This is a genomic window from Streptomyces sp. NPDC001851 (genome assembly GCF_040297165.1).
Lineage (GTDB): Bacteria > Actinomycetota > Actinomycetes > Streptomycetales > Streptomycetaceae > Streptomyces.
Genome location: NZ_JBEOYR010000002.1, coordinates 280,147 through 334,055 on the forward strand (window position 1 = coordinate 280,147; position 53,909 = coordinate 334,055).

Here is a 53,909-nt window from a genome sequence, read left to right on the forward strand (position 1 = left end):
ACCCTCGTCATCGGCCGCGTCCTGACCGCGCGGGTGCCGAGCGCGGAGGGGGGCCCGCTGCTGTACTTCCGGGGCCGGTACCGGCACGTGGGCTGAGCCCCGGAAATCGCGTGGCCGGGGAGGGAACCGGGTGCCTACGGTGCCCGGATGACACCTCGTCTGGAAGAAGTCACCCCCGCGAACTTCGACGCCGCGACCGGCATCCGGATCCGCCCCGACCAGGAACACGCGGTCCGGCCGGTCGTACAGTCCCTCGCCGAGGCGTACGTGCACCCCGCCGGCGTGGCCTGGCCCCGGCTCATCGTCGACGACGACCGCCCCGTCGGCTTTCTGATGGCCTTCCTCGACATCGACTGGTACGGCGACGGCGGCGTGCGCCGCTCGGGGCTGTGGCGCCTCAACATCGCCGCCGACGCACAGGGACGGGGCTACGGCCGGTTCGCCGTCGACGCCGTGGCCGGCCTGATCCGCGGCCGGGGCGGCACGGAGATGTACGTCTGCTGGCAGCCCGGCGCGGGCGGCCCGGAGGGCTTCTACCTGGGCCTGGGCTTCCGGCCGACGGGGGAGGTCGACGGGGGTGAGACGGTGGGGGTACGGGCCGTGTGAGCCGTGCGCCGGGGGCCGGGTCTCCGCCCGGCCCGATCACCCGCGCCGCCGGCACCGCCCGCCGACCGGCCCGGACCCGCTCGCCCAGCCGGAACCACGCCTCCCGCACCGCCCGTCGTGTGCTGCCGGTCTCACGTCCAGTCGCGGCCCGAGCGGCCCCGCTTGGTCTGCGAGCGCTGCTTCTTCTCCCGCAGCCGGCGTTCGTTGATGCCGCGCGGGATCCGGGTCGGCCGGCGCGGCCTGGGCGGGGGCGCGCTGGCCTCCGCGAGGAGGGAGGCGAGGCGTACGGCGGCGGCCTCGCGGTTGCGCCACTGGGAGCGGTGCTCGGAGGCCCGTACGGTCACCACTCCGTCGACGAGCCTGGTCGCGAGCCGCTGCAGCGCCCGCTCCTTCCACACCGCGGGCAGCGCCTCGGTGCGCGCCAGGTCGAAACGCAGCTCCACCTGCGAGTCACTGGTGTTGACATGCTGCCCGCCGGGCCCGGACGACCGGGAGAAACGCCACATGAGCTCGGCCTCGGGGAGCGGGACGGAGCCACGGATGACGTAAGGACCAGACATGCGTTCCATGTTCCCGGTCGCGCCCGCCCCGCGTCACCTGGATTTCCCCCTTGGTAAAAAAGGTAAAGGGATCCGGAACCGACGGGACCCCCCTCGACGTTCTCCCGGGTGACGGTAGCTTCATCGGCAAGCTCATCGGCACAGATACACAGATATCCAAGGGAAGGGACTCCCAACATGGCTGTAAGCCTGTCCAAGGGTGGCAACGTCTCGCTCACCAAGGAGGCTCCGGGCCTGACCGCCGTCACCGTGGGCCTCGGCTGGGACGTCCGCACCACCACCGGCACGGACTTCGACCTGGACGCCTCGGCCATCGCGGTGAACGGCCAGGGGAAGGTCTACTCGGACGCGCACTTCGTCTTCTTCAACAACAAGCAGACCCCGGACAACTCCATCGTCCACACCGGCGACAACCGCACGGGTGAGGGCGCGGGCGACGACGAGGCGATCAACATCAACCTCGCCGCGCTCCCGGCCGACATCGACAAGGTCGTCTTCCCGGTCTCCATCTACGACGCCGAGAACCGCGGCCAGAACTTCGGCCAGGTCCGCAACGCCTACATCCGCATCGTCAACCAGGCCGGCGGCGCCGAGATCGCCCGCTACGACCTCTCCGAGGACGCCGCCACCGAGACGGCCATGATCTTCGGCGAGCTGTACCGCAACGGCGCGGAGTGGAAGTTCCGCGCGGTGGGCCAGGGTTACGCCTCGGGCCTGGTCGGCATCGCCCAGGACTTCGGCGTGAACGTCTGACCGAGCCCGCCCCGGCAGCGAAGCCCCGAAGCCCCCCGGCCGTCCGGTCGGGGGGCTTCGGCGCGTGCGGGTCATGATCGTCCGGATGTCCCACGGGAGGGCGATGTCTGACAGAATCAGCGGTCTTGGGTCTGCCGGGGGGCGATCCGGCGCTGTCGCCGGGCGTGCGGACCGAACTGGACACGGCGTCCTCGTGGCGCCCATCAGCCCCGGCCTTGTCCGATCACTTCGGATCGATTTCGGGATGATGAGAGCGATACGTGAATCCAGGCCGCTGTGGGTGGCCGGTGCGGTACTGATGGCCGTCGTCTCGGTCGGGGGGTGCGACAGCTCCTCGGGCCCGGACAGCGGCGATGCCGCGAAGAAGCCCGCTCCGGCGGGCCTTTCGGGGACGGAGCCGTCGATTCCGCCGCTCGTCCCGGCGGCCGGTGACCCCTCCGAGCCGGTCGACTTCCAGGGCGGCGGTGCGACCGTCCGGCCCGACGGTTCGATGACGCTGCCACTGGACGCGTATGTCTCGGTGAAGGACGAGCGGACGATCGTCCGCGCCGAGAACGTCCTCGCGCAGCAGTGCATGCGGGACGCGGGACTGAAGCTCCCCAGGGCGCTCGTGCCGGACGACGGACCCGAGCCGCCGGCCCCTTATGTGCTCTACGGCGTGATGGACATGAAGGCCGTCAAGGTCTACGGGTACCGGGAGCCGTCCCCGGAACCGAAGCCCGCGAGCGGCCGGGCGGCCGGTGACGAGGTCACTCCGGCGGTGCAGCGCGCCTACTTCGACGACCCGAAGAGCGGCAGGCTGGGCTGCGAGGGGAAGGCGCGCAGGAAACTCGGCGGCAAGAACCCGCAGACGCTGTTCATGGTCGTCCAGCAGCTGAGGTCGCAGACGCTGAGCGCCACCTTCCAGGACAGCCGGGTCGTGGCCGCGGTCTCCCGGTGGAGTGCCTGCATGAAGAAGTCCGGCTACGACTACGCCAATCCGCTGGCGCCCGCGCACGACCGGAGTCTGCTCGGCCGGGGCCTGCCCGTCCCCAAGGGGGCGACCCTGCCCCCGCCCTCCCCCGCCGAGATCGCGGCCGCCGTCACGGACGTCGAATGCAAACGGACGGCACGGTACGTGCAGACCGCCGCCCTGGTTTCCGCCGCCTATGAGCGGGAGATCATTCAGCAGCGGAGCAAGCAGTTGCAGGAAGCGCGGCGCACTCAGAAGCGGAAGGTGGAATCGGCCGAGAAGATCATAAAGGCCGGCGCCTGACAGGTCGTTGTTCTTTTCCGCGTTCTTTTCCGCAACACCGGGACGGGGTCTGCCGAATGACTCGGCAGACCCCGTCCGATTCCCTTGCCCCGGTCGCTGCGGACTACTTCCAGCGCTGGTTGGAGTTGTTGTAGTCGGTGGAGTTGGCGTAGATGCCGCCGTGGCCCTCGTCGTCCAGGATCCAGCCGGTCTGGCGGTTCTTGAGCTTCCAGCCCGAGGACGTCGAGACCTCGTACCAGCGCTGCCACCAGTTGGACTGGTCACGGCCCTTGCTGCAGTTCTCGGTGTAGACCTGCCGGTAGTAGCCGACCAGGCACATGCCCCAGCCGTTGTACTCGGTGTAGCTGCTGTCGCCGTTGGACTGGTCGTACCACTGGTAGTCGTTCTCGTTCACCCCGGGCATGGCCCAGTCACCCTTGACGGTGCCGCCGGAATTGGCGGTGAGGTAATAGCCGGACTTCACGTTCTTCCACGTCACCCAGCCGTCCGCGGACGCGGCGCCGGACGTGGCGACGAGCAGGGCGGGCACCGCCGCGGCGACCATGAACGCCTTGGCCATTTTCTTCTTCACAAAGACCCCCTCCGTATGACGGCAGACGGGCATGCCGAGTTTTCGGGCATGCCGAAGCCCCCCGTCGATCCGTGATTGGTTAGCAAGATCATCAAGCTGGCTGACAATAACACCCACGGGTGTCATGTCCACAGTTGGAAAACCCCGGGCGTGGCGGCCCATCCGGAACCTCGTAATCCGAATTCCCGCCGCCGGCGAGGGCCGCCCCGTCAGGGGTGGTCCGGCTTGCGGTCGCCGTACAGCCAGTCCTTCCAGATCTCGGTGAAGTCCCGGTGCGGGGCCTTCTTCTCGACGTACGCGGTGAAGTCGGCGGTGCTCACGTTGCCGTACCGGTGCGCGGCGACCCAGCCCTGGATGATGTCGTAGAACGTGTCGTCGCCGACCTTCTGCCGGATCTTCTGCAGGACCATCGCACCGCGCTGGTAGACGGGGCTGTCGGAGATGTGCGCGGCGCTCGACGGCTTGGCGGGCGGGTAGGCCCAGATGGCCTCGTTGTCGCCGTCGTAGAGGTCCGTGAAGATCTGCTGGGCGCTCTTGCCGCCGTGGTCCTCCTGGTACAGCCACTCCGCGTAGGTGGCGAAGCCCTCGTTGAGCCACATGTCCTGCCAGGACTTCGGGGTGACCGCGTCGCCGTACCACTGGTGGGCGAGTTCGTGCACGAGCGTGCCGGTCGCGAGGTGGTCGGCGGGGATGACGGGCCGGTTCTGGGTCTCCAGGGCGTAGTCGGCGGAGCCCGGCCGGTCGACGACCGCACCGGTGGAGGAGAAGGGGTACGGCCCGAAGTTGATCTCCTCCCACCTGATGATGCCGGGGAGCTGCGCGAGCACCTCCTCGCTCGCCTTCGCCTGGGTGGGGTCGACGGCGGTGATGACCGGCAGCCCGTGCGGGCCGGTGCTGCGGGTGATGTCGAAATGGCCGACGGCGACCGTGGCGACATAGCTCGCCATGGGCTGGGCGGTGTGCCAGTGGTAGGCCGTACGGCCGCCCCTGGTGGACTGGTCCGTCAACTCGCCGTTGGAGACGGCCTGGAAGCCCTTGGGGACGGTGACGGTGATGTCGTAGGAGGCCTTGTCGGAGGGGTGGTCGTTGCCGGGGAACCAGGCCATGGAGCCGACGGGTTCGCCGAGGCCGAGGGCGCCGTCGGCGGTGGGCAGCCAGCCCTCTTCGGAGCCGTCGGGGTCGGTGAGCGTGCGCGGGGTGCCCGAGTAGCGGACGACCGTGCGGAAGGTCTCGCCCTTGCTCAGGTCGTCGTGCGGGCGGACGGTGAGTTTCTGGCCGGCGCGGTTGAAGCGGGCCTTCCTGCCCTCGACGGTGACCGATTCGACGTCCAGCCCGGCGAGGTCGAGGCCGAAGGCGGACAGGTCCTGGGTGGCGCGGGCGGTGATGACCGCCGTACCGGCCAGACGGCGGGTGGCGGGGGTGTAGTCCAGGGCGAGGTCGTAGTGCCCGACGTCGTAGCCGCCGTTGCCGGCCTTCGGGAAGTACGGGTCGCGTACGCCTGCGGCACCCGGCGTGCCGTGCACTCCGCCGCCGCACGCGGTGCCGGTGAGGGCGAGCAGGACGGCTACGGCCGGCACGAGGCGCACGGGTCTGGGCATGCCAGAGATCTTATGCGCCGAGGCTCGTACCGGGCATGACACCATCTCTCCCGTGCTCGACATCGGCTATGCCCTCTCCAACCGGTTCCCCGACCCCCCGCAGACCGACTACCGCCGCGCGGACGTCCATGCGCTGCGGCACGACCTGTTCTGCGGGGACGTCTATCTCGCCGACACGAAAACGGACCGGGAGATCTCCACAGCCTGGGGATGGGTGCCGGTGCTGGACTTCGCGTGGGCGCTGTGCGACATCGTGGAACGGCTGGACCGTGATCCGATGGGCTCCCGCGCCGCCCGGCCGCAGCGGGCGGAGCTGGACTTCACCGAGTCCACCGACCGGATGCTCTTCGAGCGCCGCTTCGGCTGGGTGGACATCACCGCCGACTGGGTGCCGGCCGAGGAGCCCCCGCTGTCCTTCTCCCACACCGCACTGCGCCGCGAGGCCCGCGACTTCCTGCACGATCTGATCGCGGACCTCACCGACCTCCATGAGGACCTGTCGGACAACCCGGCGATCTGGACCCTGCAGGCCCGCTTTCCCCGCGTGCCGTAGGGACGTAGGGCCGCGGCAGAGCCCTCGCGGGGGCTACTCCACCCGGATCCCCAGCTCCGCCGCCAACACCGGTGCCAGATCCAGCAGTTGTCCCGTGCTGATCACCGCCCCCGACAGCCGGTCCAGGCCCCGCACGATCTCCAGCGGAGCCGCCCCGCGCAGGTCCACGTCCGTCAGCGTGGCACTGCCGAAGTCGGCCTCTCTCAGTGCGCAGTCCACGAACTCCACCCGCTCCAGGCTCGCGCCCGCGAAGTCCGGCTCGACCAGCACGCAGGACTCGAAGACGACGTCCTTGAGGCGGGCCTCGCGCAGATTCAAGTAGTCGATCTTGCCGCCGCGCACCACGACCCGCTCCAGGACGGCGCCGTGCAGCTGGGTGCCGCCCAGCCGGGCGTCGATCAGCTCGACGTCCCGGAACGTGGACTCGGCGAGATGCGTGCCCACCCCGCGCAGTCCCGTCAGGACCGAGTCGAGCACTCTGGCCCGGCCCAGCGCCGTACCGTCCACCGTGCAGCCCGTCAGCGCGCAGTCCATGAACCGCGCGCCCACCCCGTCCTGCCCGGTGAGGTCCGCGTCCCGGAACTCCAGCCCGTCATAGTCACCGTCCGGCCGCAACCCGCCGTCCGGCCACGGCTCCAGCGGCGGCAGCCGCAGCTCCGGCCGTCGCGCACCCTTCACCCCTGCCCGGCCCGCCGACCGGCCGCCCGTCGCTCTCCTCGCCATGCCCCCATGCTGCACCCCGCCACTGACAATCCCCCTGACCTGGGAAACGCCGACCGGCCGGGGCACCGGTACCGGAATCAGTGACCCGAGCCCAGCGCCGCCAACGCCCCGTCCGTGAGCCGGTACACCGTCCACTCGTCCTGCGGACGGGCACCGAACGCCTCGTAGAAGCCGATCGCGGGCCGGTTCCAGTCGAGCACCGACCACTCCAGGCGCGCGTACCCGCGCTGCACACAGATGCGCGCCAGCTCCGTCAGCAGCGCCCGCCCGTGCCCGGCGCCGCGCGCACTCGGCCGCACGTACAGGTCCTCCAGATAGATCCCGTGCACCCCGCGCCAGGTGGAGAAGTTCAGGAACCACAGCGCGAACCCGACCGGCTCACCGCTGGCGTCGTCCACCGCGACATGCGCGAAGGCCGCCGGCTGCTCCCCGAACAGCGCCTCCCGCAGCTGCTCCTCAGTCGCCCGCGCCTCCTCCGGCGCCTTCTCGTACTCGGCCAGTTCACGGACCAGGGCATGGATGAGGGGGATGTCGGCGGGGGTGGCGGTACGAATCATGCGGGGAGGCTAACCGGGGCCGGCCCGCCGCGGCACGCGGGTTTCACCAGGTGGGAAGCGCTTCCTCGCGGAGGCCATTTCACGCGGGCGGCACTCCCCAGGCAGGCCCTGTCCCGCGGGCGGCGCCCCCCACGGCCCCCGTCATGCAGCCGACCTCCCCCACCGCACGCCCCGTCACGCCGTGCGCAGTCTCCGGGCGAGTTCCAGTTGGCGTTCCTCCAGCGGTCGGCCGTCCTCCACGTCCCACAGGGCGTTCTGCAGGAGCCGGCCCAGCGTCCAGGCGCGGGCCCGCTCCCGGTCCAGGCCGAGTACCTCCGTCATCGCGTCGAAGCGCCGGCGGACCTCGGCCGCCTCGAAGCGGTTGTCCAGCGCGGGCCACAGCTCGAAACCGGGGTCGCCCGCGAGCGGCTTGGGATCGATGGCGAGCCACTCGGCGCGGTCGGCGGCGAGGACGTTCTCGAAGTGCAGGTCCCAGTGCAGCAGCCGGTCGCCGGGCTCGGCGGCCACCTCGCGCACGGCGGCCGCGCAGTCGGCGACCATACGGCGGCTCCGAACGTCGGGGATGCGCTCCAACGCCCACGGGGTCCGCTCCAGCATCGCCTCGGCGATGTCACCGAGCCGGCGCATGCCCGGCGGCGCCGGGAACGACGTCAGATGGGCCAGCAGCCGCGCGACGACCAGGACGGCCTCGTGCGTGTCGGCCACGGCGGACAGCATCCGGGACGGGTCCAGCCGCTCCAGGAGCATGGTGCCCGTCGCCGGGTCGTGGTCGAGGAGCCGTACGGCCCCGTCGCCGTCCCACACCCGCAGCGCGACCGGCTCGCCCGCGCTCTCCTCGTCCAGCAGCTGCAGCTTCAGGACCGCGGGACCGCCGTCCGCGCGGACGACCGGCAGGACCAGCGCGCTGACACCGTTCATCGAGGGGCCGTCCAGCCGCAGCCCCCAGCGGTCCAGGAAGGCCGCCGCGAGATCCGGCAGCCCGTCGACGAAGGCCCGGCCCGCCGCGCCGTTGTACCTCTCCTGCGCTTCCACCAGATCGCCGGGTATGTCAATCACATACCGGACGATACCGACGTGCGTGAATCGGTTCATGCGAATTATCCGGGGCCCCGGCGGCGTGCGGGCGTACCTCCGCAGCGCCCCCGGCACATACGTGTGGCTGGCGATCCTGTTCGTCACGACCGTCGCCCTGCACCACATGTCGCCGGAGTTCGAGCAGCACTTCCTGCGGCAGCGGTCGACCAACATCCATGAGCTGTCCCGCAACCCGGTCCGGGTGCTGGTGGCCAGCGCCATGTGGATCGACAGCGGCCACTGGATCCCGTACGCCGCGCTGTACACGGTGTTCCACGCACCGGCCGAACGCTGGCTGGGCACCGCCCGCTGGCTCGCCGCGTGCGCGCTGGCGCACGTGCTGGCCACCCTCGCCAGCGAGGGCGCCCTGCTGTTGGCGATCCGGGACGGCATCGCCCCGCACTCGGCGGTCAACACCCTGGACGTGGGCGTGAGTTACGCGCTCGCCGGGGTCATCGGGGTCCTCACCTACCGGATCGCCACCCCCTGGCGGTACGCGTACCTGCTGGCGGTGCTGGCCCTCTTCGGGCTGTCGCTGGCCGTGGGGCGGTCCTTCACCGAACTCGGCCACTTCGTCTCCGTACTGATCGGCCTGGCCTGCTACCCCCTGGCGAGGTGCCGCGGAAAAGCATGGAATCCGAAGGAGACACTGGCCGCGCTCAGAGGTTAACGTCCCCGCCATGAGCAGCTCGGCAAGCAGTGTCGTCAACGGCGGGATCTCCTTCTGGTACGCGGACGACGGCCTCCCCGCGGTCCGGGAGCCACTGTCCGGGGACGCGTCGGCCGACGTCGTCATCGTCGGCGGCGGCTACACCGGCCTGTGGACGGCGTACTACCTGAAGAAGGCCGCCCCCTTCCTCCGCATCACCGTCCTGGAGCAGAAGTTCTGCGGCTACGGCGCCTCCGGCCGCAACGGCGGCTGGCTCTACAACGGCATCGCCGGCCGCGACCGGTACGCCAGGCTGCACGGCCGCGACGCCGCCGTACGGCTGCAGAAGGCGATGAACGACACCGTGGCCGAGGTCGTCGCGGTCGCCGAGGCCGAGGGCGTCGAGGCGGACGTGCACCGCGGCGGCGTCCTCGAAGTCGCCACCACCCCGGCCCAGTTGGCGCGCCTGAGGGCCTTCCACGAGCACGAGCTGTCGTACGGCGAGAAGGACCGCGAGCTGTACGGCGCCCGGGAGACGGCCGAGCGGATCCGCGTCGCGGACGCGGTCGGCTCCACCTGGACCCCGCACGGCGCCCGACTGCACCCGGTGAAGCTGGTCAAGGGCCTGGCGGCCGTGGTGGAGGCGCTGGGCGTCACCGTCCACGAGTGCACCCCGGTGACGGAGATCCGCCCCAAGCACGCCGTCACCCCGTACGGCACCGTCCGCGCCCCGTACATCCTGCGCTGCACGGAGGGCTTCACGGCGGCGCTGAAGGGCCAGAAACGCACCTGGCTCCCCATGAACTCCTCCATGATCGCCACCGAGCCGCTGACCGAGGACCAGTGGGCGGCGATCGGCTGGGACGGCCGCGAAACCCTCGGCGACATGGCCCACGCCTACATGTACGCGCAGCGCACCGCCGACGGCCGGATCGCGCTCGGCGGGCGCGGGGTGCCGTACCGCTTCGGGTCCAGGACGGACAACGACGGCCGTACGCAGCCGGCGACCATCGAGGCCCTGCACGAGATCCTGACCCGCTTCTTCCCCGCCCTGGCCGGCGTGCGTGTGGAACACGCCTGGTCAGGAGTGTTGGGCGTGCCCCGCGACTGGTGCGCCACGGTGACCCTCGACCGCTCCACCGGTCTCGGCTGGGCCGGCGGCTACGTCGGCTCCGGCGTCGCCACCGCCAACCTGGCCGCCCGCACCCTGCGCGACCTGGTCCAGCAGGACTCCGGCCAGGGCGGACGCACCGAGCTGACGGACCTGCCCTGGGTGAACCACAAGGTCCGCAAGTGGGAACCGGAACCCTTCCGCTGGCTCGGCGTGCACGGCATGTACGCCACCTACCGCACCGCCGACCAGCGCGAACGCCTCCACCCGGGAACGGAGTCCTCGCGCCTGGCGAAGGTGGCGGACCGGGTTGCGGGCAGACACTGAGCGCACACGGCAAACGGCCCCGGACGAGGAGTCCGGGGCCGTTGCGCAGACGAGCCCCCTGTCGGATTCGAACCGACGACCTTCGCTTTACAAGAGCGGCGCTCTGACCAGCTGAGCTAAGGAGGCCTGCGCGGGCGCGCCCGTGCAGTGTACCCACGTCCGGGCCCGCTCTTGTCGAAAATCTCCGCGAAGTTCACCAGGGCCCGGCTACTGACAGAACGAGTGAACGCCAGGTACCGTCCTGAGCCAGTTCGCGCAGTTCACCTGTGTGGACCACACCACCACCTTCCTACAACGGATCGTCCGGCACGTTCCTGCCGGTAGAAGGGGGCCCATTCACCATGGCCACTGTCACGTTCGACAAGGCGACCCGGATCTACCCGGGTTCCACCAAGCCCGCCGTCGACGCGCTCGACATCGCGATCGAGGACGGCGAGTTCCTCGTCCTGGTCGGCCCGTCGGGTTGCGGGAAGTCCACCTCGCTGCGGATGCTCGCGGGTCTGGAGGACGTCAACGGCGGCGCCATCCGCATCGGTGACCGCGACGTCACGCACCTGCCGCCCAAGGACCGGGACATCGCCATGGTGTTCCAGAACTACGCGCTCTACCCGCACATGACGGTCGCCGACAACATGGGCTTCGCGCTCAAGATCGCGGGCGTCAACAAGGCGGAGATCCGGCAGAAGGTCGAGGAGGCCGCGAAGATCCTCGACCTCACCGAGTACCTGGACCGCAAGCCGAAGGCGCTCTCCGGCGGTCAGCGGCAGCGTGTCGCCATGGGCCGCGCGATCGTGCGCGAGCCGCAGGTCTTCCTCATGGACGAGCCGCTGTCCAACCTGGACGCCAAGCTCCGGGTGAGCACCCGTACGCAGATCGCGTCCCTGCAGCGCCGGCTCGGCATCACCACCGTCTACGTCACCCACGACCAGGTCGAGGCCATGACGATGGGCGACCGGGTGGCCGTGCTCAAGGACGGTCTGCTGCAGCAGGTCGACTCGCCGCGGAACATGTACGACAAGCCCGCGAACCTCTTCGTCGCCGGCTTCATCGGCTCCCCGGCCATGAACCTGGTCGAGGTCCCGATCACCGACGGCGGCGTGAAGTTCGGCAACAGTGTCGTTCCCGTCAACCGGGAGGCGCTGACGGCCGCCTCGGACAAGGGCGACCGCACGGTGACCGTCGGAGTCCGGCCCGAGCACTTCGACGTGGTCGAACACAACGGCTCCGTCGCCGCCTCGCTGTCCAAGGACACCGCGGACGCGCCGGCCGGTCTCGCCGTCTCCGTGAACGTCGTCGAGGAGCTGGGCGCCGACGGCTACGTCTACGGCACCGCCGAGGTCGGCGGCGAGGTCAAGGACCTGGTGGTCCGCGTCAACGGCCGCCAGGTGCCGGAGAAGGGCTCCACCCTGCACGTGGTGCCGCGGCCGGGCGAGATCCATGTGTTCTCCACGTCCACGGGTGAGCGCCTCTCCGACTGAGCAGCGCGTTTGCACCCAGGTTGACGAAAGGGGCCCCGCGGAGTGCCGCAGGGCCCCTTTCGTGTGAGACGCAGCCCGGATATATCCCGGCACAGCGATCATTTCGGGCGTGGCGCGTCAACCCCTTACCCAGAAAAATGCGGCATCCCATCGCCCGAAAGGGTGACTAAATGTCGCCAAATCATTACCCCGCGCTACCCTCACACGCGTGAAGCACTCCACCACTCCACAGACGCGACGCGGCCACCGGGGCGGCCCTGCCCGCCGGATCGGCCGCACTCTCGCCCTCGTCCTGCCCGTCGTCCTGGTGCTCTCCGGGACCCTCGCGGTCACCCGGGTCAACTGGACGGGGAGCCCCTCCAGCTCGGCGCTGGCCGCTTCGGACGTCTCGTCGGCCGCGCTGTCCGCCAAGACGGCCTCCCGCGCCCCGCAGGACGTGCTCCGCGACCGGCTGGTCACCGAGCTGCAAAAGAAGGACCCGGGGGCCGTCCTGACCGACCTCCAGCGGGCCGTCAACGGCCACCCCTCGCTGGCCAAGCACTGCGCCTCCATCGCCCGCTCCCTCGGCCAGGCGGCGGCGCGCATGTACGGCGTTCCGCGCGCCCAGTCCTACGCACGCCCGGTGTGCGACACGTCGTTCGCCTCCGGCGTCCTCGCCGCGCGCGGCTGACGGCTCCTCAAGGAACGCGCCGTTGCCGGCCGGTCCGGGCGGGGCGCCACGTACAGTGCGGTCATGACCCATCCGAACGCCGCGTCGCGCCCCACCCAAGCCGTGGTCCTGGCCGGTGGCCAGGGCTCCCGGCTGCGTCCCTACACCGACGACCGGCCCAAGCCGATGGTCGAGATCCCCGGCACGGGCACTCCGATCATCGGCCACCAGCTGACCTGGCTCGCCGAGGAAGGCGTGACCGACGTCGTGGTCTCCTGCGGCCACCTCGCCGACGTCCTGCAGAAGTGGCTGGACTCCGCCGACCTGCCCGTCTCCGTCACCACCGTGGTGGAGGCCGAACCCCTCGGCCGTGGCGGCGGCCTCAAGTACGCCGCCGCGCACCTTCCCCGCCCCGACCGGCCCTGGTACGCCACGAACGGCGACATCTGGACCCGCTTCTCCCTGCGGGACATGGCCGACTTCCACACCGAGCGGGACGCCGTCGCGACCCTGGCCCTGGCCCGGCCGCGTATCCCCTGGGGTGCGGTGAAGACCGACGGGTTCGGGCACATCACCGACTTCATCGAGGCTCCGCCGTCGACGTTCGAGATCAACGCGGGTGTGTATGTCTTCTCGCCCGAGTTCGCGGAGTTGCTGCCCGAGCGGGGGGATCACGAGCGGACGACGTTTCCGGGGCTGGCCCGGGAGCGGAGGCTTTTCGGGTTCCCGATTCCCCAGGGGGCGTACTGGCGGGCCATCGACACGGCGAAGGACCTGACGGAGGCGGCCAAGGAGCTGGCGGCCTCGGGTCGCTGACAGTTCCGCGAAGACGGTCGAGTGCCGGCTGCGGGTGCGTCGTGGTTGCTCGCGCAGTTCCTCGCGCTCCTGGGCAGGTTCCGGCCTCGGCATCGAAACGGCCTCGGCATCGAAAAGGCCCCGTACCTCCACTGGTACGGGGCCTTCCTTCTTGCAGCGGTTAGCCGAGCAGGCCGCCCACCAGGCCCTCCTGGCCGCCGGACGCGTTGCCGCCGGAGCTGCTCGAACCGCCCGAGGACGAGCTGCCCCCGGTCGACGTGCCGCCGGTGCCGGTGGGGCCGGCCGTGGTGCTGGGGGCGCCGCCGGTCGGGGCGGACTGGCGGGGCGGGGTCTGGCCCATGGTGCCCTGGGTCTGGCTGGGGGCCGCGGTCGTACCGCCGGCGGCCTTGGTCGCGCCCGGGGTCGTCGCCGCGCCGGACGGGCTCGCGCCGGCCGTGGCGCCGCCCGTGGGCGAGCTGGAGGCCGGTGGTGTCTTCTTGTTCCGGCTGCCGGTGTTCTGCGGGAGCGGGGAACCGGGGAGGTTGTTGCGGGGGGCCTCGCCGGGGCCGGGGACGACCACGCGGCTGGAGTCGCGGACGGCGCCGCCGAGCAGGGAGCCGACCAGCAGGGTGAGGCCGACCGTGACGACGGTGATCAGCGCGCCGCGGCGCAGGACGTACTGGCGCAGGTCCCAGATGTCGGCGCGGGGTCCGAGGCGGCGCCAGGCGCTCGCCGCGATGCGGCCGTCCACGGAGTAGACGGGGGCACCGGCGATGATCAGCGGGGACCAGGCGGCGAGGTAGATGATGTCGGGGGCGTCGTAGGCGGGGACCGTCTCCCAGCTGACGGTGACGATCAGCGCGGCGGAGAGCAGGGCACCGACCACCGCGGCCACCCGCTGCCAGCAGCCCAGCACGGTCAGGACACCGACGACCACCTGGAGGAACGCGATGACCAGGCCGGAGCCGACCGGGTGGTGCAGGGCGAACTGGCGCAGCGGTTCGGCCACGTCCCACGGGTGCAGGGTGTTGAGCCACTTGACCATGGACCCGCGCTTGCCGCCGTCGAAGTAGACGGGGTCGCACAGCTTGCCCATGCCGGCGTAGATGGAGATGAAGCCCAGGAAGATGCGCAGCGGGAGCAGGACCACGCCGAGGTTCATCCGGCGGCCGGGGTAGTAGGCGTGCCGGGACGGGTCGTCCGCGTGGCGCCGGGTGCCCCGGGCGGTGTCGGGCTCGGACGCGTCGTCGTAGCCGTCGTCGCCGTCGCGGTCCTCGTAGCCGTCGTGGTCGTCGTGACCGTCGTACGGCTCCCGGTCGGCGTCCTGGTAAGGGGGGTCGTCATAGGCGCCGCTCACCGTGCGCATGTGCGGCAGCAGGCGGGTGCCGTCGGCGTCGGGGGCGGTGCGCTGGTGGCCGACGACGGGGGTCTCGACGGTCTGGTCCAGCTCGTCGTAGGTGTCGGCGTAGCCGGTCTGGACGCGCGGGATGACCTGGGTGGCTCCGGCCTCGGGCTCTTCGGCGTGGCGGACGCTGCTGCCCCGCACGGCCTGGAGGAGCCGGTGGGCGCCGGTGTCGTCGGGGGCGGACTTGCCGCTCCACACGACGGGGCGGCGTCGGCCGGTGGTGCCGGCCCCGCCCGCGGCGCCCACGACGGGCATGCGGGAGCTGTCCTGGGCGGCACTCAGGAGCCGGGCGATCCGCGGGGATTGGGCGCGCCTCGCCGACGCGCCCAGCTGCACGCGGAAGCTGACGTGATTGACGATGACCTGCGCCGGATCGCTCGGCACCTTCACCATGCTCAGCGCGGGAGCGTCGTCGTATCCCGACGAGCGGTCCCCCGTGGGTGTGCGGGGTGTTCTGGTGTCCACACGCATCTAACCGAGTGACGTGGTGTTAGGACACTGCTTTGACGGGGCTGATGTGTCCGGACCCCGTCAAAGCCGCCTCGAACGCCATATGGGCGCCGGAATTCCCCCGCCCGGGTGAAGCTGCGGACGGTTGTTCAGCTCCGCCTGCTGGCCGCCTCGTACAGGACGATGCCGGCCGCGACACCGGCGTTGAGCGACTCGGCGCCACCCGGCATGGGGATGCGCACGCGGAAGTCGCAGGTTTCGCCGACGAGGCGGGACAGGCCCTTGCCCTCGCTGCCGACGACGATGACGACGGGGCCCTCCAGCGCCTCCAGGTCACCGAGCTCGACTTCGCCGTCCGCCGCCAGGCCGACCACCGTGACGCCGGCCTTCTTGTAGGCCTCCAGGGTCCGGGTGAGGTTGGTGGCGCGGGCGACCGGGGTGCGGGCGGCCGTACCGGCGGAGGTCTTCCAGGCGCCGGCGGTCATGCCGGCCGAGCGGCGCTCGGGCACGACCACGCCATGACCGCCGAAGGCGGAGACGGAGCGGACGACCGCGCCGAGGTTGCGCGGGTCGGTGACCCCGTCCAGCGCGACGACCAGCGGGTCCTCGCCCTCGTCGGCGGCGGCGTCGAGCAGGTCCTCGGGGTGCGCGTACTCGTACGGCGGGACCTGCAGGACCAGGCCCTGGTGGTTGAGGCCGTTCGTCATGCGGTCCAGCTCGGGGCGCGGGGCCTCCATCAGGTTGATGCCGCCGCGCTCGGCGGCGAGCTGGAGGGCCTCGCGGACGCGCTCGTCGTTGTCGATGAACTGCTGGACGTAGAGGGTCGAGGCGGGGACGCCCTCGCGGAGCGCCTCGACGACCGGGTTGCGGCCGACGACCAGCTCGGAGGCCGACTTGCCGCCGCGGCCCCGGGCCACGGGGCGGCGCGCGGCCTGCTTCGCCTTGGCCGTGGCGATGCGGTTCTTCTTGTGGCCCTTGCGCATCTCGGCGGGCGGGGTCGGCCCCCTGCCCTCCAGGCCCTTGCGCCGCTGGCCGCCACTGCCGACCTGCGCGCCCTTCTTGCCGGACATGCGACGGTTGTTCGCGGCCATGACCTACCTGTTCTCTGCGAAAAAGTGTGCGTACGTCTATGCAGTGTGCCGCCCGGGGGGCCGGGCGGCACAATCGATCAAGGGCCGGTGCTCAGCGCGGGCCCAGGGTCCAGCGCGGGCCCTGCGGGCTGTCCTCGATGACCAGGCCCGACTGGCCCAGCTGGTCGCGGATGGCGTCGGCGGTGGCCCAGTCCTTGCGGGCGCGGGCGGACTCGCGCTGGTCGAGGACCAGGCGGACGAGGCTGTCGACCACGCCGTGCAGATCCTCGGCCTGGCCGGACTCCCCCGCCCACTGCGCGTCGAGCGGGTCCATGCCGAGGACGCCGAGCATGGCCCGCACCTCGGCGAGCCGGGCCACGGCGGCCTCCTTGTCGTCGGCGGCCAGCGCGCTGTTGCCCTGCCGGACGGTGGTGTGCACCACGGCGAGGGCCTGCGGGACACCCAGGTCGTCGTCCATCGCCTCGGCGAACGCGGGCGGGACCTCGGCGGCCGGCTCGACGGCCTTCCCGGCCAGCTCGGTGACCCGCTGCACGAAGCCCTCGATCCGCGCGAACGCCGACTCGGCCTCGCGCAGCGACTCCTCGCTGTACTCGATCATCGAGCGGTAGTGCGGGGTGCCCAGGTAGTAGCGCAGCACGACGGGCCGCCACTGCCTGACCATCTCGCTCACCAGCACGCTGTTGCCGAGCGACTTGGACATCTTGTCGCCGGCCATGGTCACCCAGGCGTTGTGCACCCAGTACTGCGCGAAGTCGTCGCCGTAGGCCTTGGCCTGGGCGATCTCGTTCTCGTGGTGCGGGAAGATCAGGTCGAGTCCGCCGCCGTGGATGTCGAAGGCGGAGCCGAGGTACTTGTGCGCCATCGCCGAGCACTCCAGGTGCCAGCCGGGCCGGCCTTCTCCCCAGGGCGTCGGCCACGTCGGCTCACCCGGCTTGGCAGCCTTCCACATCGCGAAGTCACGCGGGTCCCGCTTGCCCGTCTCGCCCTCGCCGGACGGCTGCAGCAGGTTGTCCAGCTCCTGCCGGGACAGCTGGAGGTAGGACGGGAAGGACCGTACGTCGAAGTAGACGTTGCCGTCGGCGGCGTAGGCGTGCCCGCGCTCGATGAGGCGCTGCATCATCTCGACCATCTCGGTGATGTGGCCGGTGGCGCGCGGCTCGTACGTCGGCGGCAGGCAGCCGAGCGCGGTGTAGCCCTCGTTGAAGGCGCGCTCGTTGTCGTACCCGATCGACCACCAGGGCCGGCCCTGCTCATGGGCCTTGGCGATGATCTTGTCGTCGATGTCGGTGACGTTCCGGATGAACGTCACCTCGTAGCCGCGGTACTGGAACCAGCGGCGCATGATGTCGAAGTTGAGCCCCGAGCGGATGTGCCCGATGTGCGGTGCCGCCTGCACGGTGGCGCCACACAGGTAGATCGAGACACAACCCGGCTTGAGCGGGGTGAAGTCACGGATCTGCCGGGCGCTGGTGTCGTACAGGCGAATGGTCACCACTCCAGGGTAGTGGGCGCGAGAGGGTGCCTCACGCCCCTTCCCCGCAATGCCGGGGCCTCACAGCATCCCGAGCACCTTCCGCGGGCTGATCCGTACGACCACCCGCTGGGCGTCCTGGGCCGAGGCGGGGTTGAAGTCCGCGTACTTCTTGCCGGTGTACTTCTCGCTCAGTTCGTCGATGAGCTCCGGGCCGCCCTCGGTCGTCATCGCGGCGGTGCCGCGGATCTCGGCGTACTCGTAGGGCTGGTCGGGGTTCATCACGACGACCGTCACCCGGGGCTCGCGGGCCAGGTTCTTGTACTTGCGGCGGTCGACCGTGGTGGAGAAGAGGAGGTCGTCGCCGTCGCGCTTCACCCAGACCGGTGACAGCTGCGGGCTGCCGTCGGGCTGGACGGTGCCGACGACGATGAACACCTTGCCGTCGAGCAGGGACTTCAGGCGGTCGGACAGTACGGCGGACATGGGCACCCTCCGGAGTCCAGGGATCACTGGTGGTCGTGGGGGTACCCTCGCACGCCCTCAGCCCGACCGCACCACGAGTGCGGTCGCCACCGCCATCAGCCCCTCCTCGCGGCCCGGGAAGCCGAGGCCGTCCGTGGTGGCGCCGGAGACGGAGACGGGCGCGCCGGCCGCCTCGGAGAGGATCTTCTGGGCCTCGTCGCGCCGCTTGCCGATCTTCGGGCGGGGGCCGACCACCTGGACGGCGATGTTGCCGATGGTGAAGCCGGCCTCGCGGACGATCCGGGCCGCCTCGGTGAGCAGGGTGGTCCCGGAGGCGCCCGACCACTCGGGGCGGCCGGTGCCGAAGTGCTGTCCCAGGTCACCGAGTCCGGCGGCGGAGAAGAGGGCGTTGCATGCGGCGTGGGCGACGACGTCCGCGTCGGAGTGCCCGGCCAGGCCGGGCCCCTCGCCCTCCCACTTCAGGCCCGCGCACCACAGGTCGCGGCCCTCCTCGAAGGCGTGGATGTCGGTGCCGATGCCGACCTGGGGGAGGATCAGCGGCCGCTCAGAAGCCATCGTTGAGCCTCCTGCGGGCGAGGACCGCCTCGGCGAGGACCAGGTCGAGCGGGCGGGTGACCTTGAAGGCCTCCTCGTGACCGGGGACGGCGACGACCGTCAGGCCCAGCTGTTCGACCATGCTCGCGTCGTCGGTGACGCCCGCGGTGACGGTCTCGTGGGCGCGGACCAGGGTCGCGCGGTCGAAGCCCTGGGGTGTCTGGACGGCGCGGAGGCGGGCCCGTTCGGGGGTGGCGACGACCGGTTCCGGGTCGCCGGCGACGGCCGCGGGCTCGACCTCCTTGACGGTGTCGGCGAGCGGCAGCGCGGGGACGACGGCGGGGGCGCCGTCGCGTACGGCCTCGATGACCGCGTCGACCGTGTCGACCGGGACCAGGGGGCGGGCCGCGTCGTGGACGAGGACGACGCCGTATGCGGGCGGCAGCGCGTCCAGGCCGAGCCTGACCGATTCCTGCCGGCTGTCCCCGCCCGGGACGACCAGGAAGTCGGTGCGCTCGGGGAGCGCGTGTGCGTCGAGGAGGGATTTGACCTCGGCGGCGCCGTCCGGCGGGGCCACGACGATCACCAGGGAGACATGGCGGGACGCGGCGAGCGCGCGGACCGCGTGGATCAGCATGGGTGTGCCGTTCAGCGCGCGCAGCGCCTTGGGGGCGCCCGGACCGAGGCGTACGCCCCGTCCGGCGGCGGGAATCACGGCGGCGACGGGGGCCGGCGCGGGTGAAGGGCGCGATTCGTCAGACATCGGTTCCTGTCAGGTTTGTGTGCTCGACCGAGGTGGGTATGGCCTGGAGGAGTGCCGGGCGCGACGCCTTGACCGGACCCTTCCGTGACCCTGGTCGAGCCATCTGCCCGGGCCCGGCACATCAAGCAGGGGGGCCGCTTGCTTCTCGGGGCTTTCCGAAGAGCGGGGCTTTCCGAAGACCACGGTAGAGCCCGGAGAACGGGGAAGAGCAGGGGCGAGCGGGGCTTTCCGGGATCCGGCGCCCTGAGTACGGACGCGCGGGTACGAACATGCCGCAGCGCCCGGCGACAGGATCAGTGTCATCGGGCACCGCGGCATTTACCGTGCTGTGCGTGGCGGAAGCGAGGGATCGCTGCCGTGGCGCGTCAGGAGGCGAGCACCTCGTCGAGCAGGGCTTCGGCCTTGTCCTCGTTCGTGTTCTCCGCGAGAGCCAGCTCGCTCACCAGGATCTGGCGGGCCTTGGCGAGCATGCGCTTCTCGCCGGCGGACAGTCCGCGTTCGCGCTCGCGGCGCCACAGGTCACGCACGACCTCCGCGACCTTGATGACATCGCCGGAGGCGAGCTTCTCCAGGTTTGCCTTGTAGCGACGCGACCAGTTCGTGGGCTCCTCGGCGTACGGCGCGCGCAGCACCTCGAAGACCCGGTCCAGCCCGTCCTGACCGACCACATCACGTACGCCGACGAACTCCGCATTGTCCGCTGGCACACGTACCGTCAGGTCACCCTGGGCGACCTTCAGCACCAAGTAGGTCTTGTCCACGCCTTTGATCTGGCGAGTTTCGATGGCCTCGATCAGCGCGGCCCCGTGATGGGGATAGACCACGGTGTCGCCAACCTTGAACGTCATGTGACAGGTACCCCTTCCGTGGCTATCCAGGGTAACACGGATACGGCGTCTTCTGAATGGCGTTTTCGCAGGTCAGGGCATATCTCGGGGCTTGACAACTGCGACAGGAACGTGCTTCCCGGGCCCGGCGGAACGAGGAATTCGCAGGTCGGAGGGGCTCTTCGGGCGAGGAGAAACGCGTACGGTACACACTTCCGGAGCCGCCTCCAACCGGAGGAACATCCCGTTTTGTCCGGTTCCAAGCGTGCGACTTCCGCTACTCCGTTCGGTGACCCGAGGCCGATCCGAGCCGATTCCGGAATTGATCAACGACCGTCGGGCAGGGGGGAGCGCGATCAATATCGAGGTCCGTCGCACATTCCTTCACGGAAATTTTGCGAGCGGTTATGTGAATGGCGGACGAGCGCCCGGCAAAGTGACTGGAGGGTCAGTTGTGACCAGAGTGACGAGCGTTCCGCGGTACCCCCAGCAGGAGGGAAGCGGGAGGCTCGGGGAGGGTCGGGTGCGGGCGCCCGGGAACGGCTCGGTAACCTAAGGCCGCTGACAGACACTTAGGGTGGCTTTATAAGGGGAGCCGCCCGCGCGTTCAAGGAGTTGCCGCCGCCGTGAGCAGCAGCCTTCGACGCGGCGCCCTCGCCGCCTCCGCCATCGTCTTCTCGATCGCCTCGCTCGCCGCCTGCGGCGCCGGAAACAACTCGCAGACCCTGGAAGTCAAGCCGGACAACGCGGCGACCAGCGTCGGCGACATCAAGGTCCAGAACGCCCTGGTCATCACCCAGCCCGACCTGAAGTCGACGGGCCCGGCCGTGATCTCCGCGACCCTGTTCAACATGGGCAAGGACCCGCAGACCCTCCAGTCCATCGCCATCCCGGGCAGCAGCGAGACCGTGAAGCTGACCCCGGCCAAGGGCGGCGACCTGACCGTCCCGGCGCACGGCTCCCTGGTCATCGGCGGCAAGGGCAACGCCTCCGCCGAGATCCCCAACGGCCGCCAGTCCGTCCAGGACGGCAACGCGCAGAAGGTCACCTTCACCTTCAGCACGACCGGTGACGTGAGCCTGCGCGCCTACGTGGTGCCGGCCACCAGCTACTTCGACAAGTGGGGCCCGAGCCAGATCCCGTCCGGCCCGGCGACGAACTCCCCCGCGCCGGGCGCCTCCGCGAGCGGCAAGCCGCACAAGAGCGGCAAGACCGGCCCGTCGTCCTCCCCGAGCGACACGGCGAGCGGCACCGCGAGCACCGGCGCCACCCCGAGCGACTCCGCCTCCCAGTCGGCGGCCGGCCGCTGAGCACCGAGGTGTGAACGAAGGGCGGCACCCCTGCGCGGGGTGCCGCCCTTCGTCGTAGCGCCGTGCGTACGGCCTACGGCCTACGGCTCGAACTTGTACCCCAGGCCGCGCACCGTCACCAGGTACCGAGGCGCGCCCGGGTCCGGTTCGATCTTGGCGCGCAACCGCTTGACGTGGACGTCGAGGGTCTTGGTGTCGCCCACGTAGTCGGCGCCCCAGACGCGGTCGATGAGCTGCATGCGGGTCAGCACCCGGCCGGCGTTGCGCAGCAGCATCTCCAGCAGGTCGAACTCCTTGAGCGGAAGGTCGACCTTGGAGCCGCCGACCGTCACCACGTGGCGGTCGACGTCCATACGGACCGGGCCCGCCTCCAGCGCGGCCGGGGTGACCTCCTCCGGCTCGCCCCGGCGGCGCAGCACGGCCCGGATACGGGCCACCAGCTCGCGCGAGGAGAAGGGCTTGGTGACGTAGTCGTCGGCTCCTATTTCCAGGCCGACGACCTTGTCGATCTCGCTGTCCTTGGCCGTCACCATGATCACGGGGACGTTGGAGCGGCCGCGCAGCTGGCGGCACACCTCCGTGCCGGGCAGGCCCGGCAGCATCAGGTCGAGGAGGACGAGGTCGGCGCCGTTGCGCTCGAACTCGTCGAGTCCGTCGGGGCCGGTGGCCGCCACGGCCACCTCGAAGCCCTCCTTGCGGAGCATGTACGACAGGGCGTCGGAGAAGGACTCCTCGTCCTCGACGACGAGCACTCGGGTCACGGAAGGACCTCCGGGGCGGGAAGCGGTTCGTACGGGGATGAGTCGGGGGCGCCGCCGTCCTCGTCTTCTTCGTCGAGGTCGGGGTGCTGTTGCGCGCGGTCGCGGGCCGCGCCCGCCTCCGGCAGCCTGAGGGTGAACGTGGAGCCCTGGCCTTCGGCGCTCCAGACCGTGACCTCCCCGCCGTGCGAGGCGACCACGTGCTTGACGATCGCCAGCCCCAGGCCGGTGCCGCCGGTCTGCCGGGAGCGGGCCGGGTCGACGCGGTAGAAGCGCTCGAAGATGCGCTCCTTGTCCTTCTCGGAGATGCCGATGCCCTGGTCCGTCACGGCCAGCTCGATCAGGTCGCCGCCCGGGGCGGTGATCCGGCGGGCGGCTATGCCGACCCGGGTGCGGGCCGGGGAGTAGTTCACGGCGTTCTCGACCAGGTTGCCGAGGGCGGCGGCCAGCTGGCCCCGGTTGCCCCAGACGGCCAGGTCCTCGGTGCCTCCGGCGGCCATGGTGATCTGCTTGGTGCCGGCCTGGTGACGGCAGCGGTCGATGGCCTCGGCGACCAGCTCGTCCACGCGGACGGGCTCGGCGTCCTCCAGCGGGTCGTCGTTCTGCACCCGGGAGAGGTCGATCAGCTCCTGGACCAGGTTGGTCAGCCGGGTCGCCTCGATCTGCATGCGGCCCGCGAAGCGCTGCACGGCCTCGGGGTCGTCGGAGGCGTCCATGACCGCCTCGGAGAGGAGGGAGAGCGCGCCGACGGGCGTCTTCAGCTCATGGCTCACATTGGCCACGAAGTCGCGCCGTACGGCCTCGATCCTCCTGGCCTCGGTCAGGTCCTCGACCAGCAGCAGGACCAGGCGGGAGCCGAGCGGGGCCACCCGCGCGGAGACCGCGAGGGCCTCGCCGCGTCCGGTGCCGCGCCGGGGCAGGTCCAGCTCGACCTGCCGTATCTCCCCGTCCCGTCTGGTGTCCCGGGCCATCTGGAGCATCGGTTCGACGGAGAGCTTGCCGCCCCGGACCAGCCCGAGGGCGTAGGCGGCGGAGCTGGCCTTGACGACGGTGTCGGCCTCGTCGAGGACGACGGCCGAGGAGCGGAGCACGGACAGTACGGTGTCCACGCCGGGCGGGAGTACGGGATCGGTGTGCAAGGAAGTCCTGGTCGGTCGCTTCTGGTCGCGTTCGCTCCAGCGGAACGCCAGCATGGCGATGACGCCGGTGAGCACCCCGGCGATCGCTGCCGCTGCGGCGACCGCCGCGTTCACGTCCATGCCTCCAGGTTAAGCAGGGGGTACGACATGACCCCAGCCGTCGAGGTGGGACCTCGGACACTCGTCGCCCAGAGTTCACCTTGGAGCCAGGATTGGTTCATTTGGGGTGGCGGAAACGGACGCGTGCGGGGCAGAACGTGGGAGCGTGGGGACCAAGCACACCTATGAGAGGGAACCCTGATGCGGGACGCGTACCACGAGGAACTTGACTCGATCGGCGACGGTCTGGTGGAGATGACCCGGCTGGTCGGGTCGGCGATCGGGCGCGCCACGACCGCCATCCTGGACGCCGACCTGAAGCTGGCCGAGAGCGTGATCGAGGCCGACCAGAAGGTCGACGAGCTGCAGCACGACCTGGAGGCGCGGGCGATAGCCCTGCTCGCCCGGCAGCAGCCGGTGGCGACCGACCTGCGGATCGTCGTCACCTCCCTGCGGATGTCCGCCGACCTGGAGCGGTCCGGCGACCTGGCCCAGCACGTGGCGAAGCTGGCGCGCCTGCGCTTCCCCGCGCGGGCCGTCCCCCAGGACCTGCACGCGACCATCCTGGAGATGGGCCAGCTCGCGCAGCGCCTGATGGCGAAGGCGGCCGAGGTCATCATCACGAAGGACATCGACCTCGCGCTGCAGCTGGAGCAGGACGACGACGAGATGGACCTGCTGCACCGCACGCTGTTCCAGCACCTGATCGACGAGCGCTGGAAGCACGGCATCGAGACGGCGGTGGACGTCACCCTCCTCGGCCGCTACTACGAGCGCTACGCCGACCACGCCGTGGCCGTCGCCAAGCGCGTCGTCTACCTGGTCACGGGCGAGCACGCGGACGAACTCCAGCAGGACATCCAGCCGGTGACGGGCGTCGAGGGCGCGTGATCCGCACACCCCGCCCCGCCCCGACGGCCCCGCGAGAGGCCGGCGGGATCGGCGCCGGGGCGGCTTGCGGGCGCTTGGGCGCCTCCGTGCGCCGTTGATGCGCCCGGGGATACGGGCATGAAATGGACGAGGGCACCCCTGCCCCAGCGTCTAGGAGGGACCCATGGCCGAATCCCCCAGCACCACGCCCGACCCCACGCAGGAGCGCGAGACCGAACAGCCCGCGTCCGTCACGAGCCTTCCGCTGATCGGCGCGTGCGGGTGCGGCTCCGGCTGCGGATGCGGGTGCCAGTCGGGCGCGCCCTGCCAGTGCGGCTGACGGACGGTACGACGTCGTAGGGCCGGTGTGAACACGATTCACACCGGCCTGCCTGCGTTCACCGCTGTCACCCTGTCACCGCTGTCACCGGCCGGCGGATCCGGTTCCTTCGAAGCGGAGCCTGCGGGCCAGGACCTCGCGGGCCACCTGGCTGACCGTGCGGCCGTCGACGTACGCGCGGGCCCGCAGCCGGTCCAGGGCCTGCTCGGGGTCCAGGTCCAGCTGCACCATCACCATGCCGACCGCCTGGTAGACCTCGGTGTGGTCGGCCTCGGAGGCCGCCACCCACGACGCCACCTCGTCCTCCGTGTCCTCCTCGGCGCCCTGGTGGCCGGCCGTCTGGAGACTCACGAGCGCGTAGGTGACGGCGTCCCGCACCCACAGCGCGGTCCGCATGTCCCGCTCGGTCAGCCCTCCGGTGGATTCGCTGTACAGGTCGAGGGTGCCGATCGCGGCGCCGCCGACGCCGAGCGGCAGCGAGAAGACCGCGCGCACGCCCAGCGCGACCGCCTCATGCGCGAAGATCGGCCAGCGGCGGGCGTCGGCCCCGCCGGTGAGGTCGGCCGCGACGACCGGTGCGCCCTGGTCGAGCGCGCTCTGGCAGGGCCCGTCCCCCACGGTGTACTGCAGCTCGGCGAGCCGGGCGGCGACCCGGTCGCTGGCACACCAGGTGACGCATACGCCCTTCCCGCCGGAGATCGACACCGAGGAACCGCTGATCGGCAGCAGCCGCGTGCAGGCCGCGCAGAGCGCGCCCGGCACCTGCTGGGGGGCTTCGGCACCCCGCGCTGCGGCGGCGAGCGTCTCGGTGACCCACAGCCGTGCCTGATCGTCCGGCGACCGTCCGGCACCGGCCGGTCGCGACGTCTCGGGCGGCATGGTCGACACCCCCTCGCGGCGCGTCCTCAGCAGACCTGTTCCACCGCCCGAGTGCCCAGCTTGGGACAAGTGACGTACCGCTTTTGCCGATGGCCGCTGTCGTGAAAACGCCCCTGATCCGCGCCGGAAGCACGGGTCAGGGGCGTGATCGCGGAAACTACTTCTTCTTGCCCTGGTTCTTGACCGCCTCGATCGCCGCCGCGGCCGCCTCGGGGTCGAGGTACGTGCCGCCGGGGGTGATCGGCTTGAAGTCGGCGTCGAGCTCGTAGGAGAGCGGGATGCCGGTCGGGATGTTCAGGCCCGCGATGTCGGCGTCGGAGATGCCGTCCAGGTGCTTGACGAGGGCGCGGAGCGAGTTGCCGTGGGCCGCGACCAGGACCGTGCGGCCGGCCAGGAGGTCGGGGACGATGCCGTCGTACCAGTAGGGGAGCATCCGGACGACCACGTCCTTCAGGCACTCCGTCTTCGGGCGGAGCTCCGGCGGGATGGTCGCGTAGCGGGCGTCGTGCGCCTGGGAGAACTCGGAGTCGTCCGCGAGCGGCGGGGGCGGGGTGTCGTACGAGCGGCGCCAGAGCATGAACTGCTCCTCGCCGAACTCGGCCAGCGTCGCCGCCTTGTCCTTGCCCTGGAGGGCGCCGTAGTGGCGCTCGTTCAGGCGCCAGCTGCGGTGGACCGGGATCCAGTGGCGGTCCGCGGCCTCAAGGGCCAGCTGGGCCGTGCGGATCGCGCGCTTCTGCAGGGACGTGTGGACCACGTCGGGGAGGAGGTCGGCGTCCTTCAGGAGCTCGCCACCGCGGACTGCCTCCTTCTCGCCCTTCTCGTTCAGGTTGACGTCCACCCAGCCGGTGAACAGGTTCTTCGCGTTCCACTCGCTCTCGCCGTGGCGGAGGAGGATCAGCTTGTACGGTGCGTCGGCCATGGCAAAGAGCGTAATCCACGGGTTCGCCGCCCTGCCCGGCCCGGCCAGTGGGCGGACGGTTGACGGCGTCTGTTAATCGAGTGGCCCCCGGTAGCCGCCACCGGTAAGTTGTGCTTGCCGCATGAGCCGCTTACCGTCGGGGGTCTTGTCATGTCCGTAACGTCTCTCAGACGTGCCGCCCGGGAGACCGTCTCCGGACTCCCCCGTGAGTTCTGGTGGCTGTGGACCAGCACCCTCGTCAACCGGCTCGGCGCGTTCGTGGCCACCTTCATGGCCCTGTACCTCACCCTGGACCGCGGCTACTCCGCCTCGTACGCCGGTCTCGTCGCCTCGCTGCACGGGCTGGGCGGGGTCGTCTCCTCGCTGGGGGGCGGGGTGATGGCCGACCGGCTGGGACGGCGGCCCACGCTGCTCATCGCCCAGTCGGCCACCGCCGCCTCCGTCGCGCTGCTCGGCTTCATGACCGGCCCCGTCGCCATCGCCGCCGTCGCCTTCCTCGTCGGCATGGCCTCCAACGCCTCCCGCCCGGCCGTGCAGGCGATGATGGCCGACATCGTGCGGCCCGAGGACCGGGTGCGGGCCTTCTCGCTCAACTACTGGGCCATCAACCTCGGGTTCGCGGTCTCCTCCACGGCCGCCGGGTTCATCGCCGAGTTCAGCTATCGCGCCGGGTTCCTGATCGAGGCCGGGATGACGGCCGTCTGCGCCGTCGTCGTCTTCCTCAAGCTGCCCGAGTCGCGGCCCACGGCCACGGCCAGGCAGGCCGGCCCCGAGGTCGGTCTCGGAACCGTGCTGCGCGACGGGCGGTACATGGCCGTCGTCGGGCTGTCGTTCCTGGTCGCGCTGGTCTTCCAGCAGGGGTCCGTGGGACTGCCGGTGGCCATGGGGCGGGCCGGGTTCTCGCCCGCCGACTACGGCCTCGCCATCGCCGTCAACGGCATCCTGATCGTCGCGCTGCAGATCCCGGTCACCCGCTTCATCGAGCACCGCGACCCGCGCACCCTGCTGGTGGTCTCCTCGGTGCTCGCCGGGTACGGCTTCGGGCTCACCGCCTTCGCCGGTTCGGTCGGCGTCTTCGCGCTCACCGTCTGCGTGTGGACCCTCGCCGAGATCGTCAACGCGCCGACCCAGACCGGGCTCGTGGTCCAGCTGTCCCCGGTGCACGGGCGCGGCCGTTACCAGGGCGTCTACACCCTGTCCTGGTCCGTCGCCGGCCTGGTCGCACCGCTGATGTCCGGCGCGGTCATCGACCGGCTGGGTGCGGAGTGGCTGTGGGGGATGTGTGCGGCGGTGGGGACGGTGGCCGGGCTGGGGTACGGCGTGCTGATGCGCGGCCTGCCGGCCGCGCAGCCGGCGGCCCCTGCGCGGGAACGGCAGCCGCGCGCGTCCGAGCAGGCCGCCTGACCCGACGGGCGGTGGCTGCGAGCCACCGCCCGTCGGGTCAGCTCGGCCCGCACCTCGACCTCCGGACGCCTGTCCGGCGGAGCTTTCCGGGCGCGCGCCGCCGGGCATCCCGGAGGCGCGCGGCTCGATGTGTGGAAGAGTCGGACGCCGTTGGCCACGCCGGCCACATGAGGCCGAAGCCCGTGGCCGAGAGGATCAGGAGTCGTTCCATGTCCGATGAGATCACTCTGCGCCCGGTGACCGCCGACGACCTCGACCTGTTCGAGCGCGAGTTCAACGGCCCGGAGGGAACCGGCCCGTACCAGTGGTTCGGCTTCGGTTCATCGGCCGGCCTGCGCCGGCGGTTCGCGGAGACCGGTCTGCTCGGCCCCGACGGCGGTGTGCTGTCCGTGGCGGAGGCGGGCCGTACGGTGGGCCGGGTCGAGTGGTTCGCCGGCAGCTGGGGGCGGCCCGCCACCTCCACCTGCTGGACCCTGGCGATCGGCCTGGTGCCGGCCGCGCACGGCCGCGGCATAGGCACCGAGGCGCAGCGGCTGCTGGCCGAGTACCTCTTCGACCACACCCGGGCCGAACGGCTCCAGGCCTGGACGGACTGCGCCAACCTCGCCGAGCAGCGCGCGCTGGAGAAGGCGGGGTTCACCAGGGAGGGCGTGCTGCGCTCGGCGCAGTGGCGCGGCGGCCAGTGGCACGACCAGGTGATCTTCTCCATGCTCCGCGCGGAGCGGTCCGGCGGCGGACCGAGGTGAGCACACCCCCGCGCCCCGCACCGAGAGCATCACGGTGCGGGGCGTCAACGGGGAAGGAAGGTACGGCCCCGCCGTCAGTGGCCGAACTGCCGGTCGAAGATACCCCCGACCTTGCCGAAATCAGGCATGTCCTGGTCCATGCCGGACACGCCCTGATCGGCATCGGACGTGGCCGGCGCACTGCTCCCGGACTCGGCTCCGACGCTGCCCATGTCGTCGTTGTCGTCGGCCAGGGCCTGGGCCGCGCCTCCGAGCAGAACGGTCCCGGCGAGAGCGAGGGCGCCGAGTGCGGCACGTACACGCATAAGCATCTCCTTCGATCGGTGTGTGATCGTCAGAGGTATGCCGCCGGCCCCCGTGCGAGAAGCGTTGACGTGCACACAAGCACCCGATCAGAGGCCTCCGTCAGGACAGGGTGCGGCCGGGTCGGCCCGGCCGTCGCCGGTCGGGTCGCCGGCACCGGGCACCTGGCGGTGGCCCTTGCCCCGGGCGCGGAAGACCGGCACTCGGTCGGCGAGCCTGCCGGTGCCGGTGCCGTTGTCGGTGCCGTTGTCGGTGCCGTTGTCGGGGACAGGAGCCCGCGTCGCCTTCCGGGGATCCCGCGGGCTGGTGGGCATGTCGTAGTCGCGCCGGTCGCTGCTGGTCCTGGGCGGTCCCCGTTCAGGTCACCGAAGCCGGGGGAGCAGGCGCCGGCGGGCCGGCCGGTGGACCGAGTGAACCAGCCCCCTGCCCGGGACTTCCGCCGGGCAGGGGGCTGGATGCGCTGATCCGGGTGATCAGAGGGCGGCGTTGACGCTGATCTGGTGGGACTGGCCGAGGGCGCCCAGCGCCTCGCCCTGGACCGCGCCGAGCTGGGACAGCACGCCGGCGCTGCTGACGGTGGTGGAGTCGACGGTCAGGCCGGCCTCGGGGCTCAGGCCGCCGGCGACGGTGTCGAGGTCGGCGTCGGAGATCTCAAGGGTCTGCACCTGGTGAGCGGCGTTCATGGGGAAACTGCCCTTCGCATGGATGGTCCACAGGGGAAAGCGGCCCCGCTGGGGACAGACGGTGGCCGCGACCGCAGGCGCGCGCCGTCCCTTTCAGGACACCATGGCGCGATCCCGGCGGCGCGAGCGATCAAATCACGGAGCGCTCCGGGCATCCAGCCAACCGGGGCCCGGACCGGGCCAGTTGGCGGCGCCGGGTGACCGAACCGTGCGGGCACGGTCACGCTTTGGGGGCAGCTTCTCCACACGCCGGGGCGCCCGGTCGGACCACAGCTCTTGCCCGCGCCGCGCCGACCAGGACAACTCCGGACCAAGGGAACCCGCCGGCTCCGCAGTTGCGGACGGGCTGTGCAGATTGCGCGAGGTCTCTCCGGGTGCGGGCGGGCACACCGTCCGAGTGCACTGTGCGGCGCATGGCGCGCGTCACAGGCGGCCGTGTCACATTCCCCCGGATCGTTCCGTCAGAGAGGTGTGGCCACCAGGCACGGAACACCGGACACCCCACGGGAGCAGATCATGGACGCTCGTCTGAACCTCTTCGAGAACGCCGTCTCCGCCAAGTTCTTCAAGTACATCAACTCGGCGGGGAAGGCCGTCTCGGACTCCGGCCTGCCGGCCGCGACGCAGGAGCTGGTGAAGATCCGGGCCAGCCAGATCAACGGCTGCGGGATGTGTCTCGACATGCACACCAAGGACGCGGCCGCCGCCGGGGAGTCGGCGCAGCGGCTGCACCTGGTCGCGGCCTGGCGGGAGGCCAAGGTGTTCAGCGACGCCGAGCGGGCCGCGCTGGAGCTGGCGGAGCAGGGCACCCGGATCGCCGACGGGGCCGGCGGCGTCCCGGACGAGGTCTGGGCGAACGCCGCCAAGCACTACGACGAGGACCAGCTCGCCGCCCTCGTCGCGCTGATCGCCCTGATCAACGCCTACAACCGCGTCAACGTCCTCGTCCGGCAGCCCGCCGGCGACTACGTGCCCGGCATGTTCGGCTGAGGGCCGTCCGGCAGCCGGCCGGCGGGGCCTTCGATCAGGTGCCTGAACGCGTCCAGGTTGCGCGTGGACTCGCCACGCGAGACGCGCCAGGCGTACTCCTTGCGGATCGAGGAGGCGAAGCCCAGCTCCAGAAGGGTGTTGAAGGCGCCGTCGGCCGCTTCCAGGACCTGGCCGAGGAGGCGGTCGATCTCGTCGGGGGTGACGGAGGCGAGGGGCAGGCGGGCGGTGACGTAGATGTCACCGAGGCGGTCGACGGCGTAACCGACGCCGTACAGCTTGAGGTTGCGCTCCAGGAGCCACCGGTGGACGCCCGCCTCGTTCTCGTCCGGGTGCCGGATGACGAAGGCGTTCAGGGAGAGGGAGTGGCGGCCCACGAGGAAGGAGACCGTCGTGGAGAGCTTGCGGGTGCCGGGGAGCGTGACCACGTAGGTGCCGGGCCGGGGGCTCTCCCAGTCCAGTTCGGCGTCCTTCAGGACTGCTTCCAGGACCTGCTCGACCGCCTTCTCGCCCTCACCCATGGTGGGAGCGTACGCGACGGCGGTGGGACTGGGTCGCGGCCGTGTAGACGTCGGCGGTCGCGGCGGCCGCCGCGTCCCAGCCGAAGGACCGGGCGTGGCGCGCGGCGGCCTCGCCCATGCCCGCCGCGAGGGACGGCTCGTCGGCGAAACGGCGCAGCACGCGCGCGTAGTCCGCCGGGTCGTGGCCGTCCACGAGGAATCCGGTGCCGCCGTCGCGCACGGCCACCGGCAGCCCGCCGACCGAGGCCGCGAGCACCGGCGTGCCGGCCGCCTGCGCCTCTATGGCGACCAGGCCGAAGGACTCGCTGTAGGACGGCATCACGAGCACGGAGGCGGCCCGGAACCAGTCCGCGAGCTGCTCCTGCCCGACCGGCGGGTGGAACCGTACGACGTCCGCGATACCGAGCCGTGCGGCGAGCTTCTGCAGGCCCTCCGGCTTGGCGAGCCCGCTGCCGCTCGGGCCGCCGACGACCGGGACGAGGATGCGGGAGCGGAGCTCCGGGCGCTCGTCCAGCAGCACCGCCACCGCGCGCAGCAGGACGTCCGGGGCCTTCAGGGGCTGGATACGGCCCGCGAAGAGCGGGATCAGGGCGTCCTGCGGCAGGCCGAGGCGGGCGCGGGCGGCGGCGCGGCCGTCGGCCGGGCGGAAGCGGTCGAGGTTGACGCCCGGGTGGACGACGGCGACCTTGGCGCGGTCCGCGGCGTAGTGCCGTACCAGTTCGTCGGCCTCCTCGGCCGTGTTGGCGATGAGCCGGTCGGCGGCGGCCACGATCTGGGTCTCGCCGATGACCCGCGCGGCGGGCTCGGGGGTGTCGCCGTCGGCCAGGTTGGCGTTCTTGACCTTGGCCATGGTGTGCATGGCGTGCACCAGCGGCACGCCCCAGCGCTGGGCGGCGAGCCAGCCGACGTGGCCGGAGAGCCAGTAGTGGGAGTGCACGAGGTCGTAGTGGCCTGGGCGGTGACCGGCCCAGACCTGCATCACGCCGTGCGTGAAGGCGCACAGCTGGGCCGGGAGCTCCTCCTTGGCCAGGCCCTCGTAGGGGCCGGCGTCGATGTGCCGGACGAGGACGCCGGGGGCGAGCTGGACCGTGGGTGCGAGGCCGCCGGCCGTGGCCCGGGTGAAGATCTCGACCTCGATGTTGATCGCGGCGAGCCGCTGGGCCAGCTCCACGATGTAGACGTTCATGCCGCCGGCGTCGCCGGTGCCGGGCTGGTGGAGCGGGGAGGTGTGCACGGAGAGCATCGCGACCCGTCGGGGCCGGCGGAGCAGACGGAGCCGTGGCGCGGCCGACGGGGAGCGTCGCCCGAGCCTGCTGACGTACTGGCTCACGTGGCGGTCCTCCTTGCTGCGGGCATGCCGGACGCGGAGGACCGACCTCGTCCTCCACGGTGGTCCAACATCGGACGGGTGCGCCGCCATTTCCCGGCCACGGGGCTTTACCCAATCATTACCTTCGGGAGGTGCGGTCCCGCACCCCCTCCTGGGCTCCCCTTACCCTCGTACACATGACAGCCCGCGCCGCATCCCGCCCCGTGGGATCCGTGACGCGCGGGACCACCAACCCCAACCGGCTGCGGCGCATGGACCGCTGGATCGCCGCCGCACACGGCCGCGAACTGCGGCGCGCCGGCGATCCCCTGGCCGTCGACCTCGGCTACGGCGCCGCCCCCTGGACCGCCGTGGAACTGCTCGGACGCCTCACGGCCGTCGCTCCCCGCGCACGCGTCGTCGGCATCGAGATCGAACCGGAGCGGGTCGCGGCGGCGAAGGCGTACGAGCGGGAGGGGCTCGCCTTCCGGCACGGCGGCTTCGAGGTCCCCGTGCCGGGGCGGCCGGTGCTCATCCGGGCCGCGAACGTGCTGCGCCAGTACGACGAGACGGAGGTCGCCGCCGTCTGGGCGCGGCTGTGCGCACGGCTCGCCCCGGCGGGCGGCGGCTCGCGCGGCGGGCTGCTGGTCGAGGGGACGTGCGACGAGATCGGGCGGCGGCACGTGTGGGTGGCGCTCGGTCCGGAGGGGCCGAGGACGGTGACGTTCGCCACCCGGCTGGGCTCCCTGGAGCAGCCCTCCGACCTCGCCGAGCGGCTGCCGAAGGCGCTGATCCACCGCAACGTCCCCGGCGAGCCCGTGCACGCCTTCCTGCGGGACTTCGACCGCGCCTGGGCCGCCGCCGCGCCCTACGCCTCCTACGGCGCCCGCCAGCGCTGGCTGCGCGCGGTACGGGACCTGACGGCCGACTGGCCGGTAACGGACTCCCCGGCGCGCTGGCGGCAGGGCGAAGTGACCGTCGCGTGGGAGGCGTTGGCGCCGCTGAGCTGATTTCACCCGTTCGGTGGCGGTGGGGCGGAACGATCCTCGTGCGCCGTTCGTCAGACCGGCGGGGAGATCGTCGCGCCGCCCGCCTCTGTCGCTTTGCGGCGCGGCGTGACACCATCCCCGGGGCACCGTAAGTTACTGACGGTAAATCAGCTTGGGGGAGTTGTGATGGGCTGGGGCAAGCGCAGCGTTCTCTCGGCCGCCGTGACCGTGGTCTGCGCGGTGACCGTGCTGGGTGCGCCCGGCACGGCCTTCGCCGCCCCGAAACCGACCCCGGGTCCGAGCACCTCCCCGACTCCCCCGCCGGGCAAGGACCTTGAGCAGGTCCGCGAGAAGCTCGACCGGCTCTACCACGACGCGGCCGTCGCCACCGACGCCTACAACGCGGCCGAGGAGAAGACGAAGCAGCAGTCCGCCGCGATCGTCGCGCTGGCGAAGAAGATCGACCAGGGGCAGCAGCGGCTCGCCGGGCTCAGGAACCAGGCGGGCGCCGCCGCCCGCGAGCAGTACCGCACCGGCGGCATGCCGCCCACCGCCCAGTTCCTGCTCAGCGACGACCCCGGCCAGGTCCTGGACGGGGCCGGACTGGTGCTCCAGGGCCAGCGGGCCACGAAGTCCCTGATCGGCGAACTGACCAGCACGCAGAAGCAGTTGCAGGACTACGCCGACGACGCCGCCGAGCAGTGGAAGAAGCTGGACACCGAGCGAAAGGCCAAGGCCGCCGCCAAGAAGAGGATCCAGCAGCAGATCTCCGCCGCCGAGAAGCTCGAATCGGCACTGGAGAAGAAGGACAGGGAGCGGCTCGCCAGACTGGAGGAGCAGGCCGCGCTCAAGGCGCAGACGAAGTGGCTCGACACCGGGATCCTCAAGAAGGTGCACGGCGCGGCGTCCGCACAGGGCGAGAAGGCCGTCGCGTTCGCCACCGCCCAGCTCGGCAAGCCGTATGTGTGGGGCGCCGAGGGCCCGGACGCCTACGACTGCTCCGGCCTGACCTCCCAGGCCTGGGCGGCGGCCGGCCACCCCATCCCGCGCACCTCGCAGGAGCAGTGGCAGCAGCTCAAGCACGTCGACATCAAGGACATGCGCCCCGGCGACCTCGTCATCTACTTCGACGACGCCAGCCATGTCGCCCTCTACATCGGCGACGGCGCGATCATCCAGGCCCCGCGCCCGGGACGCACGGTGACGGTCGCGGGCGCCGGCTCGATGCCGATCCTGGGGGTCGTACGACCGGACGCGTGAGGCAGGTCATGTGACGGCGCACACGCCTCGCGCGGCCCCCTCCTTGTGACCCACCGCACGCCCAACCCGCGTACAGAACCGGGGTGCACGTGAGCTTCGTCATCCCCGCCGCCGGGTCGTCCTGTCCAACTGTCGTACGGAACGCGGCATATGACAGCGGCCTGCGCGGAAGCGACGCGGCTCACACCATTCCATCGGGGTGGGCCGAGCCGCTATGGTCACCCGTCGGTGGCTTCGAGACCCTCGGTGCCGCCCATGCCCTCGGGGGGAGGGAAGGAACCCACGACGATGCCCGTACCCGTACCGCGGCAGAGAGCCATCCCGGCCGTGGAGAGTGGTCAGGCGCAGGCTGCCCCGGTTGCCGGCGGCGGCCCCCTCAAGGAAGAGGCCCACCGCGAAGCCACGACCGCGCACGCGACCGGCGCCACTCTCACCCTGCTGCTGATCGAGGACGATCCGGCCGGCTCGCCGATCGTGCCCGAACTGCTGGACTCGTCCGGCAAGCCGATCCGCGTCCGCACCGCCCGCAACCTCACCGAGGCCGAGCGGCTGCTCACCGACGACGTCCACTGCATCCTGCTGGACCTGGCGCTCCCGGCGCCGGGCGGCAGCGACACCGACGACGAGCTGGCCGTGCTCCGGCACGTCCTCCAGCTCGCGCCCCGGCATGCCGTCCTCGCGCTGACCGCCTCCGGCGACGCCGAGCGCGGCGCCGAGGCCGTGCGCGTCGGCGCCCAGGACTACCTCTTCCGGGACGAGCTGGACGGCCGCCTGCTCAGCCGCGCCATCCGCTACGCGGTGGAGCGCAAACGCTCCGACACCGCCGAGCGACGCCTGGCCGAGGGCAGGCTGCGCGCACAGGAGAACCGCCGCCTGGAGCGCGGGCTGCTGCCCACGCCCCTGCTGGACGGCTCCTCGCTGCGCTTCGCCGCCCGCTACCGCCCCGGCCGCTCGCGCGCGCTGCTCGGCGGCGACTTCTACGACGCCGTCCGCACCCCCGACGGCACCGTGCACGCCATGATCGGCGACGTCTGCGGCCATGGCCCGGACGAGGCCGCGCTCGGCGTGGAGCTGCGCATCGCCTGGCGGGCGCTGACGCTGGCGGGCCTGTGCGGCGACGAACTGCTCGGCACCCTCCAGGAGGTGCTGGAGCACGAGCGCGCGGACGAGGAGATCTTCGCGACGCTGTGCACGGTGGACATCGCCCCGGACGGCCGCACCGCGGGCCTGTGCCTGGCCGGCCACCCGGCCCCGCTGCTCGCCCGCCCCGGCCGGACGGCCCGTCTCCTCCCCTACGACAACAACGGCCCCGCCCTCGGACTGCTCCCCGGCGCCCGCTGGCCGCGGATGCAGGTGGAGCTGGGCTCCGAGTGGAGCCTGATGCTCTACACCGACGGTCTGATCGAGGGCCGGGTCGGTGCGGGCGGAGAGCGGCTCGGCCAGGACGGCATGGTGGAGATGATCCGCCGGCAGCTGTCCGAGGGACTGCGCGGGGAGAACCTGCTGCGGGCCGCGGTGAGCGAGGTGCGGGACCTCAACGGGGGCGAGCTGACGGACGACGTGGCCGTGGTGCTGCTGGATCGGGCGCCGTAGGGCCTCGCCGTAAGGGACGGGCGGCCGGGCAGGCGGCCCTACGGCGAGATGCCCTCAGCGACCGCCGTTCCAGGGGCCGTAGGGGCCGTCGCTGCTGCTGCCCCTGCGACGGCGGAACCGCTTCCCGCCCGAGACCTGCTGCAGGGCCGGGCGCACGTCGACGAAGAAGACGATGGTGGCGACCAGGCCCGCGAGCTGCAGGAACAGCCTGGGGACGAAGAGGTTCACGGCGACCGTGACGCCGAGGATGATCAGCCAGAAGCCCTTGTTCTGCTTGTCCGCGGCGCGGTACGCGTCCTCGCGGAAGACCGCGGCCATCACGAACGCCACGATGGCGAGCGCGAGCATGGCGGTGAAGATCAGCCACATCACTCCGCCGACTGCCATCAACAGCACAATGCCCACCACCCGAGTCGAGTCGTCCGTACAGCCACCGTACCCGTACAACGGGCCGGGCACCCCCAAGGTGCCCGGCCCGTTGTGACATCCCCGGCTCCGGTCACTTGGCCGGAGGCGTGGTCTTCTTCGCGGTGGTGGACTTGCGGGGGGCCGGGGCCTTCTTCGCCGCCGGCTTCGTCTCCCCGGCGGGCTCCGCCTGGGCCTCGGCCGGCTCGGGCTTGCCCTCGACGGCGATCGCCAGGTCCTCGATCTCCTCGGCGGCCTCGCCGCGCCAGGTCTTCACGGCCTGCTCGCCGTGCTCGGCGACCTTCTCGTAGGTCTCGCGGGCCTTGACGGCGTACTCGGCGGCCACGCCGACCCCGCGCAGCGCGAAGTCCTGGGCCTGCTCGCCGAGCTTCTTCAGGTCGACGTCGAGGGCGCCGATGAACTCGTTCACCTTGGTCTGGAGGGTCTCCTGCGCCTCCTTGGCCCGGGCGGCGGCCTTCTCCTGCACGGCCTTCGGGTCGGTGTTGCGCACGGCCTCGATGCGGGCCGGGGCCTCGGCGCGCAGCTGCTCGACCAGGGCGGGCACCTTCTTGGCCTGCTGGAGGGCGAGGTCGGCGGTGCCGGCGGCGAAGTAGAGCGGAGTCGGGTCGCTGAAGGTCTTGCGCAGGTCGTCGGTGATCGCCATGGTGATCAGGTCCTCCCGGATTCGCGTTCGGCTGAGGTTGGTGTGGTCCGCGGTGGGGCGGCCGGCGCCCTGGTCCGGTTACCCGGCCGTCCGCCGCGGACCGGCATCTCTTGCGTCGGCCGTGCGGGTGCCGCGCACGGCGGTGCCGCCGGTGTCCTCGTCCACGTCCCCTGCCCGGTCCGCCTCGTCCTCGTCCGCGGCGGCCTCGCCGATCCCGAATCCGTTCTCCTTCCGGAAGGACTCGTAGATCTGCAGCAGCACCTGCTTCTGCCGCTCGTTGAGCGAGGGGTCGGCGAGGATGACGGCGCGCGTCTCCACTTCGTCCCGGTCCCGCTCGGCGTCGAGGATCCCAGCGCGGACGTACAGCGTCTCCGCGGAGATGCGCAGCGCCTTGGCGACCTGCTGGAGCACCTCCGCGCTGGGTTTGCGCAGCCCGCGCTCGATCTGGCTCAGGTAGGGATTGGACACCCCGGCGGCATCGGCGAGCTGCCGCAGCGACAGCTGGGCGTTACGCCGCTGCTCGCGCAGGTACTCACCGAGATTGCCGACGTTCAGCGATGCCATGCCTCCACCTTGCCCCACCTTCGCTAACAATTGCAAGCACCTGCTTGCAAGAGTGCCCACCCGTTCGGGCTTCCCGGTCAGCGAACCCGGTCGCTCTTCGGCCCGGTGCCTTTGGCCCTGGTCGGAGTTCCGTCCGGGGCGAACGAGTGGTGGAAGGTGAAGGCGTGCGGCGCGGAGCCGTGGTCGTGGAGGTGCTCCAGCCGGGACACCCCGTCCTGCCAGGTGGGTATCACGCCGTCGGAGACCCACCAGAACACGTAATTCGGGTGCCCTGACCTCTCGAACCAGTCGTACCGCCTGTTCAGCGCCTCACGGTGCACACCGGTGTAGACGGCCTCGAAGGCGGGGCGCAGGTCGGTCCAGAGCGAGAGGCTCGCGGCCAGGGCGGTGGTTTCCACCGTACGGCCCTTGCCGTACCAGGTCGGTACGGCGAACTCTCCCCACGCACCCCAGTCCGCCCCGAAGAGCTTGCCCCGGTCACCCGCTGCCGCTTCGGCATGCCCGAGGTATCCGGGGGCCTGACCGATCTTCCGGTAGACGGCCTCACCCATGTCGTAGAACTCGTGCGTGAGAGGTGCGGGATCGGCGAGAGGTGATTTCAGGACGCCGAATGTGTACAGGGCAAGTCGGGGCATGCGTTTCTCCCTCGTTCCACCGAAGTCCAGGTGAAGGTAGCGGCCTCCGCGCGCCCTGTCGAAGTTGCGTTTTCCCTGCCCAAGTGCCCTCTCGTACGCGGCGATTGGGTGTTCGCGGGCAACGGACACCCACCCGGGCGGAAACCCGTTCGGCGCTTCCGCAGCAGGGGGATCCATGAAGCATGCGACCGGACGACTGGCACCTCACCGACGACGTCGACGACTTTCTCGCCCGTGCCGGAGACTTCCTGCGCTCGCGACCCGGTCCGCACGTCATGCAGCTGACGTGGGCCGAGAGGGTGCGGGCACGGGGAGCGGAGGCGTTCGGCACCGGCGCCCCCGTCTTCGGCGTGCTGGAGCAGGCGGGCGAGGTCCGCGGCACCTTCTACCGCCTCCCACCGGGTGGTATCGGCCTCTCCCCGCTCACACCCGCGCAGGCCGGCTCCCTCGCCGCCCGCCTGGCCGCCCTCGGGCACTCACTCCCCCGCGTCAGCGCGGACCACGGCACCGCCACCGCCTTCGCCGAAGCCTGGCAGCGGCACACCGGGGCGACACCGAAACCCGGCGGCATCCGGCTCCGTCTGTACCGCCTGGGCACACTCACCCCGCCGGAGCCGATGCCGGCGGGCCGGAGCCGCGTCCTGGGCGAGCAGGACCTTGAGCACGTCATGTTCTGGTGCGGCGAGTTCGCCAAGGCCGTCGGGGAAGACGTCGCCATCGACGCCGGCACATGGGCCGGCACCCGCTACGCCGACAAGCGCTACACGCTCTGGGAGACCCCGGACGGCACCGCCGTCTCCCTCGCGGGCATGAACCCGCTGATCGGCGGCCAGATCCAGGTGGACATCGTCTACACCCCGGCCCACCTGCGCGGTCGCGGCTACGCGGCCGCTGTGACGGCGGAGGTGAGCCGGGCCGCGCTGGCCGCGGGCGCGAGGGACGTCGTCCTGTTCGCGGACCTGTCCAACCCCACCAGCAACGCCCTCTACCAGCGCCTCGGCTATCGCGCACTCGCCGACTGGGCCGTGTACGGCTTCTGAGGTCTACCGGGTGAGCGGGGTCGGTTCGTCGAGGCGGGCCAGCTTGTGGGGGTTGCGGACCACGTGGATACGGGTGATCCGCCCGTTCTCCACCGTGAGGTCCACCGCGCTCGGTTCGCCGTCGAACTCGACACGGCCGGCCGGGGCGCCGTTGAGCCACACGGCCGTGGTCTCCAGCGTGTCCACCACCCGGTGGGCGCGCGCGAGCACCTCCGCGACCGGGCCGGCCCCGTGGAACGGAACCAGCGCGGCGGCCACCACCCCGCCCCCGTCGGTGACCATGACCACGTCCGGGGCCATGACCTCCAGCAGCTCCTGCAACTGCCCGGTGCGCAGCGCGGCCAGGAAGCGTTCCACCACGGCCTGCTGCTCCGAGCGGCTCACCCGCACCCGCGGGCGCCGGGCCGCCACGTGCTCGCGGGCCCGCCGCGCGATCTGCCGTACCGTGGCCGCCGTCTTCCCGACGGCCTCGGCGATCTCGCCGTAGCCCAGCTCGAAGACCTCACGGAGCACGAACACGGCCCGCTCGGTCGGCCCGAGCGTCTCCAGCACGGTCAGCATCGCGAGCGAGACGCTCTCCGCGAGTTCGATGTCCTCGGCGACATCGGGGCTGGTCAGCAGCGGTTCCGGCAGCCATTCGCCGACGTACTCCTCGCGGCTGCGCGAGAGGGTGCGCAGCCGGTTGAGCGCTTGCCGGGTGACGATCCGCACCAGGTACGCCCGCGGATCGCGCACCTGCGCGTGGTCGGCGCCGGCCCACCGCAGCCAGGACTCCTGCAGCACGTCCTCGGCGTCGGCCGCCGAGCCGAGCATCTCGTAGGCGACCGTGAAGAGCAGGCTGCGATGGGCGACGAACGGATCCTGTGTCATGCCGTCGGCGTCGCGTCCGACTTCACGGGACGTGCGGCCAGCGGGATCCGGCAGGCGTCGGAGAAGCCCTGCGTCTTCACCCCGAGTGCCGTGTTGTTCCTGGTCGCGAAGTTGGCGAAGGCGATCGACGCGGTGATCTCGACCAGCGCCGCCGGACCGAGCCGGTCCAGCAGGCGCGCGGACAGCTCGTCCGAGACGGTCGGCGGCGTGGCCGTCATGGCCTCGGCGTACTCCATCACGTCCCGCTCCAGCGGTGTGAAGACGTCCGACTCCCGCCAGCGCGGCACCTGGCTCGCCTTGGTCAGGTCCAGGTTGCTGTTCTGCGCCAGGAAGTAGTTGATGTCGAGGCACCAGCTGCAGCCGACCTGTGCGGCGACGGCCATGTGCACGAACGACTTCAGGCTCTCGTCCGCCGCGTTCCACGCGCTCGCCCGGCTCCCCATCTCCTGGGCCGCCAAGGCGACGTCGGGGTTGTGCCAGGTGGCCTCCAGGGGTTCGGGTACGACGCCGAACTGCTCGATCAGGCCTTCCTTGACCTCGGGGTTGATCTCGGCCTTCGGGACGCGGAGCGTCATGGTGTCCTCCTCGTGTGCTTACCGGTTCGGCATGAAGACACCGCCGGGTCCGCGGATGTGACATCCCCGGGAGGCTCCGGGAGGGCCGGGCGGGCGTCAGTCGCCGACGAGGTCGTCCGGGGCGGACCGGGCGAGTTCGGCGAGGACGCCGAGTGCCTGCGAGAGGACGTCCGGCCGGGGCGACGCGAGCCCCAGCCGGACGGCGTTGGGGGCGTGGCCGGCGCCGACGGTGAACGCGGCGGCGGGCACCACCCCGATGCCGTGCCGCGCCGCGGCGGCGACGAAGGTGTCCGCGCGCCATGGGCGGGGCAGCTCCCACCAGCAGTGATAGGAGCGCGCATGGCTCTGCACGGCGAAACCGGCCAGGTGCCGGGCCGCGATCTCCTGCCGTACCCCCGCTTCCCGCTGCTTGGCCTCCACCAGCCTCTGCACGGTGCCGTCCTGCTGCCAGCGGTGGGCGGCCTCCAGGGCGAAGCGCATGGGGGCCCAGCCGCCCGAGCGCAGACAGACCGCGACCTCACCGGCCAGCGCGGGCGGCGTCACCGCGAAGCCCAGGGTGAGGCCGGGGGCGATGCGCTTGGACAGGCTGTCGATCAGGACGGCCCGCTCGGGGGCGTGGGCGGCGAGCGGCGGCAGTTCGTCGCGCAGGAAGGCCCAGACGGTGTCCTCGACCGCCACGAGGTCCAGCCGGGCCAGCACCTCGGCCAGGTGCTCCACCCGCTGCTCCGGCATGCTGAGCGTCAGGGGGTTGTGCACCCTCGGCTGTACGTAGACGGCGTGCAGCGGAGCCGCCGCGTGGGCCTCCTCGACGGCCTGGGGGACGAGTCCGGCGCCGTCCATGGCCAGCGGGACGAGGGTGATGCCGAGCCGGGCGGCCACCGCCTTGACGACGGGGTACGTCAGCTCCTCGACGCCCAGGCGCCCGCCCGGCGGCACCAGGGCCGCGACCACGGCCGAGAGGGCCTGCCGGCCGTTGCCGGCGAACAGGATCCGCGCGGGGTCCGGGCGCCAGCCGCCCCGCGCGAGGATGCCGGCGGCGGACTCCCGGACGGCCGGAAACCCGGCCGTGCCGACCGGCCGCAGGGCGTTCCCGAGGGCGTCGGGCCGCAGCATTGCACCGAGTCCTTCGGCGAGCAGCGCGCTCTGCTCGGGTACGACCGGGTAGTTCAGCTCCAGGTCGACCCGGCCGACCGCGGGCTCGGTCAGCGCGGGACCGGTGGTGCCGGACCACACGGACGGCGCACGCACGAACGTGCCGCGGCCCACCTCGCCCACCGTCAGACCGCGCCGGGCCAGCTCCTGGTACACGCGCGTGGCGGTGGAGTTGGCGATGCCGTGCCGCCGGGCGAACTCGCGCTGCGGGGGAAGCCGGTCACCGGGTCGCAGTCGGCCGGTCCTGATCTCCTCGGCCACCGCGTCGGCGACGCTCCGGTAGTCCTGCACGGCCCCGCGCTCCCCTCGTCCGTCCGGGCACCTCCATCCAACCACGCCATTGCCCTCGGTGCAATATTTTTATTGCACCGAACAATTGCCTCGCATAATCTCCAGACATTGCACGGAACGGAGAAGGAGAAGGAGAGGCCTCATGGTCGAGCTGAGCGGAATCCTCGGTGTGTCGGCGGTGGCACTCGGCATGGTGCTGACCCCCGGCCCGAACATGGTCTATCTCGTCTCGCGCAGCATCACCCAGGGCCGGCGCGCCGGGATGATCTCCCTAGGCGGTGTGGCACTGGGCTTCATGGTGTACCTGCTCGCCGCCAACCTCGGCCTGTCGGTCGTCTTCCTCGCGGTGCCCGAGCTCTACGTCACGGTGAAGCTGGCCGGTGCCGCGTACCTGGCCTGGCTCGCCTGGAACGCGCTGAAGCCGGGCGGCGTCTCCGTCTTCACCCCGCAGGACGTGCCGCACGACTCACCGCGCAGGCTGTTCGCCATGGGCCTGATGACGAACCTGCTCAACCCGAAGATCGCCATCATGTACGTCTCCCTGATCCCCCAGTTCATCGACCTGGACAAGGGCCACGTCCTCCTCCAGGGCCTCGTCCTCGGCTCGTTCCAGATCGTGGTCAGCATCGCGGTCAACACGACCATCGTGCTCGCCGCCGGCACGATCGCCGTCTTCCTCTCCCGCCGCCCCTCCTGGCTCAAGGTGCAGCGGTATCTGATGGGCACGGTCCTCGGCGCGCTCGCCGTCTCGCTGGCCGCCGACACCTCGGGACCGGCGTAGCCGGCAGAGCGGTCAGAATTCGAGAAGCGTCGGCCGGTGCGTCGCCGCTAGCGTGGCCGGCATGGACCTCACCGCCCCGCACGCCGCAGACAGCCACGACCTGATCCGGGTGCACGGTGCCCGCGAGAACAACCTCAAGGACGTCAGCGTCGAGCTCCCCAAGCGCCGGCTGACGGTGTTCACCGGCGTGTCCGGATCCGGCAAGAGCTCGCTGGTGTTCGACACCATCGCCGCCGAGTCACAGCGGCTGATCAACGAGACCTACAGCGCGTTCGTGCAGGGCTTCATGCCCACGCTGGCGCGGCCCGAGGTCGACGTGCTCGACGGGATCACCACCGCGATCATCGTGGACCAGCAGCGGATGGGCGCCGCCCCCCGCTCCACCGTCGGCACCGCCACCGACGCCAACGCGATGCTGCGCATCCTCTTCAGCCGGCTCGGCCGGCCGCACATCGGCTCCCCCAAGGCGTTCTCCTTCAACGTGGCCTCGGTCAGCGGCGCCGGCGCGGTCACCGTGGAGCGCGGCGGGCAGCAGGTGAAGGAGCGGCGCAGCTTCAGCATCACCGGCGGCATGTGCCCGCGCTGCGAGGGCCGGGGCACGGTCACCGACCTCGACCTCACCCAGCTCTTCGACGACTCGCTCTCCCTCAGCGAGGGCGCGCTGACCGTCCCCGGCTACAAGACGGGCGGCTGGAACCACCGCCTCTACACCGAGTCCGGCCTCTACGACCCGGACAAGCCGATCCGCGAGTTCACCAAGCGGGAGCTGCAGAACTTCCTGTACAAGGAACCGACCCGGATGAAGATCGCGGGCATCAACATGACCTACGAGGGTCTGGTCCCGCGGATCCAGAAGTCGATGCTCGCCAAGGACAAGGAGGGCATGCAGCCGCACATCCGGGCGTTCGTGGACCGTGCGGTCACCTTCGCCACCTGCCCGGAGTGCGCGGGCACCCGGCTCACCGAGGCGGCCCGGTCCTCGAAGATCCAGGGCGTCAGCATCGCCGACGCGTGCGCGTTGCAGATCAGCGACCTGGCCGAGTGGGTACGGTCCCTGGCCGAGCCGTCGGTGGCGCCACTGCTGGACTCGCTGCGGCACACCCTGGACTCGTTCGTGGAGATCGGCCTCGGCTATCTCTCGCTCGACCGGCCGGCGGGCACGCTGTCGGGCGGTGAGGCGCAGCGCGTGAAGATGATCCGCCACCTCGGCTCCTCGCTCACCGATGTGACGTACGTCTTCGACGAGCCGACCATCGGGCTGCACCCGCACGACATCCAGCGGATGAACGAGCTGCTGCTGCGGCTGCGCGACAAGGGCAACACCGTGCTGGTCGTGGAGCACAAGCCGGAGGCCATCGCGATCGCCGACCATGTCGTCGACCTCGGTCCCGGCGCGGGTACGGCGGGCGGCACCGTGTGCTTCGAGGGGACCGTCGAGGGCCTGCGGGCCAGCGGCACGCTCACCGGCCGCCACCTGGACGACCGGGCCGCCGTCAAGGACGCGGTGCGCAAGCCGGCGGGCGCCCTGGAGATCAGGGGCGCGACCACGCACAACCTGCGGAACGTGGACGTCGACATCCCGCTGGGCGTCCTCTGCGTCGTCACGGGGGTCGCCGGCTCCGGCAAGAGTTCGCTGGTGCACGGGTCGATCCCGGCGGGCGAGGGTGTGGTGTCGATCGACCAGACGCCGATCCGCGGTTCGCGCCGCAGCAACCCGGCGACGTACACCGGGCTGCTGGAGCCGATCCGCAAGGCCTTCGCCAAGGCCAACGGCGTGAAGCCGGCGCTGTTCAGCGCCAACTCCGAGGGTGCCTGCCCCGGCTGCAACGGCGCCGGGGTCGTCTACACCGACCTGGCGATGATGGCCGGTGTCGCCACGACCTGCGAGGAGTGCGAGGGCAAGCGGTTCCAGGCCTCGGTGCTGGAGTACACCTTCGGCGGGCGGGACATCGCCCAGGTGCTGGCGATGTCGGTGACCGAGGCGGAGGAGTTCTTCGGCGCGGGCGAGGGGCACACCCCGGCGGCGCACAGGATCCTCGACCGCATGTCCGACGTCGGCCTCGGCTACCTCACCCTCGGCCAGCCGCTCACCACCCTGTCCGGCGGCGAACGCCAGCGGCTGAAGCTGGCCACGCACATGGCCGACAAGGGCGGGATCTACGTCCTGGACGAGCCGACGACCGGCCTCCACCTGGCGGATGTGGAGCAGCTGCTCTCCCTGCTGGACCGCCTGGTCGACTCCGGCAAGTCGGTGATCGTCGTGGAACACCACCAGGCGGTCATGGCCCACGCCGACTGGATCATCGACCTCGGGCCGGGCGCCGGCCACGACGGCGGCCGCGTCGTCTTCGAGGGCACCCCGGCCGACCTGATCGCCGCGCGCTCCACTCTCACGGGAGAGCACCTGGCGACGTACGTCGGTCGGTGAGGCGCGGGCCGCTACCCGGCGAGCACCGTCTCGCACGCCGCCCAGGCCGGTGGGCTCAGCAGGGGGCGGACGCGGGTGAAGAGGCCGAGGAGGGCCGGTCCCCACCGGCTGCGGAAGGCGGGGTCCAGGCGGGCGAGGTCGAGTTCGTTGGCGGCGGTCAGCTCGGCGAAGTCCCGGCGCGGGCCGGCCCCGGGGACGTGGGCGCGGCCGGTGAACCGGTCCCGGAAGGCCCCGCCGGCCTCGGCGAGCGCCGGATAGGTGGCCTTGCGGTCGCACGAGCCGTACAGGTACACGAGTGCCTCGGCCTCGGCACCGATGACGGCCGCCAGTTCGGCACGGCGGTCGGGCGGCAGCAGGGCGTCGGGAAAGCCGTCGGTCCCGTAGCAGGCGTGGCACAGGCCCGCGAGCCGGAGCGCCGGGCGGGCACCCCACCGCGCCAACTCCCGTTCCACGCGCTGGAGATGCGCGAGGAGGGTGCCGCCCGGATGCGCGCGTCCGGCGGCTCCGAGGTCGCGCAGGAACGCGACCGCGGCGGTCGGGGAATCCGGCACGGCTCTCCTCCGTCCATCGGCCTGCGGGACGTCGCCCGCCGATCGTCCGGCGGCCGGTGCGGGCCGGTCAATCCCCTGGCCGGTCAATCCCCGGTGTCAGAACGGCAGCGGGCGGGCGTGGACGACGTCCAGGCGGGACACCGCGCGGGTCAGCACGACGTACAGCCGGTGTGCGCCCCGTTCCTCGGCCTCGGCGACGGCGGCCGGTTCCACGGCGACGACATGGTCGTACTCCAGGCCCTTGACCAGGCTCGCGGGGACGAGGGTCAGGCGGGCGCCGAGCGTGTCCGGGGCGGCCGGTGCCAGACCGGCGCCCACCAGCGCCTCGCGGACGCGGTCCACGTCGGCGTCCGCCGCGACGACGCCGACCGACCCCTCGTGGGTGAGGGCCTCGCGCACGGCCGTCACGGTCGCGCCGAGGACGTCGTCGGTGGGGCGGACGGTCAACTCGCCGTCCGTGCGCAGGGAGTGGGCCGGCGGCACGCGGACGTCCAGGCGCGGCAGCAGCCGGTTGGCCAGGGCGACGACGGCCGCCGGCACCCGGAACCCGGTGGGCAGCGGCACGACGGCGGCGTCCGGGCGGCCGAGGTGGCGCAGCTGGACGGACCAGTCGCGGGCGGCCCAGGGGGTGGTGCCCTGGGCGAGGTCGCCGAGGACGGTCAGCGAGCCGAAGACCGCCCGGCGGCCGATCGCCCGGCACTCCATGGGGGAGAGGTCCTGCGCCTCGTCGACGACGACGTGCCCGTAGCCCTCGGGGTGTTCGATCAGTCCGGAGAGTTCGTCCAGGAGGACCAGGTCGGCGGCCGACCAGCGGGCCGACTTGGGGGAGCGCGGCGGGCGGGGCCACCGGAGCGCCGCCTGTTCGTCCGGGTCCAGCAGGCCGTCGGACGCCCGGGCCAACGCCTCGGCGTCGGTGAGGAGTCCGGCGAGGATCTCCTCGGGACGGACCCTGGGCCAGACCAGGTCGAGGTGCGCGGTGAGCGGCCGGGCCCGTTCGATGCGGCGCACCCAGGAGGCGGGCAGGACTCCGGAGCGCCGTTCGGCCCGCTCGCGCAGCCGCCGTACCACCCGGGCGCGCACCCGCTCCCGGCCGACGGCGTACGGCGGTTCCTCGGCGCGCACCTCCGCCACGATCGCGGCGAGTTCGGCGGCGGGGACCCGCCAGCGGTAGGAGCCGTCCGGTACGGCGAGGTCGGTCACGCCGTCGGCCGACACGCGCGCGTACAGCGCCCGGCGCAGCACCTCGGCCATCCGGGGGTCGTGCTTGACGGCGGCCGTGCGGTCCGGGTCGGCGCCGGTGACCGGGTGCCGGGCGAGCTCGGCCAGGAGGGTGGACTGACGGACCCCTGTCTCACCGAGCGACGGCAGCACCTCGGCGATGTACGACAGGAAGGTGCGGTTGGGGCCGAGGATGAGCAGGCCGGAGCGCTGCAGCCGCTGGGCGTGCGTGTACAGCAGATAGGCGGCGCGGTGCAGGCCGACGGCGGTCTTGCCGGTGCCGGGGGCGCCCTGCACGCACACCGAGTCGGTGAGCGCGGCCCGGACGAGGTCGTCCTGCTCGGGCTGGATGGTGGCGGCGATGTCCCGCATGGGCCCGACGCGGGGCCGCTCGATCTCGCGGGCCACGATGGCGCTGGCCCGTGACTCGCCCCGGCCGAGGTGCTCGTCCTCCAGCCCGGTGAGGTCGGCGGAGTCGCCGGTGCTGCCGGGCGCCCAGCCGAACCGGCGCCGTATGTCCACACCCTGTGGATCGCGGGCGCTGGCCTGGTAGAAGGCGCGGGAGACGGGGGCCCGCCAGTCGACCACGAGGGGCGGGGCGGCCGGACCCTCGGTGATCCGGAGCCGGCCCACGTGCAGGGCCGGCGGGACGGCCTCGGCGAAGTCGAGCCGCCCGAAGAACAGCGGGCCCGGCGGGAGTTCGCGCAGGGCCTTGGCCTGGCTGCGCAGCCGGTAACCGAGGACCTCGGCGTCGGCTCCGGAGGCGGAGACGTCCTCGCCGACGACGACCTGCTCGGCGGCGCCCTCGATCATCGCGGCGAGGGCGGTGCGGCAGGTGTCGTGGTAGGCGCGCTCGGTGTGCAGGGCGTCCGTGAGGGCGGGATCGAGTGACGTCATGGCGCCAGCGTACCGCCATAACGTTACCGAGTTACATTTTTAACCGCGTCTCATTCATTCCGCCTCAGCTCGGGCAACGCCTCCCCCAGCCGCCGGAACGCCCGCCCGGCCGCCCGTACGGCATCCGGCTCCACCCGTGCGACCGGCTCCCCGGCCGCGATCCGCCGCCAGTTCTCCTGGGCGAGGATCCGCTGCACGGCGATGATCTGCCCGGCGGCCAGCCGCGCGTCCAGCCCGCCCCCGAGCGCCTCGGCGAGTGCCGCCTCCGACCGCTCCAGATGGCCGTACGCCCGCGCCACCAGGGCCGGAGTGCCGTAGAGCAGCCGGTGGAAGGCGAGCACCTGGGGGTGGTCGTTGAGCCCGGTGACCGGGTCGCGCCGCTCAAGACCGGTGAGGAAGTTCCGGCGCAGCGCCTCCACCGGGTCGGCCGCGCCCGTCACCACCCGCGCGGCCTCCGTCTCATGGTCCGCGATCCGGTGCAGGACCAGGTCCTCCTTGGCCGGGAAGTACCGGAACAGGGTCGGTTTGGAGATCCCGGCCGCCGCCGCGACCTCGGCCACGGAGACCGCGTCGAAGCCCCGCTCCAGGAACAGCCGCACCGCGATGTCCGACACGTCCTGGTACATCCGCTGCTTCTTGCGCTCACGCAGGCCCATCTCACCCATGGGGCGAGCCTACGCAGCGCCGCCCGGGCGGGTCGGCCAGGCCAGGGTGCGGGCGAGATACGGGTCGGTCCGGCGGCGGGACGACAGCCCCAGGGAGGCAATGGCCGCCGCCAGCGTCATCGCGTACGACTCCACCGCGCGCCGCACGTTGGGGGCGTCCAGGCTCGTCCCGGTGACCAGCCGGTCGAGGTCGACGTAGGCGGAGCGGACGATCTCGATCCACCGGTACACCCGCCAGTCCCGCTGCCAGTTCCGGGTGAACCGGGCGGGCAGCAGGCTCTCCCAGCGGCGGAACATGCGGTCGCGGATCTCCGGCCGGGTCGGGGTCAGGTGCATGTGCCGGACCAGCTCGTACAGCGGGTCGCCGACCAGGGCCAGCTCCCAGTCGATGAGGGTCAGCGCGAGATCGTCGTCGCGGCGCACCAGGTTCCACGGGTTGAGGTCGCCGTGCAGCAGGGCGGGGGCGCGGTCGGTGACCTCGTGCCGGGCGAGGATCTCGCGCAGCCGGGGCGCGTCGGGCAGGCCGAGGAAGCGGGCCAGCTGCTGGGACTGGCGGGGCAGCCCGGCCACCAGCGCGACCAGCTGGTCGCTGAGCCAGCCGTAGAAGCCGGGGCGGCCGGCCACCGGGTCGACCGTGGTGTAGTCGATCCCGGCGAGCGCGGCCAGCTGGTCGACCAGGCGGTCCGCCTCGTGCGGGCGCAGCCCGTGCACCGGGTGGTCGGGCCTGCGGCCGAGGTCACGGCCGGCCTCGTAGGTGTGGACGGCGAACCGGTCACCGGCGTAGCGGTGGGCGGGATCGGTGGCGTGGCTCTCGCCGAGCGCCAGCACCCGGGGCGCGGCCACGAGCGCCCCGGACCGCTCGATCGCCGCGAGGACGGCGTGCTCGCTGAGGAAGCTGCGCTCGCGCCGCAGGACGACGGTCGCCTCCCGGCGGACGACGACGGGGAAGGGGGCGCCGGGGACCTGGATCACGGTGTTGAGGTGCGCGGCGCCCTTGAACACCCGCTCGGCCGGGGCGGCGCCCTCCAGGAACAGCGCGTCGGCGACCGCCGGGTGCCCGAACGCGGGGTGTTCGGGCACCCGCCGGTCCGGGGTCCAGGCGATGCCCCGGCGGGTACCGCCCGCCGCGCCGGGCCGCCGGGCGCCGGCCGAGACACCCCGCCGGAAGAGGATCCGCTCGATCTCCGGCGGCTCCGGCACCCGGCCCAGCCGCAGCGGCTCGGCCGCGCGGCGCAGGGCCGCGTGCACGGCGGCGGTCGCCTCGTCCAGGTGCCGTCGGCCGCAGGAGTCCTCCAGGGAGCGCGCGGCGCGGATCACGTCCGCGTAGAGCGACTGCGCGTGCTCGAAGGCGACGTAGTGGCGCAGGTCCTTGTGCAGTCCGGCGGTCGCGGCGGGCCGCACCCGGCGTACGGCCCGCTCCCAGGCGTCGGTGGCCTCGGTCCACTGGTGGTCGGGGTAGCGCATCCGCACCAGGTGGACGGCGAGGTCGTGCAACGGGTCGCCGTAGCCCGCCAGTTCCCAGTCCAGGCAGTGCGGCGGCCCGCCACCGGCGGCCGGCACCACCAGGTTGCCGCGGTGCAGGTCGCCGTGGAGCAGGCCGTACGGCCGCCGGGTCATCGCCGGCACCCGGTCGGCGAACCGCAGCAGGGCGTCCTCGGGCACGCCGAGGGCCGTGAACAGGCCGCCGTAGCGGCGCCAGTTGGGCCGGCGGACCTGCCGGTCGGCCTGGTGGGCGAGGGTGCGCAGGAAGGCCTGGGAATCGGTGTGGTTGGCCGGCCAGCACGACGGCAGCGGCGGCAGGGCCGCGCCGCGCACCTGCACGACGGCGGCCAGCAGCTCGGCCAGCTCGGCCAGCAGGGGCCCGTCGACCGGTTCGCCGGGGCCGGACAGCTCGGCCAGCGGGGTGCCCTCGGCATGGCTGTGCAGGGCGAAGCCGTCCCCTTCCAGCAGGCACTCGGGCACGTTCGGCAGCACCGCCCGCACCGCCCGCAGGATCTCCGGCTCGCTCGGCCAGGTACGGATCACCACCGGCGGCACGTCCGGCCGCGGCACCCGTACGGTCACCAGGGTGCCCGGCTCCCGCCCGAGCAGCCGGGCCAGCGGCTCGGTCAGCGGCAGCACGTGGTTGTCGTGGTGGAAGCCGGAACCCCTCGGCCGGGTGGCGAGCGCGCGGGCCAGGAACGCCCGGACGGCCTCCGTCGGAAATCTGCCGGCGTGCCCCCCGGCCGCGGCACGGGGAACAGGCGGTGCGCCCACTGGCCGCTCCGGGGTCGATCGCGCGAAAAGGAAGGGTCGGGCCCAGTCGAGCAGCCGGGCGGGTGGTCCGCCACTCGTCTGTGCCAGGCCGAGGGCCGGCTCGTTGCCGTTCCTCCCGCGCGGTTCCGCACGCGTCCGGGCGGTGACCCCGACGTGTCGGCATGCTAACCGACCGGGCGGCCGCTCCGGAGCAGCCGCAGCAGCGGCTGGAGCGACCGTACGACGTGCCGGGCACCCGCCGCGCGCAGGAGGTCCTCCTTCGCCTCGTCGCGCGCGTAGCCGAGGAACGGAACACCCGCGGCACGGGCCGCGGCGAGGTCCGAGGGGGCGTCACCGATCATCAGGGCGGCCGCGGGCGCCGCGCCCATCGCGTTCAGGGCGCGGTTGAGGCACTGCGGATGCGGCTTCAGGTGGTGCAGCTGCTCGGTGCGGCCGTACAGGTGCGGGCTGAAGCAGCCGGTGAGGCCGCGGGTCTCCAGGTAGGTGCGGACCGCCCGGGGCGAGTTGTCGGTGGTGACGGCCAGCCGGGCGCCGACGGCGGTCCAGGTGCGGATCAGCGGATCGGCGTAGGCGGTGGGCAGCGCGGAGGCCGCGGCCCGCAGCTCCTCCTGGGTGAGCCGCTCCTCCAGCCCGGCGACCAGGTCGCTGCCGGGGTGTCTGCGGCCCACGGCGCGCAGCACCACCTGCGGGTCCAGCGTGACCCTTTCGGAGTCGGTGAGCAGACCGTGCAGGCCCTGCCGCGCCAGCCACTCCACCAGGTCCGCGGCCACCCGTTCCGCCTTGTGCCCGGCGAAGAGGCGGCAGATCGGCCCGTCGAAGTCCCACAGCACGAACCGGGCCGGTGTGATCAGTTCCCGAAGCTTCTCGATCTCACTCGCATCAGAAGTCACTAGGAGAGTGTCAGGTCCGTCGAGATGGTTTCCCAGAGGGCGTCGAACCACTTCTGCGATTGCTCCACGAACGCCGCGTCCCGCTGCCCGGCCCGCTTCTCGAAGGAGAACAGCAGCGACTCGGAGCCGAGGGTGTCGTACATCTCCAGCGTCCCCTGGTCGGTGGGCTCCTCGCGGCGCGTGATCATGTAGTGGGCGAAGAGCGCCTCCTCCCCGTTGAGCAGGTACAGCTTGACCGGAGGAGTGAACGGCAGGGCCCGGAAGGTGACGTGGACGTCGATGTCGTGGGTGCCGCGCAGCGCCTGGAGGTTGTACTGGAGCACCTGACCCTGGGCGTTGCGCATCGCCAGCCAGCGCTGGTGGACGGCCTCGTCCTCCTCGCTCCCGGCGTCCACCGAGACCGGGAAGGCGAGGTTGATGTCGCGGGACGGCAGCAGGACGCGGGCGTCGATCCGCTCCGGGTGCAGCCGGCCCTCGTGGACCAGGCGCAGCGCCTCCCCGAGCGCCGGTATCAGGCTCTGCGCGGTCAGGCAGACGGCGTCGATGCGCACGTGCGGTGCCGAGAACGCCTCGGTCAGCCGGGGCGCGAGCGCCACCATCGTCGGCTGGGGGTCCTCCCGCTGCCACGCGGGCTGCGGCTCGGCGACCCGGGGCGGGCTGCCCTTGCTGACACCGGCGAGCAGTCCGTCCCCCTGGAGCACCCGCAGCGCCTGCCGTACGGCACCCCGCTCGACCCCGAACTCCCCGGCCAGCTCGGCCTGGGTCGGCAGCCGCTCGCCGGGCCGCAGCACGCCGGTGCGGATGCGCGCGCGCAGGGTGTCGGCGATCTCCTGAGGCGTGAGCCTCCTGCTGCCGTTCGCTGCCATATGCTCCTGGGTCACGGCCAAACGCTACAACTCTCATCCATCTACCGGGAGTTGGCTGCCAACCTTTCCGAGTTGGCCGGTTCGCAAGGGCGGACCGGGGACACGGTCGGGCTAGGGACGCGGTCGGGCTAGGGACCGAGGACCAGCTCCGAGCTGATCGTCTCCCACAGCGCGTCGAACCACAGCCGCGACTGCTCCACGAACGCGGCGTCCCGCTGCCCGGCCCGCTGCTCGAACGCGAACAGCATCGAGCGCGTGCCGTCGGCGTCGTACAGCTCCACGGGCGCGTGGTCGATCTCCCGTTCGCGCCGTTTGAGCGTGTAGTACGCGAACAACGCCTCCGAGCCGTTGAGCAGGTACAGCTTGACCGGCGGGGTGAACGGCAGGGCGCGGAAGCAGACCCGTACGTCGACGCCGTGGGTGGCGTACAGGGCCAGCAGGTTCTGCCGCAGCACCAGGCCCTGGGCGTTGCGCTGGGCCAGCCAGCGGCGGTGCAGCAGACCGTGGTCGTCGGCGGCCACGGACACCGGGAAGGCGAGGTCGATGTCCCGGCTGGGCAGCAGCACCCGGACGTCGATCTTGGCCGGTTTCAGCCGTCCTGCGTGGATCTGCCGGAGCGGCTCCCCGATGGCCATCGTGAGCGAGACCGCGGTCAGGCACAGCGCGTCGATGCGCACGTGCGGGACGGCGAAGGCCTCCGCGATACGGGGCGCGAGGCCCACCAGGGTGGGCTGCGGCGGCGCCGCCGGTCCGGCCGGCGGGCGGC

At 71.9% G+C, this 53,909-nt stretch carries 58 protein-coding genes and 1 tRNA gene (2 of these 59 only partly in view); 22 read left to right on the forward strand and 37 right to left on the reverse strand.

Features of this window, described 5'->3' with window-relative positions:
- Both ABT171_RS04285 and ABT171_RS04290 read left to right on the forward strand, forming a co-directional pair.
- Window positions 1-96: the 3' end of a flavin reductase family protein gene (locus ABT171_RS04285; RefSeq protein ID WP_503073730.1), read on the forward strand. It extends 396 nt beyond the left edge of the window; the window shows 96 of its 492 coding nt (coding positions 397-492); its start codon lies off the left edge, out of view; the stop codon is at window positions 94-96.
- A gap of 51 nt (window positions 97-147) precedes the next feature.
- A complete protein-coding gene (locus ABT171_RS04290) occupies window positions 148-606 on the forward strand; it encodes a GNAT family N-acetyltransferase (RefSeq protein WP_351239636.1) in 459 nt (152 codons plus the stop codon).
- A gap of 131 nt (window positions 607-737) precedes the next feature.
- Here ABT171_RS04290 and arfB read toward each other — a convergent pair whose 3' ends face one another.
- Window positions 738-1,175 carry an alternative ribosome rescue aminoacyl-tRNA hydrolase ArfB gene (arfB, locus tag ABT171_RS04295; protein ID WP_351239638.1) on the reverse strand — a complete coding sequence of 146 codons (438 nt, stop codon included), beginning with the start codon at window positions 1,173-1,175 and terminating at the stop codon, window positions 738-740.
- 168 nt (window positions 1,176-1,343) lie between these two features.
- Between arfB and ABT171_RS04300 the strand changes: the two genes are divergently transcribed.
- Together ABT171_RS04300 and ABT171_RS04305 are read left to right on the forward strand one after the other, a co-directional pair.
- Window positions 1,344-1,919, forward strand: coding sequence for a TerD family protein (locus tag ABT171_RS04300; RefSeq protein WP_351239640.1), 576 nt, complete (start codon window positions 1,344-1,346; stop codon window positions 1,917-1,919).
- 247 nt (window positions 1,920-2,166) lie between these two features.
- Window positions 2,167-3,174: a hypothetical protein gene (locus tag ABT171_RS04305; RefSeq protein ID WP_351239642.1), complete on the forward strand. Its 1,008-nt coding sequence runs from the start codon at window positions 2,167-2,169 to the stop codon at window positions 3,172-3,174.
- Window positions 3,175-3,277: 103 nt separating this feature from the next.
- On the opposite strand, the gene ABT171_RS04310 is transcribed toward ABT171_RS04305, so the two are convergent.
- Both ABT171_RS04310 and ABT171_RS04315 read right to left on the reverse strand, forming a co-directional pair.
- A complete protein-coding gene (locus ABT171_RS04310) occupies window positions 3,278-3,745 on the reverse strand; it encodes a ricin-type beta-trefoil lectin domain protein (RefSeq protein WP_351239644.1) in 468 nt (155 codons plus the stop codon).
- 209 nt (window positions 3,746-3,954) lie between these two features.
- Window positions 3,955-5,343 carry a M1 family metallopeptidase gene (locus ABT171_RS04315; RefSeq protein WP_351239646.1) on the reverse strand — a complete coding sequence of 463 codons (1,389 nt, stop codon included), beginning with the start codon at window positions 5,341-5,343 and terminating at the stop codon, window positions 3,955-3,957.
- Window positions 5,344-5,395: 52 nt separating this feature from the next.
- Here ABT171_RS04315 and ABT171_RS04320 point away from each other — a divergent pair, with 52 nt between their 5' ends.
- Window positions 5,396-5,896 carry a hypothetical protein gene (locus ABT171_RS04320; protein ID WP_351239922.1) on the forward strand — a complete coding sequence of 167 codons (501 nt, stop codon included), beginning with the start codon at window positions 5,396-5,398 and terminating at the stop codon, window positions 5,894-5,896.
- A gap of 33 nt (window positions 5,897-5,929) precedes the next feature.
- On the opposite strand, the gene ABT171_RS04325 is transcribed toward ABT171_RS04320, so the two are convergent.
- From ABT171_RS04325 to ABT171_RS04335, 3 genes are all read right to left on the reverse strand, one after another.
- Window positions 5,930-6,619: a pentapeptide repeat-containing protein gene (locus ABT171_RS04325; protein ID WP_351239648.1), complete on the reverse strand. Its 690-nt coding sequence runs from the start codon at window positions 6,617-6,619 to the stop codon at window positions 5,930-5,932.
- Between the two features lie 77 nt (window positions 6,620-6,696).
- Window positions 6,697-7,176, reverse strand: coding sequence for a GNAT family N-acetyltransferase (locus tag ABT171_RS04330; RefSeq protein WP_351239650.1), 480 nt, complete (start codon window positions 7,174-7,176; stop codon window positions 6,697-6,699).
- A 174-nt stretch (window positions 7,177-7,350) separates the two neighbouring features.
- Window positions 7,351-8,268: an aminoglycoside phosphotransferase family protein gene (locus tag ABT171_RS04335; protein ID WP_503073523.1), complete on the reverse strand. Its 918-nt coding sequence runs from the start codon at window positions 8,266-8,268 to the stop codon at window positions 7,351-7,353.
- On the opposite strand from ABT171_RS04335, the gene ABT171_RS04340 reads away from it, so the two are divergent.
- Complete coding sequence (locus ABT171_RS04340) at window positions 8,267-8,920, forward strand: rhomboid-like protein (RefSeq protein WP_351239654.1); 654 nt, start codon at window positions 8,267-8,269, stop codon at window positions 8,918-8,920. The two genes, ABT171_RS04335 and ABT171_RS04340, sit on opposite strands and share 2 nt — an antisense overlap.
- A gap of 10 nt (window positions 8,921-8,930) precedes the next feature.
- On the forward strand, window positions 8,931-10,337 hold the full coding sequence (locus tag ABT171_RS04345; RefSeq protein WP_351239656.1) for an NAD(P)/FAD-dependent oxidoreductase: 1,407 nt from the start codon (window positions 8,931-8,933) through the stop codon (window positions 10,335-10,337).
- A 52-nt stretch (window positions 10,338-10,389) separates the two neighbouring features.
- Here ABT171_RS04345 and ABT171_RS04350 read toward each other — a convergent pair.
- Window positions 10,390-10,463, reverse strand: a tRNA-Thr gene (locus tag ABT171_RS04350).
- Between the two features lie 215 nt (window positions 10,464-10,678).
- On the opposite strand from ABT171_RS04350, the gene ABT171_RS04355 reads away from it, so the two are divergent.
- The 3 genes from ABT171_RS04355 to ABT171_RS04365 all read left to right on the forward strand — a co-directional run bounded on the left by ABT171_RS04355 (window position 10,679) and on the right by ABT171_RS04365 (window position 13,280).
- A complete protein-coding gene (locus ABT171_RS04355) occupies window positions 10,679-11,815 on the forward strand; it encodes an ABC transporter ATP-binding protein (RefSeq protein ID WP_351239658.1) in 1,137 nt (378 codons plus the stop codon).
- A 208-nt stretch (window positions 11,816-12,023) separates the two neighbouring features.
- On the forward strand, window positions 12,024-12,485 hold the full coding sequence (locus ABT171_RS04360; protein WP_351239660.1) for a hypothetical protein: 462 nt from the start codon (window positions 12,024-12,026) through the stop codon (window positions 12,483-12,485).
- Window positions 12,486-12,548: 63 nt separating this feature from the next.
- Window positions 12,549-13,280, forward strand: coding sequence for a nucleotidyltransferase family protein (locus ABT171_RS04365; protein ID WP_351239662.1), 732 nt, complete (start codon window positions 12,549-12,551; stop codon window positions 13,278-13,280).
- 160 nt (window positions 13,281-13,440) lie between these two features.
- On the opposite strand, the gene ABT171_RS04370 is transcribed toward ABT171_RS04365, so the two are convergent.
- The 7 genes from ABT171_RS04370 to ABT171_RS04400 all read right to left on the reverse strand — a co-directional run bounded on the left by ABT171_RS04370 (window position 13,441) and on the right by ABT171_RS04400 (window position 20,307).
- Window positions 13,441-15,135, reverse strand: coding sequence for a DoxX family membrane protein (locus tag ABT171_RS04370; RefSeq protein WP_351239664.1), 1,695 nt, complete (start codon window positions 15,133-15,135; stop codon window positions 13,441-13,443).
- Between the two features lie 128 nt (window positions 15,136-15,263).
- Window positions 15,264-16,205 (reverse strand): 23S rRNA (guanosine(2251)-2'-O)-methyltransferase RlmB, encoded by a 942-nt coding sequence (rlmB, locus tag ABT171_RS04375; RefSeq protein ID WP_351239666.1) that lies wholly within the window; start codon window positions 16,203-16,205, stop codon window positions 15,264-15,266.
- Window positions 16,206-16,296: 91 nt separating this feature from the next.
- On the reverse strand, window positions 16,297-17,697 hold the full coding sequence (gene cysS, locus ABT171_RS04380; protein ID WP_351239668.1) for a cysteine--tRNA ligase: 1,401 nt from the start codon (window positions 17,695-17,697) through the stop codon (window positions 16,297-16,299).
- Between the two features lie 60 nt (window positions 17,698-17,757).
- On the reverse strand, window positions 17,758-18,162 hold the full coding sequence (locus ABT171_RS04385) for a PPOX class F420-dependent oxidoreductase (protein ID WP_351239669.1): 405 nt from the start codon (window positions 18,160-18,162) through the stop codon (window positions 17,758-17,760).
- Window positions 18,163-18,219: 57 nt separating this feature from the next.
- Entirely contained in the window at window positions 18,220-18,717 is a 498-nt protein-coding gene (ispF, locus tag ABT171_RS04390) for a 2-C-methyl-D-erythritol 2,4-cyclodiphosphate synthase (protein ID WP_351239670.1), read from the reverse strand.
- Complete coding sequence (ispD, locus tag ABT171_RS04395) at window positions 18,707-19,459, reverse strand: 2-C-methyl-D-erythritol 4-phosphate cytidylyltransferase (RefSeq protein ID WP_351239671.1); 753 nt, start codon at window positions 19,457-19,459, stop codon at window positions 18,707-18,709. Before ispD ends, ispF begins: the two co-directional genes overlap by 11 nt.
- 365 nt (window positions 19,460-19,824) lie before the next feature.
- Window positions 19,825-20,307 (reverse strand): CarD family transcriptional regulator, encoded by a 483-nt coding sequence (locus tag ABT171_RS04400; protein ID WP_003953493.1) that lies wholly within the window; start codon window positions 20,305-20,307, stop codon window positions 19,825-19,827.
- Window positions 20,308-20,912: 605 nt separating this feature from the next.
- Here ABT171_RS04400 and ABT171_RS04405 point away from each other — a divergent pair.
- Window positions 20,913-21,596, forward strand: a complete 684-nt coding sequence (locus ABT171_RS04405; protein ID WP_351239673.1) for a DUF461 domain-containing protein — start codon at window positions 20,913-20,915, stop codon at window positions 21,594-21,596.
- 80 nt (window positions 21,597-21,676) lie between these two features.
- Here ABT171_RS04405 and phoP read toward each other — a convergent pair whose 3' ends face one another.
- Complete coding sequence (gene phoP / locus ABT171_RS04410) at window positions 21,677-22,348, reverse strand: two-component system response regulator PhoP (protein WP_503073733.1); 672 nt, start codon at window positions 22,346-22,348, stop codon at window positions 21,677-21,679.
- 5 nt (window positions 22,349-22,353) lie between these two features.
- Window positions 22,354-23,613, reverse strand: a complete 1,260-nt coding sequence (gene phoR / locus ABT171_RS04415; RefSeq protein ID WP_351239675.1) for a two-component system sensor histidine kinase PhoR — start codon at window positions 23,611-23,613, stop codon at window positions 22,354-22,356.
- 180 nt (window positions 23,614-23,793) lie between these two features.
- On the opposite strand from phoR, the gene phoU reads away from it, so the two are divergent.
- On the forward strand, window positions 23,794-24,483 hold the full coding sequence (phoU, locus tag ABT171_RS04420; protein WP_351239677.1) for a phosphate signaling complex protein PhoU: 690 nt from the start codon (window positions 23,794-23,796) through the stop codon (window positions 24,481-24,483).
- Between the two features lie 163 nt (window positions 24,484-24,646).
- Window positions 24,647-24,802: a hypothetical protein gene (locus ABT171_RS04425; RefSeq protein WP_351239679.1), complete on the forward strand. Its 156-nt coding sequence runs from the start codon at window positions 24,647-24,649 to the stop codon at window positions 24,800-24,802.
- A gap of 84 nt (window positions 24,803-24,886) precedes the next feature.
- Here ABT171_RS04425 and ABT171_RS04430 read toward each other — a convergent pair whose 3' ends face one another.
- Together ABT171_RS04430 and ABT171_RS04435 are read right to left on the reverse strand one after the other, a co-directional pair.
- Window positions 24,887-25,681 carry a GAF and ANTAR domain-containing protein gene (locus tag ABT171_RS04430; RefSeq protein ID WP_351239681.1) on the reverse strand — a complete coding sequence of 265 codons (795 nt, stop codon included), beginning with the start codon at window positions 25,679-25,681 and terminating at the stop codon, window positions 24,887-24,889.
- A 157-nt stretch (window positions 25,682-25,838) separates the two neighbouring features.
- Window positions 25,839-26,600 carry a phosphoglyceromutase gene (locus tag ABT171_RS04435; RefSeq protein ID WP_351239683.1) on the reverse strand — a complete coding sequence of 254 codons (762 nt, stop codon included), beginning with the start codon at window positions 26,598-26,600 and terminating at the stop codon, window positions 25,839-25,841.
- A gap of 150 nt (window positions 26,601-26,750) precedes the next feature.
- Between ABT171_RS04435 and ABT171_RS04440 the strand changes: the two genes are divergently transcribed.
- Window positions 26,751-28,004, forward strand: a complete 1,254-nt coding sequence (locus tag ABT171_RS04440) for an MDR family MFS transporter (protein WP_351239685.1) — start codon at window positions 26,751-26,753, stop codon at window positions 28,002-28,004.
- Window positions 28,005-28,213: 209 nt separating this feature from the next.
- Entirely contained in the window at window positions 28,214-28,750 is a 537-nt protein-coding gene (locus ABT171_RS04445; protein ID WP_351239687.1) for a GNAT family N-acetyltransferase, read from the forward strand.
- A gap of 74 nt (window positions 28,751-28,824) precedes the next feature.
- On the opposite strand, the gene ABT171_RS04450 is transcribed toward ABT171_RS04445, so the two are convergent.
- The 3 genes from ABT171_RS04450 to ABT171_RS04460 form a co-directional block, all read right to left on the reverse strand.
- Window positions 28,825-29,055 (reverse strand): hypothetical protein, encoded by a 231-nt coding sequence (locus tag ABT171_RS04450; RefSeq protein WP_351239689.1) that lies wholly within the window; start codon window positions 29,053-29,055, stop codon window positions 28,825-28,827.
- A gap of 87 nt (window positions 29,056-29,142) precedes the next feature.
- Window positions 29,143-29,367 carry a hypothetical protein gene (locus tag ABT171_RS04455; protein ID WP_351239691.1) on the reverse strand — a complete coding sequence of 75 codons (225 nt, stop codon included), beginning with the start codon at window positions 29,365-29,367 and terminating at the stop codon, window positions 29,143-29,145.
- Between the two features lie 159 nt (window positions 29,368-29,526).
- Window positions 29,527-29,736, reverse strand: a complete 210-nt coding sequence (locus ABT171_RS04460; RefSeq protein ID WP_351239693.1) for a hypothetical protein — start codon at window positions 29,734-29,736, stop codon at window positions 29,527-29,529.
- A 516-nt stretch (window positions 29,737-30,252) separates the two neighbouring features.
- Here ABT171_RS04460 and ABT171_RS04465 point away from each other — a divergent pair.
- Window positions 30,253-30,726: a carboxymuconolactone decarboxylase family protein gene (locus tag ABT171_RS04465; RefSeq protein WP_351239695.1), complete on the forward strand. Its 474-nt coding sequence runs from the start codon at window positions 30,253-30,255 to the stop codon at window positions 30,724-30,726.
- Here the strand turns inward: ABT171_RS04465 and ABT171_RS04470 are convergent.
- Both ABT171_RS04470 and mshA read right to left on the reverse strand, forming a co-directional pair.
- Window positions 30,702-31,244 (reverse strand): type III secretion system chaperone family protein, encoded by a 543-nt coding sequence (locus ABT171_RS04470; protein ID WP_351239697.1) that lies wholly within the window; start codon window positions 31,242-31,244, stop codon window positions 30,702-30,704. The genes ABT171_RS04465 and ABT171_RS04470 overlap by 25 nt on opposite strands.
- Complete coding sequence (gene mshA, locus ABT171_RS04475; protein ID WP_351239699.1) at window positions 31,237-32,574, reverse strand: D-inositol-3-phosphate glycosyltransferase; 1,338 nt, start codon at window positions 32,572-32,574, stop codon at window positions 31,237-31,239. Before mshA ends, ABT171_RS04470 begins: the two co-directional genes overlap by 8 nt.
- A 176-nt stretch (window positions 32,575-32,750) precedes the next feature.
- Between mshA and ABT171_RS04480 the strand changes: the two genes are divergently transcribed.
- The 3 genes from ABT171_RS04480 to ABT171_RS04490 all read left to right on the forward strand — a co-directional run bounded on the left by ABT171_RS04480 (window position 32,751) and on the right by ABT171_RS04490 (window position 36,395).
- Window positions 32,751-33,563, forward strand: a complete 813-nt coding sequence (locus ABT171_RS04480; protein WP_351239701.1) for a class I SAM-dependent methyltransferase — start codon at window positions 32,751-32,753, stop codon at window positions 33,561-33,563.
- A gap of 165 nt (window positions 33,564-33,728) precedes the next feature.
- A complete protein-coding gene (locus ABT171_RS04485) occupies window positions 33,729-34,802 on the forward strand; it encodes a C40 family peptidase (RefSeq protein WP_351239703.1) in 1,074 nt (357 codons plus the stop codon).
- Window positions 34,803-35,090: 288 nt separating this feature from the next.
- Entirely contained in the window at window positions 35,091-36,395 is a 1,305-nt protein-coding gene (locus tag ABT171_RS04490) for a PP2C family protein-serine/threonine phosphatase (protein WP_351239705.1), read from the forward strand.
- A 54-nt stretch (window positions 36,396-36,449) separates the two neighbouring features.
- Here ABT171_RS04490 and ABT171_RS04495 read toward each other — a convergent pair whose 3' ends face one another.
- From ABT171_RS04495 to ABT171_RS04510, 4 genes are all read right to left on the reverse strand, one after another.
- Window positions 36,450-36,782 carry a DUF2516 family protein gene (locus ABT171_RS04495; RefSeq protein ID WP_503073573.1) on the reverse strand — a complete coding sequence of 111 codons (333 nt, stop codon included), beginning with the start codon at window positions 36,780-36,782 and terminating at the stop codon, window positions 36,450-36,452.
- Window positions 36,783-36,894: 112 nt separating this feature from the next.
- Window positions 36,895-37,464 carry a hypothetical protein gene (locus tag ABT171_RS04500; protein WP_351239709.1) on the reverse strand — a complete coding sequence of 190 codons (570 nt, stop codon included), beginning with the start codon at window positions 37,462-37,464 and terminating at the stop codon, window positions 36,895-36,897.
- A 78-nt stretch (window positions 37,465-37,542) separates the two neighbouring features.
- Window positions 37,543-38,028 (reverse strand): helix-turn-helix domain-containing protein, encoded by a 486-nt coding sequence (locus ABT171_RS04505; RefSeq protein WP_351239711.1) that lies wholly within the window; start codon window positions 38,026-38,028, stop codon window positions 37,543-37,545.
- Window positions 38,029-38,105: 77 nt separating this feature from the next.
- Window positions 38,106-38,663 (reverse strand): DUF3291 domain-containing protein, encoded by a 558-nt coding sequence (locus tag ABT171_RS04510; RefSeq protein WP_351239713.1) that lies wholly within the window; start codon window positions 38,661-38,663, stop codon window positions 38,106-38,108.
- A 182-nt stretch (window positions 38,664-38,845) separates the two neighbouring features.
- Between ABT171_RS04510 and ABT171_RS04515 the strand changes: the two genes are divergently transcribed.
- Entirely contained in the window at window positions 38,846-39,703 is an 858-nt protein-coding gene (locus tag ABT171_RS04515; RefSeq protein ID WP_351239715.1) for a GNAT family N-acetyltransferase, read from the forward strand.
- A 3-nt stretch (window positions 39,704-39,706) separates the two neighbouring features.
- Here ABT171_RS04515 and ABT171_RS04520 read toward each other — a convergent pair whose 3' ends face one another.
- The 3 genes from ABT171_RS04520 to ABT171_RS04530 form a co-directional block, all read right to left on the reverse strand.
- Window positions 39,707-40,573 (reverse strand): RNA polymerase sigma-70 factor, encoded by an 867-nt coding sequence (locus ABT171_RS04520; protein ID WP_351239717.1) that lies wholly within the window; start codon window positions 40,571-40,573, stop codon window positions 39,707-39,709.
- On the reverse strand, window positions 40,570-41,148 hold the full coding sequence (locus ABT171_RS04525) for a carboxymuconolactone decarboxylase family protein (RefSeq protein ID WP_351239719.1): 579 nt from the start codon (window positions 41,146-41,148) through the stop codon (window positions 40,570-40,572). Before ABT171_RS04525 ends, ABT171_RS04520 begins: the two co-directional genes overlap by 4 nt.
- Window positions 41,149-41,244: 96 nt before the next feature.
- The gene (locus ABT171_RS04530; RefSeq protein WP_351239721.1) at window positions 41,245-42,591 is read right to left on the reverse strand and encodes an aminotransferase-like domain-containing protein; all 1,347 of its coding nucleotides are present in this window, start codon (window positions 42,589-42,591) and stop codon (window positions 41,245-41,247) included.
- A gap of 142 nt (window positions 42,592-42,733) precedes the next feature.
- Here ABT171_RS04530 and ABT171_RS04535 point away from each other — a divergent pair, with 142 nt between their 5' ends.
- Window positions 42,734-43,372, forward strand: a complete 639-nt coding sequence (locus ABT171_RS04535) for a LysE family translocator (RefSeq protein WP_351239723.1) — start codon at window positions 42,734-42,736, stop codon at window positions 43,370-43,372.
- A 61-nt stretch (window positions 43,373-43,433) separates the two neighbouring features.
- Window positions 43,434-45,800 (forward strand): ATP-binding cassette domain-containing protein, encoded by a 2,367-nt coding sequence (locus tag ABT171_RS04540; protein ID WP_351239725.1) that lies wholly within the window; start codon window positions 43,434-43,436, stop codon window positions 45,798-45,800.
- 11 nt (window positions 45,801-45,811) lie between these two features.
- Here the strand turns inward: ABT171_RS04540 and ABT171_RS04545 are convergent, their stop codons facing one another.
- The 7 genes from ABT171_RS04545 to ABT171_RS04575 form a co-directional block, all read right to left on the reverse strand.
- The gene (locus ABT171_RS04545) at window positions 45,812-46,351 is read right to left on the reverse strand and encodes a DUF6817 domain-containing protein (protein ID WP_351239727.1); all 540 of its coding nucleotides are present in this window, start codon (window positions 46,349-46,351) and stop codon (window positions 45,812-45,814) included.
- A gap of 96 nt (window positions 46,352-46,447) precedes the next feature.
- Window positions 46,448-48,466: a HelD family protein gene (locus ABT171_RS04550; protein WP_351239729.1), complete on the reverse strand. Its 2,019-nt coding sequence runs from the start codon at window positions 48,464-48,466 to the stop codon at window positions 46,448-46,450.
- Between the two features lie 50 nt (window positions 48,467-48,516).
- A complete protein-coding gene (locus ABT171_RS04555) occupies window positions 48,517-49,131 on the reverse strand; it encodes a TetR family transcriptional regulator (RefSeq protein ID WP_351239731.1) in 615 nt (204 codons plus the stop codon).
- Window positions 49,132-49,140: 9 nt separating this feature from the next.
- On the reverse strand, window positions 49,141-51,387 hold the full coding sequence (locus tag ABT171_RS04560; RefSeq protein WP_351239733.1) for a phosphotransferase: 2,247 nt from the start codon (window positions 51,385-51,387) through the stop codon (window positions 49,141-49,143).
- A gap of 164 nt (window positions 51,388-51,551) precedes the next feature.
- Window positions 51,552-52,277, reverse strand: a complete 726-nt coding sequence (locus ABT171_RS04565) for an HAD family hydrolase (protein ID WP_351239735.1) — start codon at window positions 52,275-52,277, stop codon at window positions 51,552-51,554.
- Entirely contained in the window at window positions 52,277-53,164 is an 888-nt protein-coding gene (locus ABT171_RS04570; protein ID WP_351239737.1) for a GntR family transcriptional regulator, read from the reverse strand. The genes ABT171_RS04565 and ABT171_RS04570 overlap by 1 nt, the downstream gene beginning before the upstream one ends.
- Window positions 53,165-53,271: 107 nt before the next feature.
- On the reverse strand, window positions 53,272-53,909 hold the 3' portion of the coding sequence (locus ABT171_RS04575; protein WP_351239739.1) for a winged helix-turn-helix domain-containing protein. The gene runs 274 nt beyond the window's last position; the window shows 638 of its 912 coding nt (coding positions 275-912); the start codon falls outside the window, past its right edge; its stop codon occupies window positions 53,272-53,274.

Coding starts and splice junctions, on each gene's coding strand:
- ABT171_RS04290 (WP_351239636.1), top strand. CDS start 148: ATGACACCTCGTCTGGAAGAAGTCACCCCCGCGAACTTCGACGCCGCG.
- arfB (WP_351239638.1), bottom strand. CDS start 1,175: ATGGAACGCATGTCTGGTCCTTACGTCATCCGTGGCTCCGTCCCGCTC.
- ABT171_RS04300 (WP_351239640.1), top strand. CDS start 1,344: ATGGCTGTAAGCCTGTCCAAGGGTGGCAACGTCTCGCTCACCAAGGAG.
- ABT171_RS04305 (WP_351239642.1), top strand. CDS start 2,167: ATGAGAGCGATACGTGAATCCAGGCCGCTGTGGGTGGCCGGTGCGGTA.
- ABT171_RS04315 (WP_351239646.1), bottom strand. CDS start 5,343: ATGCCCAGACCCGTGCGCCTCGTGCCGGCCGTAGCCGTCCTGCTCGCC.
- ABT171_RS04325 (WP_351239648.1), bottom strand. CDS start 6,619: ATGGCGAGGAGAGCGACGGGCGGCCGGTCGGCGGGCCGGGCAGGGGTG.
- ABT171_RS04330 (WP_351239650.1), bottom strand. CDS start 7,176: ATGATTCGTACCGCCACCCCCGCCGACATCCCCCTCATCCATGCCCTG.
- ABT171_RS04340 (WP_351239654.1), top strand. CDS start 8,267: ATGCGAATTATCCGGGGCCCCGGCGGCGTGCGGGCGTACCTCCGCAGC.
- ABT171_RS04335 (WP_503073523.1), bottom strand. CDS start 8,268: ATGAACCGATTCACGCACGTCGGTATCGTCCGGTATGTGATTGACATA.
- ABT171_RS04345 (WP_351239656.1), top strand. CDS start 8,931: ATGAGCAGCTCGGCAAGCAGTGTCGTCAACGGCGGGATCTCCTTCTGG.
- ABT171_RS04355 (WP_351239658.1), top strand. CDS start 10,679: ATGGCCACTGTCACGTTCGACAAGGCGACCCGGATCTACCCGGGTTCC.
- ABT171_RS04365 (WP_351239662.1), top strand. CDS start 12,549: ATGACCCATCCGAACGCCGCGTCGCGCCCCACCCAAGCCGTGGTCCTG.
- ABT171_RS04370 (WP_351239664.1), bottom strand. CDS start 15,135: ATGCGTGTGGACACCAGAACACCCCGCACACCCACGGGGGACCGCTCG.
- rlmB (WP_351239666.1), bottom strand. CDS start 16,205: ATGGCCGCGAACAACCGTCGCATGTCCGGCAAGAAGGGCGCGCAGGTC.
- ABT171_RS04385 (WP_351239669.1), bottom strand. CDS start 18,162: ATGTCCGCCGTACTGTCCGACCGCCTGAAGTCCCTGCTCGACGGCAAG.
- ispF (WP_351239670.1), bottom strand. CDS start 18,717: ATGGCTTCTGAGCGGCCGCTGATCCTCCCCCAGGTCGGCATCGGCACC.
- ispD (WP_351239671.1), bottom strand. CDS start 19,459: ATGTCTGACGAATCGCGCCCTTCACCCGCGCCGGCCCCCGTCGCCGCC.
- ABT171_RS04400 (WP_003953493.1), bottom strand. CDS start 20,307: ATGACGTTCAAGGTTGGCGACACCGTGGTCTATCCCCATCACGGGGCC.
- phoR (WP_351239675.1), bottom strand. CDS start 23,613: ATGGACGTGAACGCGGCGGTCGCCGCAGCGGCAGCGATCGCCGGGGTG.
- phoU (WP_351239677.1), top strand. CDS start 23,794: ATGCGGGACGCGTACCACGAGGAACTTGACTCGATCGGCGACGGTCTG.
- ABT171_RS04425 (WP_351239679.1), top strand. CDS start 24,647: ATGGCCGAATCCCCCAGCACCACGCCCGACCCCACGCAGGAGCGCGAG.
- ABT171_RS04430 (WP_351239681.1), bottom strand. CDS start 25,681: ATGCCGCCCGAGACGTCGCGACCGGCCGGTGCCGGACGGTCGCCGGAC.
- ABT171_RS04435 (WP_351239683.1), bottom strand. CDS start 26,600: ATGGCCGACGCACCGTACAAGCTGATCCTCCTCCGCCACGGCGAGAGC.
- ABT171_RS04440 (WP_351239685.1), top strand. CDS start 26,751: ATGTCCGTAACGTCTCTCAGACGTGCCGCCCGGGAGACCGTCTCCGGA.
- ABT171_RS04445 (WP_351239687.1), top strand. CDS start 28,214: ATGTCCGATGAGATCACTCTGCGCCCGGTGACCGCCGACGACCTCGAC.
- ABT171_RS04450 (WP_351239689.1), bottom strand. CDS start 29,055: ATGCGTGTACGTGCCGCACTCGGCGCCCTCGCTCTCGCCGGGACCGTT.
- ABT171_RS04455 (WP_351239691.1), bottom strand. CDS start 29,367: ATGCCCACCAGCCCGCGGGATCCCCGGAAGGCGACGCGGGCTCCTGTC.
- ABT171_RS04460 (WP_351239693.1), bottom strand. CDS start 29,736: ATGAACGCCGCTCACCAGGTGCAGACCCTTGAGATCTCCGACGCCGAC.
- ABT171_RS04465 (WP_351239695.1), top strand. CDS start 30,253: ATGGACGCTCGTCTGAACCTCTTCGAGAACGCCGTCTCCGCCAAGTTC.
- ABT171_RS04470 (WP_351239697.1), bottom strand. CDS start 31,244: ATGGGTGAGGGCGAGAAGGCGGTCGAGCAGGTCCTGGAAGCAGTCCTG.
- ABT171_RS04480 (WP_351239701.1), top strand. CDS start 32,751: ATGACAGCCCGCGCCGCATCCCGCCCCGTGGGATCCGTGACGCGCGGG.
- ABT171_RS04485 (WP_351239703.1), top strand. CDS start 33,729: ATGGGCTGGGGCAAGCGCAGCGTTCTCTCGGCCGCCGTGACCGTGGTC.
- ABT171_RS04490 (WP_351239705.1), top strand. CDS start 35,091: ATGCCCGTACCCGTACCGCGGCAGAGAGCCATCCCGGCCGTGGAGAGT.
- ABT171_RS04495 (WP_503073573.1), bottom strand. CDS start 36,782: ATGGCAGTCGGCGGAGTGATGTGGCTGATCTTCACCGCCATGCTCGCG.
- ABT171_RS04500 (WP_351239709.1), bottom strand. CDS start 37,464: ATGGCGATCACCGACGACCTGCGCAAGACCTTCAGCGACCCGACTCCG.
- ABT171_RS04505 (WP_351239711.1), bottom strand. CDS start 38,028: ATGGCATCGCTGAACGTCGGCAATCTCGGTGAGTACCTGCGCGAGCAG.
- ABT171_RS04510 (WP_351239713.1), bottom strand. CDS start 38,663: ATGCCCCGACTTGCCCTGTACACATTCGGCGTCCTGAAATCACCTCTC.
- ABT171_RS04515 (WP_351239715.1), top strand. CDS start 38,846: ATGCGACCGGACGACTGGCACCTCACCGACGACGTCGACGACTTTCTC.
- ABT171_RS04520 (WP_351239717.1), bottom strand. CDS start 40,573: ATGACACAGGATCCGTTCGTCGCCCATCGCAGCCTGCTCTTCACGGTC.
- ABT171_RS04525 (WP_351239719.1), bottom strand. CDS start 41,148: ATGACGCTCCGCGTCCCGAAGGCCGAGATCAACCCCGAGGTCAAGGAA.
- ABT171_RS04535 (WP_351239723.1), top strand. CDS start 42,734: ATGGTCGAGCTGAGCGGAATCCTCGGTGTGTCGGCGGTGGCACTCGGC.
- ABT171_RS04540 (WP_351239725.1), top strand. CDS start 43,434: ATGGACCTCACCGCCCCGCACGCCGCAGACAGCCACGACCTGATCCGG.
- ABT171_RS04550 (WP_351239729.1), bottom strand. CDS start 48,466: ATGACGTCACTCGATCCCGCCCTCACGGACGCCCTGCACACCGAGCGC.
- ABT171_RS04555 (WP_351239731.1), bottom strand. CDS start 49,131: ATGGGTGAGATGGGCCTGCGTGAGCGCAAGAAGCAGCGGATGTACCAG.